This is a genomic window from Corynebacterium riegelii, assembly GCF_001263755.1.
In the GTDB taxonomy this organism is placed as follows: Bacteria; Actinomycetota; Actinomycetes; order Mycobacteriales; family Mycobacteriaceae; genus Corynebacterium; species Corynebacterium riegelii.
In genome coordinates, this window is sequence record NZ_CP012342.1 from 2,260,060 (window position 1) to 2,317,730 (window position 57,671).

The 57,671-nt window shown below is 61.1% G+C and carries 47 protein-coding genes, 1 tRNA gene, 1 pseudogene and 1 riboswitch (2 of these 50 only partly in view); of the genes and pseudogenes, 31 read left to right on the forward strand and 18 right to left on the reverse strand.

The window, feature by feature from the left end; genetic code table 11:
- Window positions 1-883: the 3' portion of a muconate/chloromuconate family cycloisomerase gene (locus AK829_RS10800; protein WP_052205829.1), read on the forward strand. It extends 239 nt beyond the left edge of the window; only the last 883 of its 1,122 coding nucleotides appear in the window; its start codon lies beyond the left edge, outside the window; it ends in the stop codon at window positions 881-883.
- A 9-nt stretch (window positions 884-892) separates the two neighbouring features.
- On the opposite strand, the gene AK829_RS10805 is transcribed toward AK829_RS10800, so the two are convergent.
- From AK829_RS10805 to AK829_RS10815, 3 genes are all read right to left on the reverse strand, one after another.
- Window positions 893-1,684 carry an alpha/beta fold hydrolase gene (locus AK829_RS10805; protein ID WP_052205830.1) on the reverse strand — a complete coding sequence of 264 codons (792 nt, stop codon included), beginning with the start codon at window positions 1,682-1,684 and terminating at the stop codon, window positions 893-895.
- A 9-nt stretch (window positions 1,685-1,693) separates the two neighbouring features.
- Window positions 1,694-2,260: a TetR/AcrR family transcriptional regulator gene (locus AK829_RS10810; protein WP_052206527.1), complete on the reverse strand. Its 567-nt coding sequence runs from the start codon at window positions 2,258-2,260 to the stop codon at window positions 1,694-1,696.
- A 680-nt stretch (window positions 2,261-2,940) separates the two neighbouring features.
- Entirely contained in the window at window positions 2,941-3,588 is a 648-nt protein-coding gene (locus AK829_RS10815) for a GAP family protein (RefSeq protein WP_232305740.1), read from the reverse strand.
- A 70-nt stretch (window positions 3,589-3,658) separates the two neighbouring features.
- Between AK829_RS10815 and AK829_RS10820 the strand changes: the two genes are divergently transcribed.
- The 12 genes from AK829_RS10820 to AK829_RS10875 all read left to right on the forward strand — a co-directional run bounded on the left by AK829_RS10820 (window position 3,659) and on the right by AK829_RS10875 (window position 22,932).
- Window positions 3,659-4,261 carry a TetR/AcrR family transcriptional regulator gene (locus tag AK829_RS10820; RefSeq protein ID WP_168156357.1) on the forward strand — a complete coding sequence of 201 codons (603 nt, stop codon included), beginning with the start codon at window positions 3,659-3,661 and terminating at the stop codon, window positions 4,259-4,261.
- 125 nt (window positions 4,262-4,386) lie between these two features.
- Window positions 4,387-6,315: a glycosyltransferase gene (locus AK829_RS10825; protein ID WP_052206528.1), complete on the forward strand. Its 1,929-nt coding sequence runs from the start codon at window positions 4,387-4,389 to the stop codon at window positions 6,313-6,315.
- Window positions 6,305-6,823 (forward strand): phosphatase PAP2 family protein, encoded by a 519-nt coding sequence (locus tag AK829_RS10830; protein ID WP_052205833.1) that lies wholly within the window; start codon window positions 6,305-6,307, stop codon window positions 6,821-6,823. Before AK829_RS10825 ends, AK829_RS10830 begins: the two co-directional genes overlap by 11 nt.
- Window positions 6,820-7,812 carry a decaprenyl-phosphate phosphoribosyltransferase gene (locus AK829_RS10835; RefSeq protein ID WP_052205834.1) on the forward strand — a complete coding sequence of 331 codons (993 nt, stop codon included), beginning with the start codon at window positions 6,820-6,822 and terminating at the stop codon, window positions 7,810-7,812. Before AK829_RS10830 ends, AK829_RS10835 begins: the two co-directional genes overlap by 4 nt.
- Before the next feature lie 17 nt (window positions 7,813-7,829).
- Entirely contained in the window at window positions 7,830-9,644 is a 1,815-nt protein-coding gene (gene zomB, locus AK829_RS10840; protein ID WP_052205835.1) for a flagellar motor control protein ZomB, read from the forward strand.
- A gap of 229 nt (window positions 9,645-9,873) precedes the next feature.
- Entirely contained in the window at window positions 9,874-10,692 is an 819-nt protein-coding gene (locus AK829_RS10845) for an alpha/beta hydrolase (RefSeq protein WP_408606259.1), read from the forward strand.
- 742 nt (window positions 10,693-11,434) lie between these two features.
- On the forward strand, window positions 11,435-13,363 hold the full coding sequence (locus tag AK829_RS10850; protein WP_052205837.1) for an alpha/beta hydrolase-fold protein: 1,929 nt from the start codon (window positions 11,435-11,437) through the stop codon (window positions 13,361-13,363).
- Window positions 13,360-13,863, forward strand: coding sequence for a DUF732 domain-containing protein (locus AK829_RS10855; RefSeq protein WP_052205838.1), 504 nt, complete (start codon window positions 13,360-13,362; stop codon window positions 13,861-13,863). The genes AK829_RS10850 and AK829_RS10855 overlap by 4 nt, the downstream gene beginning before the upstream one ends.
- 8 nt (window positions 13,864-13,871) lie before the next feature.
- Window positions 13,872-14,819 (forward strand): cutinase family protein, encoded by a 948-nt coding sequence (locus tag AK829_RS10860; RefSeq protein ID WP_052205839.1) that lies wholly within the window; start codon window positions 13,872-13,874, stop codon window positions 14,817-14,819.
- 30 nt (window positions 14,820-14,849) lie between these two features.
- The gene (locus tag AK829_RS10865) at window positions 14,850-16,634 is read left to right on the forward strand and encodes a FadD32-like long-chain-fatty-acid--AMP ligase (RefSeq protein WP_052205840.1); all 1,785 of its coding nucleotides are present in this window, start codon (window positions 14,850-14,852) and stop codon (window positions 16,632-16,634) included.
- Window positions 16,635-16,648: 14 nt separating this feature from the next.
- Window positions 16,649-21,394: a polyketide synthase Pks13 gene (gene pks13 / locus AK829_RS10870; RefSeq protein ID WP_052205841.1), complete on the forward strand. Its 4,746-nt coding sequence runs from the start codon at window positions 16,649-16,651 to the stop codon at window positions 21,392-21,394.
- Complete coding sequence (locus AK829_RS10875; RefSeq protein ID WP_052205842.1) at window positions 21,391-22,932, forward strand: acyl-CoA carboxylase subunit beta; 1,542 nt, start codon at window positions 21,391-21,393, stop codon at window positions 22,930-22,932. Before pks13 ends, AK829_RS10875 begins: the two co-directional genes overlap by 4 nt.
- A 155-nt stretch (window positions 22,933-23,087) precedes the next feature.
- Here AK829_RS10875 and AK829_RS10880 read toward each other — a convergent pair whose 3' ends face one another.
- Genes AK829_RS10880 through trmB form a run of 5 tightly spaced genes read right to left on the reverse strand, consistent with a single transcriptional unit; the run spans window position 23,088 to window position 28,060 of the window.
- Entirely contained in the window at window positions 23,088-23,435 is a 348-nt protein-coding gene (locus AK829_RS10880; protein WP_052205843.1) for a DUF3054 domain-containing protein, read from the reverse strand.
- Window positions 23,432-24,376 carry a TIGR00374 family protein gene (locus tag AK829_RS10885; protein ID WP_052205845.1) on the reverse strand — a complete coding sequence of 315 codons (945 nt, stop codon included), beginning with the start codon at window positions 24,374-24,376 and terminating at the stop codon, window positions 23,432-23,434. Before AK829_RS10885 ends, AK829_RS10880 begins: the two co-directional genes overlap by 4 nt.
- On the reverse strand, window positions 24,366-26,594 hold the full coding sequence (locus AK829_RS10890; RefSeq protein WP_052206529.1) for an MMPL family transporter: 2,229 nt from the start codon (window positions 26,592-26,594) through the stop codon (window positions 24,366-24,368). Before AK829_RS10890 ends, AK829_RS10885 begins: the two co-directional genes overlap by 11 nt.
- A gap of 8 nt (window positions 26,595-26,602) precedes the next feature.
- Window positions 26,603-27,271 (reverse strand): PIN domain-containing protein, encoded by a 669-nt coding sequence (locus AK829_RS10895; RefSeq protein ID WP_157045358.1) that lies wholly within the window; start codon window positions 27,269-27,271, stop codon window positions 26,603-26,605.
- A gap of 6 nt (window positions 27,272-27,277) precedes the next feature.
- Complete coding sequence (trmB, locus tag AK829_RS10900) at window positions 27,278-28,060, reverse strand: tRNA (guanosine(46)-N7)-methyltransferase TrmB (RefSeq protein ID WP_083278935.1); 783 nt, start codon at window positions 28,058-28,060, stop codon at window positions 27,278-27,280.
- A gap of 131 nt (window positions 28,061-28,191) precedes the next feature.
- On the opposite strand from trmB, the gene AK829_RS10905 reads away from it, so the two are divergent.
- Window positions 28,192-30,051: a phosphoenolpyruvate carboxykinase (GTP) gene (locus AK829_RS10905; RefSeq protein ID WP_052205847.1), complete on the forward strand. Its 1,860-nt coding sequence runs from the start codon at window positions 28,192-28,194 to the stop codon at window positions 30,049-30,051.
- A 148-nt stretch (window positions 30,052-30,199) separates the two neighbouring features.
- Here the strand turns inward: AK829_RS10905 and AK829_RS10910 are convergent, their stop codons facing one another.
- Window positions 30,200-30,943, reverse strand: a complete 744-nt coding sequence (locus tag AK829_RS10910) for a class I SAM-dependent methyltransferase (RefSeq protein WP_052205849.1) — start codon at window positions 30,941-30,943, stop codon at window positions 30,200-30,202.
- 4 nt (window positions 30,944-30,947) lie between these two features.
- Here AK829_RS10910 and AK829_RS10915 point away from each other — a divergent pair, with 4 nt between their 5' ends.
- Window positions 30,948-32,015: a glycosyltransferase family 4 protein gene (locus AK829_RS10915; protein WP_052205851.1), complete on the forward strand. Its 1,068-nt coding sequence runs from the start codon at window positions 30,948-30,950 to the stop codon at window positions 32,013-32,015.
- Here the strand turns inward: AK829_RS10915 and AK829_RS10920 are convergent.
- From AK829_RS10920 to AK829_RS10930, 3 genes are all read right to left on the reverse strand, one after another.
- Entirely contained in the window at window positions 32,008-32,460 is a 453-nt protein-coding gene (locus AK829_RS10920; protein WP_052205853.1) for a DIP1984 family protein, read from the reverse strand. The genes AK829_RS10915 and AK829_RS10920 overlap by 8 nt on opposite strands.
- A 416-nt stretch (window positions 32,461-32,876) precedes the next feature.
- Window positions 32,877-33,128 carry a three-helix bundle dimerization domain-containing protein gene (locus AK829_RS10925; protein WP_052205855.1) on the reverse strand — a complete coding sequence of 84 codons (252 nt, stop codon included), beginning with the start codon at window positions 33,126-33,128 and terminating at the stop codon, window positions 32,877-32,879.
- 241 nt (window positions 33,129-33,369) lie between these two features.
- Window positions 33,370-34,824, reverse strand: a complete 1,455-nt coding sequence (locus AK829_RS10930; protein WP_052205857.1) for a hypothetical protein — start codon at window positions 34,822-34,824, stop codon at window positions 33,370-33,372.
- Window positions 34,825-34,908: 84 nt separating this feature from the next.
- Between AK829_RS10930 and AK829_RS12840 the strand changes: the two are divergent.
- Window positions 34,909-35,718 (forward strand): annotated as a pseudogene (locus AK829_RS12840) (acyltransferase family protein); the annotation flags it as partial.
- Here the strand turns inward: AK829_RS12840 and AK829_RS10940 are convergent.
- A complete protein-coding gene (locus tag AK829_RS10940; RefSeq protein ID WP_198147767.1) occupies window positions 35,673-38,681 on the reverse strand; it encodes an alpha-(1->3)-arabinofuranosyltransferase domain-containing protein in 3,009 nt (1,002 codons plus the stop codon). The pseudogene AK829_RS12840 and the gene AK829_RS10940 sit on opposite strands and share 46 nt — an antisense overlap.
- Window positions 38,681-38,866 (reverse strand): DUF2613 domain-containing protein, encoded by a 186-nt coding sequence (locus AK829_RS10945; protein WP_052205860.1) that lies wholly within the window; start codon window positions 38,864-38,866, stop codon window positions 38,681-38,683. Before AK829_RS10945 ends, AK829_RS10940 begins: the two co-directional genes overlap by 1 nt.
- A 67-nt stretch (window positions 38,867-38,933) precedes the next feature.
- Here AK829_RS10945 and AK829_RS10950 point away from each other — a divergent pair, with 67 nt between their 5' ends.
- Window positions 38,934-40,037, forward strand: coding sequence for a glycoside hydrolase family 3 N-terminal domain-containing protein (locus tag AK829_RS10950; RefSeq protein WP_083439846.1), 1,104 nt, complete (start codon window positions 38,934-38,936; stop codon window positions 40,035-40,037).
- Between the two features lie 162 nt (window positions 40,038-40,199).
- Window positions 40,200-41,774, forward strand: coding sequence for a VanW family protein (locus AK829_RS10955; RefSeq protein WP_083439931.1), 1,575 nt, complete (start codon window positions 40,200-40,202; stop codon window positions 41,772-41,774).
- A 30-nt stretch (window positions 41,775-41,804) separates the two neighbouring features.
- On the opposite strand, the gene AK829_RS10960 is transcribed toward AK829_RS10955, so the two are convergent.
- A complete protein-coding gene (locus tag AK829_RS10960) occupies window positions 41,805-42,620 on the reverse strand; it encodes an esterase/lipase family protein (protein WP_232305741.1) in 816 nt (271 codons plus the stop codon).
- A 68-nt stretch (window positions 42,621-42,688) separates the two neighbouring features.
- Window positions 42,689-42,813: riboswitch (SAM riboswitch) on the forward strand.
- 17 nt (window positions 42,814-42,830) lie between these two features.
- Between AK829_RS10960 and AK829_RS10965 the strand changes: the two genes are divergently transcribed.
- Window positions 42,831-43,397 (forward strand): hypothetical protein, encoded by a 567-nt coding sequence (locus tag AK829_RS10965; protein WP_052205867.1) that lies wholly within the window; start codon window positions 42,831-42,833, stop codon window positions 43,395-43,397.
- A 194-nt stretch (window positions 43,398-43,591) separates the two neighbouring features.
- Here the strand turns inward: AK829_RS10965 and AK829_RS10970 are convergent, their stop codons facing one another.
- Window positions 43,592-44,287, reverse strand: coding sequence for a hypothetical protein (locus AK829_RS10970; protein ID WP_052205869.1), 696 nt, complete (start codon window positions 44,285-44,287; stop codon window positions 43,592-43,594).
- Window positions 44,288-44,547: 260 nt separating this feature from the next.
- On the opposite strand from AK829_RS10970, the gene AK829_RS10975 reads away from it, so the two are divergent.
- From AK829_RS10975 to AK829_RS11000, 6 genes are all read left to right on the forward strand, one after another.
- A complete protein-coding gene (locus AK829_RS10975; RefSeq protein WP_232305742.1) occupies window positions 44,548-45,690 on the forward strand; it encodes a recombinase family protein in 1,143 nt (380 codons plus the stop codon).
- 84 nt (window positions 45,691-45,774) lie between these two features.
- Window positions 45,775-47,562, forward strand: a complete 1,788-nt coding sequence (locus tag AK829_RS10980) for an ABC transporter ATP-binding protein (RefSeq protein WP_052205871.1) — start codon at window positions 45,775-45,777, stop codon at window positions 47,560-47,562.
- Window positions 47,559-49,307, forward strand: a complete 1,749-nt coding sequence (locus AK829_RS10985) for an ABC transporter ATP-binding protein (RefSeq protein ID WP_052205872.1) — start codon at window positions 47,559-47,561, stop codon at window positions 49,305-49,307. The genes AK829_RS10980 and AK829_RS10985 overlap by 4 nt, the downstream gene beginning before the upstream one ends.
- A gap of 34 nt (window positions 49,308-49,341) precedes the next feature.
- Window positions 49,342-49,938, forward strand: coding sequence for an MptD family putative ECF transporter S component (locus tag AK829_RS10990; RefSeq protein WP_035757768.1), 597 nt, complete (start codon window positions 49,342-49,344; stop codon window positions 49,936-49,938).
- Window positions 49,931-50,617 (forward strand): energy-coupling factor transporter transmembrane component T family protein, encoded by a 687-nt coding sequence (locus AK829_RS10995; protein ID WP_052205874.1) that lies wholly within the window; start codon window positions 49,931-49,933, stop codon window positions 50,615-50,617. Before AK829_RS10990 ends, AK829_RS10995 begins: the two co-directional genes overlap by 8 nt.
- On the forward strand, window positions 50,614-52,005 hold the full coding sequence (locus tag AK829_RS11000) for an ABC transporter ATP-binding protein (protein ID WP_052205876.1): 1,392 nt from the start codon (window positions 50,614-50,616) through the stop codon (window positions 52,003-52,005). The genes AK829_RS10995 and AK829_RS11000 overlap by 4 nt, the downstream gene beginning before the upstream one ends.
- A gap of 164 nt (window positions 52,006-52,169) precedes the next feature.
- Here AK829_RS11000 and AK829_RS11005 read toward each other — a convergent pair.
- Window positions 52,170-52,243: transfer RNA gene (locus AK829_RS11005), tRNA-Gly, on the reverse strand.
- Window positions 52,244-52,305: 62 nt separating this feature from the next.
- Between AK829_RS11005 and dcd the strand changes: the two genes are divergently transcribed.
- The 6 genes from dcd to AK829_RS11035 all read left to right on the forward strand — a co-directional run bounded on the left by dcd (window position 52,306) and on the right by AK829_RS11035 (window position 57,504).
- A complete protein-coding gene (gene dcd / locus AK829_RS11010; RefSeq protein ID WP_052205878.1) occupies window positions 52,306-52,869 on the forward strand; it encodes a dCTP deaminase in 564 nt (187 codons plus the stop codon).
- 44 nt (window positions 52,870-52,913) lie between these two features.
- Window positions 52,914-53,639, forward strand: a complete 726-nt coding sequence (locus AK829_RS11015; protein WP_052205880.1) for a hypothetical protein — start codon at window positions 52,914-52,916, stop codon at window positions 53,637-53,639.
- Window positions 53,640-53,682: 43 nt separating this feature from the next.
- On the forward strand, window positions 53,683-55,023 hold the full coding sequence (locus AK829_RS11020; RefSeq protein WP_052205882.1) for a UDP-glucose dehydrogenase family protein: 1,341 nt from the start codon (window positions 53,683-53,685) through the stop codon (window positions 55,021-55,023).
- 37 nt (window positions 55,024-55,060) lie between these two features.
- On the forward strand, window positions 55,061-55,258 hold the full coding sequence (locus AK829_RS11025; RefSeq protein ID WP_052205884.1) for an antitoxin VbhA family protein: 198 nt from the start codon (window positions 55,061-55,063) through the stop codon (window positions 55,256-55,258).
- Window positions 55,245-55,853, forward strand: coding sequence for a Fic/DOC family protein (locus AK829_RS11030; RefSeq protein ID WP_052205886.1), 609 nt, complete (start codon window positions 55,245-55,247; stop codon window positions 55,851-55,853). The genes AK829_RS11025 and AK829_RS11030 overlap by 14 nt, the downstream gene beginning before the upstream one ends.
- A 115-nt stretch (window positions 55,854-55,968) precedes the next feature.
- Window positions 55,969-57,504 (forward strand): FMN-binding glutamate synthase family protein, encoded by a 1,536-nt coding sequence (locus AK829_RS11035; RefSeq protein ID WP_232305743.1) that lies wholly within the window; start codon window positions 55,969-55,971, stop codon window positions 57,502-57,504.
- A gap of 22 nt (window positions 57,505-57,526) precedes the next feature.
- Here AK829_RS11035 and AK829_RS12335 read toward each other — a convergent pair whose 3' ends face one another.
- Window positions 57,527-57,671 carry the 3' end of a PIN domain-containing protein gene (locus AK829_RS12335; RefSeq protein WP_083439847.1) on the reverse strand. 530 nt of this gene lie beyond the right edge of the window, so only the last 145 of its 675 coding nucleotides appear in the window; its start codon lies beyond the right edge, outside the window — the gene reads right to left on this strand; the stop codon is at window positions 57,527-57,529.

Sequence of the window (57,671 nt, forward strand, 5' to 3'; positions counted from 1 at the left end):
CGGCCGTGAGGTGCATGACCTGGTTGGTATCCTGCGTGACTTCGAGGGGTCCGTGGCCAACATGCGTTTTGCCAAGGCGGCATGCGATGTTGCCATGCATGATGCGTGGGCACGGGCGCTGAACGTGCAGGTACGCGACCTGCTTGGCGGTCGTGCGCGGGATGCGGTGGATGTGACCTGGGCGCTTGGCGTGCTCCCGCTGGAGGATGCGCTGGCTGAGATCCAGGAGCGCCGCGAGACACTCGGCACCCGTTCCTTCAAGCTCAAGATGGGGGCGGGCGACCCGGATCGTGACACCAAGCGCATCGCCGAGCTTGCGGCCGCACTCAATGGTGGGGTGGGCTTGCGTATCGACGTCAACGCCCGCTGGGACCGCCTCACCTCCCTGCGCTTTTTGCCCAGGCTTGCCGACGCCGGCGTAGAACTCTTCGAACAACCCACCCCAGCCCACGACCTGGACACCCTGCGCGAACTCACCACCCGCATCGGCGTACCCGTCATGGCGGATGAGTCAGTGTGCTCACCGGCAGACGCTCTGGCCGTGGTGCAGCACAAGGCTGCTGACGTGGTGGCGATCAAAACGACGAAGCTTGGCGGCCTGATCGAATCGAAGAAGACCGCCGCGATTGCCGAGGCCGCAGGGCTTGCATGCCACGGCGCAACCTCGCTGGAAGGCCCGTTCGGTACCGCGGCGTCACTGCACTTCGCGTGCGCAACGCCTGCGATCAACTTCGGCTCCGAGCTCTTCGGCCCGCTGCTGCTGAAGGAGTCCTACACCACCGAAGACCTGGTGTACGAAAACGGCGAAGTCCGCCTGCCTACCGGCCCGGGCCTGGGCCTGGAACCGGATTGGGACAAGGTCAACTTCTTTACGCGCAAATAATCCCGCGCGTTAGGCGGCGATGAACTCGCGCAGGGCCTGGGTGACTTCCTCAGGCACCTCGACGGTAGGAACGTGAGCGCCAGCGCTCAGCGTCACCGCCGTCGCAGGCCCAGCCGTAGCCTGACCAATAGCGTGGACCACCTCGGGCGGTGTGGAAGCATCATCAGGTCCAGCGATGGTCAACACCGGGACCTGCACCTTTGCTAGATCCTCAGTGAAATTCCACTTTGCCAACGCATCCGAGCAGGAGGCGTAGCCGATACCGCGCGTGGTTAAAATCATGCGGCGCAACGCGTCGTTGGTGGCGGGGTGGGATGTCGCGAAAGCGCTACTAAGCCAAAGCCCAACTACCGCATCTGCCATCGGCGCAATGCCCTCGGCGCGAGTGAGCTCCGCACGCGGGTTCCACTTCTCCGGGCCACCGAAATAGGAAGCGGTGCACAAAAACGCGGCCTTTTTCACGCGATCCGAGTTTGCAGCGAGGTATTGCGCAACCGCCCCACCAAGCGAAAGCCCAACCACAATGAACTCAGTCACGCCCGCGCAATCCAGCGTGTCCAGCACATCCTGCGCCAAGTCCCCAACGGTGGTCTCGCCCGGCGCAACGGTTGGGTCAGGGGAGAGGCCGTGGCCGCGATGGTCAATCGCAATAACCCGGTTCTCTGCCGCCAGCGCGTTCAGCTGCGGCAGCCACATGTCCACCGTCGATGCAATGGAGCCAAGAAAAACAACCGTTTTTTCGGGGTTGGTCGGGTTAGTCGGGTTGGTCGGGCCAAAATCCACATAGTGCAAAACCGTCATGCACAAAGCCTACCCAGCAACAATGCCCTCGGCCATCGTATGCAGCGTCTGTCTGGCTTCGGCGAGTTTGCGTGGTTGCTTGGCAAAATCCGCCGCCCGCAGGATCGCGGCGTTGAGTAGCGAGATGTCCACCGCCGACACCCCAGGACAAAATTTGGCCACAATTGTTTGGAATCCGGCATGCGCGCGCTGCACCTCCGGGTCCGCAAAGGCCTCCGGAATATGCTGCACTGCCGTCATGAGCTGGCCGTGCGAGCTCTTCGTAAACAGCTCAAGCGTTGCATCGACGTAGGCGCAGATGCGCTCCTTGGGGGCTGGCGGTGCCTGTTGAATCTTCGCCTCAAGCTCCGCGTTCCACTCCTCAGTTGCTGTGATGAGAAGCTGCACCAGCAGGTCGTGCTGCGAGGACGCGTAGCGGTAGATGCTCGGGCGCGCCAGCCCAACCTTGGCGGCGACCTCCGCAAGTGACGGCACCTTGCCGCGGCCCTCAACGATCAACCTTTCCGCAGCCTCAAGCACCGCGCGGTGTTGCATAGCGCGGTGCTCAGCGACGGTCGGTTCCGTGATCTTGGGCATGCTCATAAGTTTACGACGGCTAGTCGCCGTCACATAACAACGCCGTGTTTCTAACACCATGTTTCTAACACCATGTTTCTAACTGGCGTTGTTGCGGGAAACCCGGGCGTATAGCTAGGTCTACGGCTAAACCCCGAGCAGAACACTACGGATAGACCCCAAAAACATGGCGTATCCGTACTCTTCCGTTCGGGGTGCTCCGCTCGGGGTTTGCGGGGTTTGCGAGAGCGTGGGGCGAGTGCCTAAATGTGCCTCGTGGGCTAGATCCCGTTTCCGGGACCCCGTTTAGACCCCGAAAAGACGGCGAAAACGGGATCCTCCAAACGGGTTCCTTCAATCGGAGTTACTTCCAGGGCGTAGTTCGGCGGGGCCAGGGCTGGAGCGGGGCTGGGTCTGCGGCTGCCTCCGAAATTTCAAAACGCAAAGTGAAACCGTTTCGAAATGCAAAGTAAAACCGTTTCAAAACGCAAAGTGTGCAGGTGGGAGGGGGTGGTTTTTCCGCCAAAGAGTGAGCGTTTTTGGCCTCGCCCGGGCGGGTTGGACGGATCTGTGGGAAACACGGGCTTGCAGCCAAACCCTGCAGCCAAACCCTACTGCCAAGACCTGCGGCCAAACCCTACGGCCAAACCCTACGGCCAAACCCAGCGGCTAAATCCCGGCGAGGGTGGAAGGGCGACCGGTTAACCCCGGATCGCCGGAACGCTCTGAGTCACCATGTAGATGCCGACGATGGCGGCGATCCATAAAAGCGTCACTTTTGCCTCGTACTCGAGGCGGGGGATGAGGCGTTCGAGTCGCGGGAAGAACTTCTGGCCGAAGAGCAGTGCCAAGGTGGCGAGGGCAACTGTTGGCACGATCATAATGAGGCAGTAGATGCCCACGGCTCCAGCCTTTGCCACGGATGGGATATCCCAGCTGCCGATGATGCCCATCGCTGCGATGTACGGCAGCATCGTCGCCGCCTCGGTGAGAGATGCGCCGAGGCCCAGGGCGACCATGCTCGGAACACTGCTTGTGGCTCCGGCTGCGCGTTTCGGCAACTGCCCGGGTTCGGGCTTCTTGGGGTTGGGGCCGAAGATGCCGAAAAGCGCGAGGACCGCGCCCAGTATCAACGTGATCCAGGGAAAGACCTCGGTCTGCGTGACCCGTTCGGCAATTGAGCCCAGACCGGCGAATCCGAGGAGGATCCCCAGCCCGAGGAGGAAGTACACCGCCGCAACGGTGAACAGGTAGGTGGTCAGTGCCGGAACTTTAACGGCGCGCCAGTGGACGATGAGCGCGAGGGGAATAACAAGGGTGCCCAGGCTCAGGCTGTCGAGCAGCGCCAAGCCAACAACGGGGATGACTGAACCCATGAGGATCTCCGGATCTCTCGTACGAACGTATTACGCCTTACGAATGTACGAGAATCTAGACTGGTGTGCAACCATGAATGACTTTTCCCTGGACCATCAGTTTTCAGAATCGGCCGCGACAATTGCCGACGCCACTATCCGCATCATCGCGACGCGCGGCCTCGATGCCGTGAGCGTGCGGGAGGTGGCGAAGGAATCCGGGTTCGCCGCCGGCTCTGTGCAGTACCACGCCCCGAACAGGGACACCCTGCTGGCTCACGCGTTCATCCGCTCCATCCAGCGCCAGAGCGAGCGGGTGGCGGCAGTTCCTGAAAGGGAAGGCGAGCTCGAAACCTGGGTGGCGAGGCTTGCCGAGCTCCTCCCGATCGGAGGGGTGCGTTCCGAAGACGCCGCGATCTGGGTCACGTACGGCTCCGCCTCTGCAACCCGGGGCTGGATTGCGAAGCTCTACACCGAGGTGCTTGAAGACTTTCAGGGCAGCGTTGTCGCTGCGCTGGGCGGTGAGGAGGACGCAAAGCCCAAGGCGCGCCTAGTTACCGCGCTGATCAACGGTCTCGCTCTGGACAACCTGCGGGTTCCCGAATCGGAGGCCGACCGCATCGTGGCCGACCTCCGCGAAGGCTTGTGCCTGCTCTTCTCCGGTTAACCCCCGCCGAACCGCGAGCCACACCTGGATTCGGCCCCCGAGCGGTTACGCTGTGTGCTGTGGTATCTCAAAATGCTCAGAACACCCAGAACGCGCAGAACACGCAGATCGAAGACGCGGATCTGATGGATCGCGTGCTCGCGCGTGTGCTCATGCCGAAGAAGGGCGAGCCGCACGATGTGCGCATGCTGTACCTGATTGAGCAGGAGCAGAACAAGCAGCGTCTGACGTGGTCGGACCGCACGAGCTTCAGCATCCCGGCTGGCAACGAGGTCAGCTTCCAGACGTATTTCAACGCATTCCCGGCGAGCTATTGGCGTCGCTGGTCGCAGCTGGACACCGTTGTCCTGGCGATGACGGTTGAGGGCCGCGCGACGATTTCGGTGTACCGCTCGAAGTACGACGGCACCCGCATCAGCGTGACCAACGTGGACGCGACCGGCTACACGGAGATCCCGCTGAAGCTCAGCAACTTCGAGGACGGCGGCTGGCTGTGGTTCGACATCACCGCCGAGGAGGACACGCGCATCAGCGATGCGGCGTGGTGCTCCCCGCAGGCTCCGCAGGAGCAGTTGCTTGCCGACGGCACCGTGGTCCCACCCCAACCCAAACAAGTAGCAGTGGGCATCCCCACGTTTAACCGCCCCCGCGACGCCGTCAACGCGTTGCATGCGTTGGGTGAGGACTCGTACGTGGAGGCGTCGATAAGCAATGTGCTCATGCCGGACCAGGGCAACCAGCACCCGGCGGACGAGCCTGATTTCAAGGAAGCCGAAGCCAAACTCCAGGGCAAGCTGAAAATTTTCCACCAGGGCAACTTGGGTGGCTCGGGTGGTTACTCGCGCATCATGTACGAGGCGCTGAACAGCACCGATGCTCCGTTCATCCTGTACATGGATGATGACATTGCGATTGAGCCGGACTCGATCGTGCGCGCGGTGCAGGCCGCACGCTATGCCAAGAGCCCGATTCTGGTGGGCGGGCAGATGCTGAACCTGCAGGATCGCTCGCAGCTGCGCACCACGGGTGAGACGGTGGACCCGAACATCTTCATGTTCTCCGCCGCGAAGCACGCCGTGTACGACCATGACTTTGCCAAGTACCCACTCGGCTATGTGGGCACGGACGAGGAGGACCTGGATCCACGCAAGACCACCTCGCGCCCGCTGCACCGCCGCATCGACGTGGACTACAACGGCTGGTGGATGAACCTGTTCCCGCGCGTCGTCGCAGAGAAGATGGGCCTGCCGCTGCCGCTGTTTATCAAGTGGGACGACAACGAATACGCCCTGCGAGCCAAGGAAGCAGGCTTTCCGACGGTTACCTGGCCGGGCGTTGCCATCTGGCACATGGCCTGGGCTGACAAGGACGATGCCATTGACTGGCAGGCGTATTTCCACATGCGCAACCGCCTCATCGTCGCCTCCATCTACGGGCCCGACAACCCAGAGGCGATGCTGAAGAACATGCAGAAATCCACCGCGAAGCACTACTTCTGCATGGAGTACTCCACCATCGCTATTCAAAACGAGGCGATGCGGGACTTCCTGGCCGGGCCGGACCAGCTCTTCGACATCCTTGAATCCTCGTTGCCGCGCATCCAGAAGATCCGCAGCGAGTACTCGGATGCGCAGGTCTTGCCGTCTGCAACCGAACTGCCCGCACCCACCGGCGCGCCGGGCGTGCCCACCAACAAGCTGGGCGGGCGCCTGGCCAAGGTGAAGAAGCTGCCGTGGGCGGCTAAGGCGCTGCTGCACTTGCGTAAGGACGAAGACCGTTCCCACTGGGACGCGCCACAGCTGAACCTGACCGCGGAGGAGGCGCGCTGGTACACCCTGGCACGCCTGGATTCCGCAACCGTGTCCACCGCTGGTGGTACCGGCGTGGCGTTCCGCAAGCGCAACAAGAAGCTGGCGGATCAGCTGGTGGAGGAGCAGAAGCAGCTGCGCGCTGAGATCAAGGAGCGTTGGGCTGAGCTGAAGCGCACGTATCGTGACGCTCGCCCGGAGCTGAGCAGTCATGAGAACTGGGGGAAGATTTTTGATGCTCAATAAGGAAACCGACCTGCTGGTAGCCATCCAGGACGCGTTGTACTGCCCATCCACCGTCAAGGGCGCGCGTGCGTTGAGCCACTTCGGCGAGCACGACTTGGGCTGGTTGGCGCTTGCGACCACGGGCGCTGTTGCCAGTGCCGCGGCTGGGGAAAAGGCGAAGAGTAGGAAGTGGGTTGCGTTGGGCGTCGGTACGTTTGCGGCGCATGCTGCAACCGTGGTGCTCAAGCGCATCGTGCGTCGCCCGCGACCGAATGATCCGCGGGTGAAGATTGGCGTGAAGACGCCTTCGCAGCTGTCGTTTCCTTCCTCCCACGCCGCAAACACGGGTGCCGCCGCAGTGCACCTGGCCAACATCACCGGAAAGAAGTGGCCGTGGCTTTTGGTTCCGGTGATGATGTTGTCGCGTAACGTGCTCGGCGTGCATTACCCAACTGATACGCTCGCGGGTGCCGCGTTGGGTGCGCTGTCAGCAAAGGTTGTGATTGAGGGAGAAAGGCGAACGCGATGACTTTGCCCCCAGAGCCGTTTCTAAGGCCTGAGCCGCACACGGCCGGGGTGGATGTGGTGGTGTCTAAGACGCCGCCGAAGAACCTTCCGGATGCGATGATCAAGGGGCTTCGTCCCAAGCAGTGGGTGAAGAATGTCCTGGTGTTGGCTGCTCCGCTTGCGGCTGGTTTGGACGCGTTGCATGCGCGCACCTTTGTGGATATCGCGTTGGCGTTTGTGGTGTTCTGCTTCGGCGCCTCCTCGATTTACCTGATCAATGACGCGCGTGATGTGGAGTCTGACCGTCAGCACCCAACGAAGCGTTTCCGCCCGATTGCCTCGGGCATGCTGCCAATCAATCTGGCGTATGCCATGGCGGTGATCCTGATTGTGCTGGCGGTGGGGCTGTCTTTCTTTGCGACGGACGGCGTTTCCCTCGCCACCGTCATCTCCGTCTACATTGCGCTCCAGCTGGGTTATTGCTTTGGGTGGAAGCACATTCCGGTGATTGATATCGCCCTGGTGTCTTCTGGCTTCATGCTGCGCACGATGGCCGGTGGTGTGGCCGCGGGCATTGTGCTTTCGCAGTGGTTCCTGCTGGTTGCGGCGTTTGGTTCGTTGTTTATGGCTTCGGGCAAGCGTTACGCGGAGCTGATTTTGGCGCAGGAGACTGGCGCGAAGATCCGCAAGGCGCTGGAGGGCTATACGCCGACGTATCTGCGTTTCGTGTGGACCTTGTCCGCGGCCGCCGTGGTGATCTTCTACGCCCTGTGGGGTTTTGAACTGTCCGCCGCCGTGGGTGGTGCGCCGGCGTTGTGGTACCAGATCTCCATGGTGCCGTTTGTGATTGCGATTCTGCGCTACGCCGCTGAGGTTGACGGCGGCCGTGGTGGCGCGCCTGATGAGATCGCTTTGGAGGACCGCGTGCTGCAGCTGTTGGCTGTGGCGTGGCTGGTGTGCATCGCTATGGCTGTGTACGTGGCGCCTGCGTTGGGTGGGACTGCACTGTAATAATGCGGTCTGAATCGATGCGGTCTCACGAAAGGATTTCGCTGTACGTTGCCACCGCCATTGCGGCGGTGTTGGCGTTTTGGGGTGGTTGGACTCGGCGCTGGATGTCTGATGATGGGCTGATTGTTCTGCGCACTGTCCGCAACCTGTTGGCGGGCAACGGCCCGGTATTCAACATTGGCGAGCGGGTGGAGGCCAACACTTCAACCCTTTGGCAGTACCTGATTACCGCATTTGCGTGGGTGACCGGCGGGCGTTTGGAAGACGTTGCAACCTCCCTCGCGCTGACCTTGACCATTCTGGCTGCGGGCATTGCTACGTATGCGTCGGGAAGGTTGTGGCAGCGCAGCGCGCTGCATCCGCTTCCCGTCGTGCCCTTTGGCATTGTCATCTATGTAGCGCTGCCGCCGGCGCGGGACTTTGCCACCTCGGGCCTGGAGTGGGGGCTCTCACTGTTCTGGCTGGCTGTGTGGTTTGCGTTGCTTGTGGATTGGGCAACGCCCGCCCGCCGCGCCAAACCAGAAGCGGGCTACCTGCTCGCGTTTTGGGCGGGACTTTCCTGGCTGGTGCGTCCGGAGCTTGCGCTCTACGGTGGTCTGACCGGCATCGTGCTGCTCGCGTTCTCTCCGCGCAAGGCGCCGGGTATTTTGGCTGCGGCGCTGCCCATTCCGGCGGCGTATCAGATTTTCCGCATGGGCTACTACGGTCTGCTCACGCCGCACACGGCGGTGGCGAAGTCGGCGTCGGATAGCCAGTGGGCCGAAGGCTGGGGTTATGTGCGTGACTTCGTTGACCCGTACGTGTTGTGGCTGCCTCTGCTCGTCGCGCTGATCACCGCTGTTTCCCTGGTGGCGGCCAGGGGAGTGGCGCGTGGCCGAAAGCTTGCGATCACCCTGCTCATTGTGGGTTGCGCCTTCGTGCATGTCCTGTATGTCATCCGCGTCGGTGGCGATTTCATGCATGGCCGCATGTTGCTGCTTCCCCTGTTCGCGTTGCTTTTGCCCCTGATGACCGTGCCGTATTCCCGCAAGGTCGCCGTCGGTGCCACCATCGTCGCCGTATGGGCAACCGTGATCGTGTTCCGCGGGCATGAGGCGGATCTGGAGACGTTCAACCGTCCCAACGCTGAGCTGGGGATTGTGGACGAGCGCAGTTTCTGGACCGCCGCCCTCGGCCGCGAGCAAGGCAACGCCCCTATGTACGCCGAGGACTTCCTCACCTCACCGCTGATGGTGAGCTATGAGCCGGTGCTGCGCCAGGCGGTGAAGGATGACGCGGCACAGATCGCGTTGGTGCGCACCTCGCAAGATCCGCTGACGTATGAGTGGTACCCGCGCGAGCGTGTCCACTTGGATACGGATCTGCAGAATTTGGGCACCACCGTCTACTGGATCAACCTGGGTATGACCAGTATGAACGCTTCGTTGGATGCGCGCATTTTAGATACGGTCGGTCTGGCAACACCGTTGGCTGCGCGTATGCCGCGCGACCCGGACGGCCGCGTGGGCCACGACAAGCAGCTGTCTGCCGAGTGGCAGGTTGCGGATACCGCCGTTGACCTGCACCAACTCCCGGAGTGGATCGACGAGGAAAAGGCCCGCCAGGCCCGCGCCGCGCTGCGCACCCCCGAAATCGCGGAACTGCTCGCCAGTTCGCGTGAACCGATGAGCCGCGAACGCTTCCTGGCCAACATTCGCTACAGCCTTGGCCCAGGTAGGAGCCTTATGCTTGACGACGACCCCACGCACTACCTCGACCCCACCACCCTGGGGCAACTACGCCGCGGCGCCGATATGGGGCTGAAGACCAACGGCAACCAGATCGCTTGGTGACCTTTTCTTTGGTAATCTCCCGAGAATGCTGCGATCTCAGACCCGCCGCGGACCGCTGGCGCTTCTCACTGCTCTGCTTACCGTCCTGCTGACGTTTGTCGTTGCCTTCGCTGCGCCACCGCAGGCGTCGGCCGCCAACCGTGATTGGTTGCGCCCGGACTCCACCGGCCACTGCGAGTGGGACGGCGTGGGCTTTTGGGTCCAGCGCTGCACCGTCTGGTCGCCGGCGATGAACCGCCACATCACGGTGCAGATCCAGCCGGCTGCGCGCGGCGGCAACGCGGGCCTGTACATGCTTGACGGTCTGCGCGCTCAGGAAACCTCGAACGCGTGGGTTGTGGACGTCAACGCGGCCCGCACCTTCGTGGACAGCAACATCACGCTGGTCATGCCGGTTGGTGGGCAGTCCTCCTTCTACACGGACTGGAACGCGCCTGCCACCTATGATTTCAACCACCCGGTGACGTACAAGTGGGACACGTTCCTGACCAAGGAACTTCCGCCGTACCTGCAGCAGCACTTCGGTGTGTCGCCGACGAACAACTCCATCCTGGGTCTGTCCATGGGCGGTACCGCCGCGGTCAACCTTGCGGCGCTGCACCCAGACATGTTCCGCCAGGTGTTGAGCTTCTCCGGCTACCTCACCACCACCATCCCGGGTGCGCAGACTGGTCTTCGCATTGCGCTTCTCGACGGCGGCCTCTACAACCTCAACGCCATGTGGGGCTCCGTGCTGAACCCACGCCGTTACGAGAATGACCCGTTCCTCAACATGGGCAACCTGCGCGGCAAGGACGTGTACGTCTCCGCTGGTTCTGCAACGCCTGGCCCGGCGGACGCGAAGTACAAGCCTGAGCACCAGGCTGCGGGTATTGCGCTTGAGACGGTGGCGAACTTCACCACCCGCATGTGGAGCGCGAAGGCAACCGCCACCGGTGTGCAGCACACCGCAGTGTTCACCCCGACCGGCCTGCACAACTGGGATCAGTTCGGTTCGCAGCTTGAGGCGAACAAGGCGCGCATCCTCAACGTGATGAACGCCTGGTAACCCCCGCCTGGTTGGCTTGCCCGCCTGGCCGACAGCCGGCTTTCTTCGTGGCCCTCCGCACGCCTGCCGGCTTCGTGGCCCTCCCCACCCCGCCCGGGTGCTGAGGGTCCTTTTTTGTATTGCGGCAGCATGTTGCCAAACCGGGGATATCTGCCGCAATTGCCAGCTGCCCCGCCGGAATCGTGAGCTGCGTTCTTCAGTGAGCTGTGTTTTCAGTGACCTGCGCTTTTTCGTTATCGTCTAGCGCTCCTCGTCCGCTGCTAGACGATAACGAGAATCTCGCCAAATGTCTCCATATTCGACATGGGCATTTGGGGCTTGAAATTTAAAGTCGTCTAGCAGGAAACTTTCCCTGCTAGACGACATTTGTTACGTCACCCAATCTGTTGGGCAGGGGGGCGAGGGGGCACCTTGCCAAGCCTCAAACCTGGTAATTGCCTGTCAAGCAATGCAACTATCCCCGGTTTGGCAACATGCTGCCGCAATTGAAAAAGGTCCCCCACTGGTCATGGCCGGTGGGGCCAGAGCACGGTGGGGCCAGAGCACGGTGGGGCCAGAGCATGGTGGGGTCAGAGCCTGGCGGGACCCAAGGCTAAAGCCAAAGTCGGGCCAAGGCACCAAAATTCACAAACGCAACACAAAATAACAAGAAACATCACCAGTCTCCGGCGTGTCACCGCCCTCAAGTCTCAAGTGAAACTTAACCTTTGGGGGACTGACCCCTGACGAGAGGCTGATTCCCATGCGCGACTTCCGCACCCGCCGTATCTTCGCAGCCCTTGCTGCAACGGCCGTAGTTACCCCGCTGATGATGGCGCCGAATGCGGCGGCGCAGTCTTCGGACCTGTCCAGCGCCATTGGTTCTTCCAACGGCATCAGTGACGGACTGCGTCCGTCGGACCCGTTGCCGCGCACCCCGATTGAGGTTGACAAGAACCCGCAGATCCCGAATCTGCCGGAGGGTGTGTCGGTGGATCGTATTGAGTGGTTGACGCAGCGTCGTGTAGCAGTGTTCATTAAGTCCGCTGCTATGCCGGAGCAGCTGATGCAGGTGCAGATCCTGCTGGCGCGTGACTGGCACTCCAACCCGGGCGCGAAGTTCCCTGAGGTGTGGGCGCTGGACGGCCTGCGCGCCCGTGATGATGAGAACGGTTGGACCATTGAGACCAACATTGAGCAGTTTTACGCTGACAAGAACGTCAACGTGATCCTGCCGGTGGGTGGTGAGTCTTCGTTCTACGCGGACTGGCTGGAGCCGAACAACGGCAAGAACTACAAGTGGGAGACCTTCCTGACCAAGGAGCTGGTCCCGATTCTGAACAATGAGTTCCGCTCCAACCACAAGCGCGCTGTGGTGGGCATTTCTATGGGCGGTACTGCTGCGGTGAACTTGGCGGAGCGTAACCCGCACTTGTTCGACTTCGTTGGATCTTTCTCTGGCTACTTGGATACCACGACCACTGGTATGCCGGCTGCGATCAAGGCTGCGCAGATGGACGCTGGTGGCTACAACACGGACGCGATGTGGGGCCCGGCGGGCTCGCAGGCGTGGGTGGACCACGATCCGAAGCTGGGCATTGAGGCTCTTGAGGGCAAGGTTGTCTACGTTTCGGCTGGCTCGGGCCGTGATGACTTCGGTTCCGCGGAGTCAGTGGCTAAGGGCGCGGCAAACCCGGCGGGTAAGGGTCTTGAGGTTATTTCCCGCCTGTCTACGCAGACGTTTGTGGACTACGCCAACCGCACCAACGTCAAGCCGGTCGTGAAGTTCCGTCCGTCGGGTGTGCACTCGTGGGAGTACTGGCAGTTCGAGATGGCGCAGGCGTGGCCGTACATTGCGAATGCGTTGAACTTGCCGGAGGGTGATCGCGGTGCGCAGTGTGCGCCGATTGGTGCGATTGCTGAGGCGACCCAGTCCGGTGTCATCGGTAATTGTGTGAATGATGAGTACGTGGTGGCGGAGCATGGTCGTGCGCAGGACTTCCGTGGTGGTACGGCGTTCTGGTCGCCGGAGACCGGCGCGCATGCGCTGTTCGGTGCGATTTTGGCCAAGTACAACGGCTTGGGCGGCGCCACGGGTTGGTTGGGCTTCCCAACCACGGGTGAGCTGAAGACGCCGGACGGCAAGGGACGTTTCGTGCACTTCCAGAACGGTTCGATCTACTGGACGGCCGAGACTGGCGCGTACGCAATCCCTGGTGACATGTTCAAGGCTTGGGGTGAGAAGGGCTACGAGACTTCCACGTTGGGCTACCCGGTGGCTGAGGCAACCAAGGTTGGCGAGGGCTACGTGCAGAAGTTCCAGGGCGGTTTCCTGACCCGCAACCCGGACGGCAAGAACTTCCTGGTCTTTGGCAAGATCGGCGAGAAGTACGGCGAGATGGGTGCTGCTACCAGCGCGCTTGGTTTCCCAACTGGCAATGAGATTGCCATCAAGGGTGGTTTCTTCCAGCAGTTTGAGAAGGGCAACATTTACTGGAGCCCGCAGTCTGGTGGACACGCCATTTTCTACGGTGACATTTTCAACGAGTGGGGCAAGCGCGGCTACGAGCAGGGTGAGCTGGGCTGGCCGACTTCGGATATGAAGGAGATCCCGGCTGGCGGCCTGACCATTGATTTCCAGCACGGTTCGCTGGATCAGGTCAATGGTGTAGTGATTGCGAGGAAGCGATGAGAGCTTTTCGCTTAACGACGCTCACGTGCACCCTCATCCTCGCCCTCCCGCTGGCCGCCTGCGGCGGCTCGGCGACGGTGTCGAAAACTGACGAGACCGTGACCCCAACCGCGCCAGTGACCAGCACCGAATCAAGTGCTGCTACTTCTGTGACGGGAACTGCGACGGAAACTGCACGTGCCACGAGCACGGTGAATCCGGCGCCGGCGCCGTCGGCGGGGCCCGTCGATAAGCCTGCAAGCGCTATTGAGACTTTGCCTGAGCAGGCAAGCCATTTCTCCGCGGAGGAACAGGCTTATCTGGATTACTTAAGCGAAAACGGGCTCAACTTTGCGGGGGTTGAGGATCAACTCACAGCTACGGGGCATAACGTTTGCGCAGATGATTTGATCACTCGCGACGCGGTGGCCGGCCAGCTGGTTGAGCAGCGACGTACGGATATGACTCCGGATGCGCTTGGCCAGCTGATTGAGGACGCCGCTCGCGCTAACCTCTGCTAGGAGCGCCCATGCGCAAATCGCGCAATGTGTTTACTGTTGCCGCCGTCCTTGTTGTGCTGGCGGTGATTGCCCTTGGAATTTTCCAGTGGCAGAAGCCGGGTGACGTGCCGTCGTCAGGCGAAGGCCCGGATACCGATACGAGCGAAACGACGCAGGCCGCACCGCCTGAGCCCGAGTGGTGCCCAGCGGTGGAGTTTGTTTCCGTGCCGGGGACCTGGGAGTCGGCGGCGGATGATGATCCGTTTAACCCGCAGGCGAACCCGGCGAGCTTCATGCTCTCTATTACGCAGCCGCTGCAGGAACGCTACGACATTGGGCATGTGCGCGTGTTCACCGTGCCGTACACGGCGCAGTTTAGGAACATTCAGACGGACCATGGGCGCCGAGAGATGTCTTATGACGAGTCCCGCGCAGAAGGCCTGGCCAAGCTAAACGGTGAGCTGAGCTTTGTGGCGGAGCAATGCCCGAGCACCAAGTTCATCATCGCGGGCTTCTCGCAGGGCGCGGTGATTGTGGGCGATGCCGCGGATGCCATTGGTACGCGTACCGGCGCGATTGAACCGGAGCGTCTGCTGGGTGCTGTGATGATTGCAGATGGGCGCCGTGAGAATGGCGTGGGTGTGAACCCTGGCGTGGATCTTGCTGGTCAGGGTGCGGAAATTACGATGCAGCCGCTGCAGGCTGTGGTGAACCTGGCTACGCCGGGTGCAACCATGACGGGTCCACGTGAGGGCAAGTTTGGTGAGGTTGCGGACAGGGCGTTTGAGATCTGCGCGCCGAACGACACGGTGTGTGACGCACCGTTCGCTGTGGGTAACGCGATTGACCGTGCGGCCGATTTATTGCTTGCAAACGGTAACCATGCGCTTTATGCGTCCAATCCGGATGTAATTCCGGGTACAACCGTGCCGCAGTGGACGCTCGCGTGGGCGACGTCTACGATAGATACTTTGTAGTACAAAACTATCTCGCGTTTAAGGAGTCCTATGGATATCAGCAGCATCATCCAACGCTTCCTCGATGACAAGGGCCAGGTGAGCATCCCGCCGGGATTCACGCTGCCAGCCATGACCGAAATGCTGTACCAAGCAGGCGAAAAAGATAACGTCAACGTTCGCTTCTGGGACTACTCGCAAAACCCTGATGGTGAAGATGTTGCCTACACTCGCCGCGAGGCAAACACGCGCATCAAGGCAGTTGCTGCCCGTCTGATGCAGGTGGGCCAGCCGGGAGACCGCGTGGCCATCCTGGCAAGCAACTCGCCGGAGTATATTTTCGCGTTCATGGGCGTGCTCTACGCCGGCCAGGTGCCGATCCCGCTGTATGACCCGAATGAGCCGGGCCATGAGCAGCACCTGAAGGCTGTGCTGCATGACTCGCACGCGCAGACGGTGCTGACCAACAAGCAGGGAGCGCCTGCGGTGCGTGAGTACTTCTCCGTGCTGCCGGCCGCGGAGCGCCCACGCGTGATCACTGTGGATGCGTTGCCGGATACGCTCGCTGAGTCCTTCCAACCACCGGCAGTAGACCCGGCAACCGCACTGGACACCGCACACAACACGGCGTTTCTGCAGTACACCTCTGGCTCCACCAGGAACCCGGCGGGTGTGATGCTGACCAATGAGTCCATTGTTACCAACGTCATCCAGATCTACACCTCAGTGCAGGTCAAGGAGCCGATGCGCATCGTGTCTTGGCTGCCAATGCACCATGACATGGGCATCATCCTGGCAACGCTGGCCATGGTGCTGGGCAATGAGTTTGAGATCTTCAGCCCGCGCGACTTCATCCAGCGCCCGCAGCGTTGGATGGACCGCCTGGACCGCCGCGCCGAGGATCCGGAAGACATGCACATCTACACGGTGGCGCCGAACTTCGCGCTTGAGCTCGCGGCACGTTACGCAGGCGAGAAGGACTATGACTTCTCCCAGGTTGAGGCTGTGATCTGTGGCTCTGAGCCGGTGACCAAGACCAGCGTTGATGCCTTCTTGGACACCTTCACCCCGAAGGGCCTGGACCGCAAGGCGCTGCGTCCTTCCTACGGTCTGGCGGAGGCTACCTTGATTGTGTCTACCCCGCAGACGGATGAGCGTCCGAAGTTCACCTACTTTGACCGTGAGGCGCTGGCGCAGGGCCGTGCGGAGGAGTCCGCAGACGGCGTGCCGTTCGCGTCCAACGGGCAGCCGGTGCCGCTGATGAAGTTTGCCATTGTGGACACGGAGAGCCGCAATGAGCTGACGGAAGGCAACGTGGGCGAGATCTGGATCCACGGCGCGAACGTGGCCAAGGGCTACCAGGACCGTGATGAGGAAACCGCGGAGACCTTCGGCAACACCATCGGTGAGACGCTGCAGGAGAACCTGCCGAAGGACGGCTGGCTCAACACCGGTGACCTGGGCGTGCTCCTGAACGGACACCTCTACATCACTGGCCGCGTGAAGGACCTGGTGGTTGTGGCTGGCCGTAACCACTACCCGCAGGACATTGAGGCCACCGTGCAGGAGGCCAGCGAGCACGTGCGTCCGGATTCCGTCGCGGCGTTCGCCGTGCCGGGTGAGGACGTGGAGCGTCTGATCCTTTTGGTAGAGCGCGCTGACACGGCTTCCGAGGATGGCGACGCTGCCGCAGAGGATGCGATCCGTCTCGCGGTGACCACTAAGCACGGTATTGCGCCGTCTGTTATTGAGTTCTATCCCCCGAATGGCATTGCGCGTTCCTCTTCTGGCAAGATCGCTCGCCGCGTAAACGCTAAGAAATTCATGGAGCGGTAATAAGGTCTGTGTGTATGACTGAACACGAATTGATCCAATGGCTCGAGCAGTGGGTAAAGAAAACAACGGGGGAGGATACCGTTGACCCCGTCAAGCCGCTTGAGTCCTACGGACTTTCGTCTCGGGACGCTGTCATCTTGTCCGGTGAGCTGGAGACCCTCCTAGGCCGCCGCCTGGACCCGACGATTGCGTACCAATACCCCACGATCGCGGAGCTTGCGCGTGCGTTGACGGTGGTGCCGGAAAGGGCGTCACGTGGCCGCAAGCAAGCAAACATAAGCTCCCCCGCGGAGCGCGACATTGCGATTGTGGGTGCGGCCGGCCGATTCCCGGGCGCTGCCAACACGAGCGAGTTTTGGCAGTTGCTTATCGACGGTCGCGTGAGCACCTCCCCACTGCCCCCCGGGCGCTGGAGCGAGTACTCAGGCGATGCGTACCTGAAAACCAAGATGGCGGAGGAATCCACCGACGGCGGGTACTTGGACGACATCGCCAGCTTTGACAACGAGTTCTTCGGGCTGTCGCCGCTGGAGGCGCAGCACATGGACCCGCAGCAGCGCATCATGCTGGAAACCGCATGGGAGGCGCTGGAGGATGCGCACATTCCGGCCGACAGCCTGCGCGGCACGCCGGTTGGTGTGTTCGTGGGTTCCAGCGCGAATGATTACGGGATGTTGATGGGTGCGGACCCGGCGCAGGCACACCCCTATGCGCTGACCGGTGCGTCCAGTGCGATTATCCCGAACCGCATTTCTTATGCTTTCGACTTCCGTGGGCCCAGCATGAACGTGGACACCGCGTGCTCGTCTTCGCTGGTGTCTACCCACCACGCGGTGCGCGCGCTGCGTGAGCACGAGTGCGATGTGGCGCTGGCTGGTGGCGTGAACGTGCTGGCCAACCCGTTTGCGTCGTTGATGTTCTCTGAGCTCGGCGTGATTTCGCCGACCGGTTCGATCAAGGCGTTTTCTGATGACGCAGACGGTATCGTGCGCTCCGAAGCCGCAGGTTTTGTGGTGCTCAAGCGCGTGGCGGACGCGATTGCGGACGGTGACAATATCATCGCCGTGATCAAGGGCTCCGCCACCAACTCGGACGGCCACTCCAACGGCCTGACCGCGCCGAACCCGGATGCGCAGGTGGACGTGCTGGAGCGCGCCTACCTGGACGCGGACATTGACCCGGCTGACGTGGACCTGGTTGAGGCCCACGGCACCGGCACCATCCTGGGTGACCCGATTGAGGCGACGGCTTTGGGCCGCGTTTTGGGACGCGACCGCACGGCTGCTAACCCGGTGCTGTTGGGGTCTGCGAAGTCCAACATCGGCCACTCCGAATCCGCCGCGGGTGTGGTGGCGCTGATCAAGGTGCTGGAGGCGTTCAAGCACGACACGATTCCGGCAACCGCCAACTTCAACGGCCCGAACCGCTACGTGGACTTTGACGCTGAGCACATTGAGGTGGTGGCTGATCCGCGCGAGTGGCCTTGCTACTCCGGCCGCAGGATTGCTGGCGTGTCCGGCTTCGGCTTCGGCGGCACCAACGCACACGTGGTGGTCACGGACTTTGATCCGGCGGACTACGAAGACGACCCGGCTGTTTCTGGTGCTTCCGGTACTTCCGGTACTGCAAGCACCGGCTTTGCTGGCCTAGACGTGGCCGCGTTGCCGGTGTCCGGCATGCTGCCGAGCCGCAGGAAGGCTGCAGCAGCAACGCTGGCTGATTTCTTGGAAGGCCGCCCGGATAGTGATCTGATTCCGGTCGCGCGCTCGTTGGCCAAGCGAAACCACGGCCGTTCCTCCGCAGTGGTTACCGCTAGCACGGTGGATGAGGCGGTGAGCCGCCTGCGCCTGATTGCTGAGGGCAAGGGCGCAGGTATCGCCGTTGCGGATTCCCCGGAGCCTGTGGGGCCGGTGTTTGTGTACTCCGGTTTTGGCTCGCAGCACCGCAAAATGGCAAAGCGTTTGATGGAGGCCAGCGAGCTGTTTGCCACCCGCATGCGTGAGCTGGATGAGGTGGTGAAGTTCGAATCCGGCTGGTCCATGGTCGAGCTGATTGATAACGACGCGCAGACGTACGACACCCAAACCGGCCAAGTCACCATCACCGCCATCCAGATCGCCCAGACGGATCTGCTGGCAAGCATGGGGATCCGCCCGGCTGGTGTGATGGGCATGTCCATGGGTGAGATTGCCGCTGCGTATGCCGCAGGTGGCATCACTGATACGGATGCGATGATGATTGCCTGCCAGCGTGCCCGCCTGATGGGTGAGGGCGAAGCGCTGATCGCCGGCACTGATCAGGAAGGAGCGATGGCTGTGGTGGAGCTGGCCGCGGACCAGCTCGCCGACATCGAGGGCGTAGAGCCCGCCGTGTACGCGGGCCCGGGCATGACCACGGTTGGTGGCCCGAGCAAGGCCGTCGACGCCCTGGTGGAGAAGCTCACTGCTGAGGAGAAGTTCGCCCGCAAGCTCAACGTGCGCGGCGCGGGACACACCTCCATGTTGGATTCCATCATGGGTGATCTCGCCGGCCAGATTGCTGGCATTCACGCCCGCCCGATCACGGTGCCGCTGTTTTCCTCTGTGGACCAGGGGGTGACCTACGCGGTTGGCTCTGTGGTGCACACGGATGAGTACTTCCTGCGCATGACGCGCCAGCCGGTGTACTTCCAGGACGCCACCCAGGCGGCGTTTGATGCAGGGCATTCCACGCTGGTGGAGATCACCCCGAACCCGGTTGCGTTGATGGGCATGATGAACACCGCGTTTGCCGCGGGCAAGCCGGATGCGCAGCTGCTGTTTACCACCAAGCGCAAGCTGGATGAGGCCGAGACCCTCCTGGATCTCGCCGCCAAGCTGTACGTGCAGGGCCAGAAGGTCGACTTCACTGGTTTCTACGGTGAGGGCAAGCGTATCGACGCCCCGCGGACCACCTTCCAGCGCAACCACCTGTGGACTACGTCGCGTCCGCAGTCGGGCGCGGCTTCCGTGAAGCTGCCGAATGGTGTGACGGCGTTCTCTGCGCCTGCGGATTCGGTGTTCAGCCCGTACCAGCTCATTGAGTCCGCTGCGGCGGAGGTGCTTCCGGGCTCGCGCGTGGTTGCCACCGAGGAGCATGGGTACCTGCCCGCGGACGGTGACGTGACCACCATGGTCACCACCACCCTTGGCGGTGCGAGCATCCGCGTGTACGACGGTGACACGCTGATTGCGGAAGGTTTTGCCACCACCCTGGGCACGGGCGCGGCACCACTGGCCGGTGTCACCGAGGTCGCGGCTTCCGACGCAGACGCCGTTTCCACCTCTGTGTCTGGCTCCGATGACGCCGACGGCATCGAGGCGTTCCGCTGGAACCCGGCAGAGGAGACGGTGGAGGAGCGCCTGCGCGCCATAGTGTCTGATTCCATGGGCTTTGAGGCAGAGGATCTGCCGGATGAGTTGCCGCTGATTGACCTTGGCCTGGATTCGCTCATGGGCATGCGCATTAAGAACCGCATTGAGAATGACTTCCAGATTCCTCCGCTGCAGGTGCAGGCGCTTCGCGACGCTTCTGTGGCCGACGTCATTGCCATGGTCGAGGACGCCGTTGCTGGTAGGGCGGAGGCACCTGAGGCTGATGCTGAGCCTGCGCCAGCTGAGCCTGCCGCAGAGAAACCGGACGCAGAGAAACCAGCTGCTGGCGGTGCTGGCGGTGCTGGTGTTGGTGTGGCGCCGCGTGATGCGTCGGAACGCATGGTGTTTGGCACCTGGGCGAAGTACGCGGGCGCGGCCGCAGCTGGTGTGACCAGCCCGCTACCGCAGATCACCAACGATCAGGCGCAAGAGATTGCCGCGCATCTGACGGAGCGTTCCGGCATTGAGGTCAGCGCCCAGGACGTGCTGGACGCGGAGACCCTGGAGCCGTTGGCCAACAAGGTGCGTGAGGGGCTTGAGACCCCAGTGGATGGCAACATTCGCGTGTTCCGCGACGGTTCGCCGGATAAGAATCCGGTGTTTGTGTTCCACCCGGCCGGTGGTTCGAGCTCCGTGTATGCGCCGCTTGCGCGACGCTTGGGCGATGACGTGCCGGTGTATGGCGTTGAGCGCAGAGAAGGATCGATCGAAGAGCGCGCGGCAGAGTACGTGCGTGACATCGAGCGCATCGCGGGTGAGCGGAAGGTGATCCTGGCCGGCTGGTCCTTCGGCGGCGCGTTGGCGTACGAGGTTGCACACCAGCTGGGCAACGAGCGTATTGATTTCATTGCGCTGCTGGACACCACGCAACCGTCGGTGCCGATCCCGCGCACGATGGAGGAAACCAAGGCACGTTGGGGCCGCTACGCCGAGTTTGCCAAGGAGACCTACGGCCTGGACTTCGAGGTGCCGTATGAGCTGCTGGAAACCGCAGGCGAAGAGGCGCTGATGGAGATGCTGCGGGAGTTCCTGGCCAACACGGACGCTTCCGAGCACGGTCTGGCCTCCGGTGTGCTGGAACACCAGCGGGCGTCGTTTGTGGATAACCAGATCCTGAACCACCTCGACTTCACCCGCTGGGCGGATGTGACAGTGCCGGTGCTGTTGTTCCGTGCGGAACGGATGCATGACGGTGCGATCCGGTTGGAGCCCAATTACGCCCACATTGATGAGGACGGCGGCTGGGGCAAAATCGTCCAGGATTTGACCATCGTGCACTTGCCGGGTGACCATCTAGCGGTAGTGGATGAGCCAGCGGTAGGCATCGTTGGCAAGCACATGAACGATTGGATCGAAGGCAAGCGATGACAACCGCTGAAAAACTCGCCGATTTGCGCGAGCGCCTAGACAAGGCGCAGGACCCGGGCTCTGAGCGCTCCCGCAAGAAGCGCGATGATGCTGGGATTACTACGCCGCGCCAACGCATTGCGGCGCTTTTGGACGAAGGCTCCTTCGTCGAGATCGGCGCCCTGGCCCGCACCCCAGGCGATGAAAACGCGGTGTATTCCGACGGTGTTGTGACGGGCTACGGGCGTATCGACGGCCGCCCGGTAGCCATCTACGCCCACGACAAGACCGTCTACGGCGGTTCCGTCGGCGTGACCTTTGGCCGCAAGGTGGTCGAAGTGATGGAGTTTGCCATCAAGATCGGCTGCCCAGTGATTGGCATCCAGGATTCTGGTGGCGCGCGTATTCAGGACGCTGTGACGTCTCTGGCCATGTATTCGGAGATTGCGCGCCGTCAGTTGCCGCTGTCTGGCCGGTGCCCGCAGATCTCCATCATGCTGGGCAAGTCCGCCGGTGGCGCGGTGTATGCGCCGGTGACCACGGACTTTGTCATCGCTGTGGATGGGCAGACGGAGATGTACGTCACCGGCCCGAACGTGATCCGTGAGGTCACGGGCGAGGACATCACGTCCGCTGAGCTGGGTGGCGCGCGCCAGCAGGAGCAGGCCGGCAACATTTCTGCCGTTGTGGATTCGGAGGAAGAGGCCTTCGATTTCGTGCGTGACCTGCTAGATCACCTGCCTACTTCCGCGTTTGATGCGGTGCCAACCTTCCCGGCGCCCGCGGACGATGAGCTGGATGATGCGCACCTCAACGAGTTTCTGCCGGATGACACCAACGCTGGCTACGACATGATGGACCTTCTGGTCCAGCTTGGTGATGATGAAGAGCTCGTTGAAATCCAATCGAACTACGCAGAGAACCTCATTTGTGCCTTCGGGCGTATTGACGGCAAACCCGTCGGCTTCGTAGCCAACAACCCGATGTACCTCGCGGGGTGTATCGACGCGGATGCCGCCGATAAGGGCGCGCGTTTTATCCGTACGTGCGACGCCTACAACATCCCCATCGTTTACGTCGTTGATACGCCTGGCTACATGCCGGGCGTGGAGCAGGAGCGTCAAGGCCTGATTCACCGCGGCGCGAAGTTCGCGTTCGCTGGTGTGGAGGCAACCGTGCCGAAGGTGACGCTGATTGTGCGCAAGGCCTACGGCGGCGCGTATGCGGTGATGGGCTCGAAGAACCTGTCGGGCGATTTGAACCTGGCGTGGCCGACGGCGCAGATCGCTGTAATGGGCGCGGCCGCTGCAGCGATTACATTGCAGGGCAAGCAACTCAATGCGATTGAGGACCCGGAGCAGCGCGAGGCAATGAAGAAGATGTTCATGGACTTCTACGACGAGAACATGACCTCTCCGTATGTTGCCGCTGAGCGTGGTTTCATCGATTCAATGATCGAGCCGTCTGAGACTCGCCTTGCTTTGCGGCGTGCCCTGCGCCAACTGGCAACCAAGCAGGAGTTCGACCTGCCTAAGAAGCACACAATTGCACCCCTGTAACAACTGGAGAAACCCAGTAAGAAAGGTTTTCATATGCTTTCCAGCGCTGTAGATATCCTCGGTGACCTGATCAACGGCCTCGTTTGGTTCTTCAACGGCTTGGCATCCGGCAACCCGCTGTACAACTGGGGTTCTTCGTTCTAAGCCCGGGAGCCCTACTTTACTTTCGACGCCACAAAGCGCCACCCCAGCATCAACAGCGCTGACATGATGGTGGCAACAATGACGAAGGACCAGTGCGGAATCGCCTGGTTTCGAATCCCCCAGATGACCAGGCCGGTGATCACGGTGATGCCCCAGATGGCGCCACCCTTGTTGTCGCGCACGATCAGCCAGCCAAGCGTGACACCCAAGGCGAACGGCCAGAGGGTGGACAGCCAGCCGGTGAAGGTAAACGGCATGGTTTCGGACTGGTGTGCGGCACGCGCGGCGAGTGCGAAAACGGCAATCGCAACGTAGTCAGCGGCAATAGCGGTGGGGGTCTGTACGGAGGCGTTTTTCATGACCGCAAGCCTAGCCCCATCCGCGCATACGTCGTGGCATACACCACCCAGCCAATGGCTGTGATCAACGCGAATGAGATGAGGCGGTAGATGAGGGTGGTGGCGGTGGCGTCGCTAAGCGAAAAGCCCCCGGCAACCAACATGGCAACCGCAACCGGCTCAACCGTGCCCACGCCACCTGGAGTGATCTGGGCGGCGCCGGCGAGTTTGATCATGATGAACGCCAGGCAGATCGCGGAAACGCTGAGGCGTGAATCGGTGACGGCGGCGGCGCACAGGAGGAGCGTCAGTACGTCCAAAAGCCGATTGAGCAGAGAAAACAGTGCAGCGAGTGCGAAAGAGCCGGGGGAGATGCGAATCGCCGCCACCTGGTCAATCAGCGAATGCGCGCGCGCTGGCGTCCAGCGTTTCAACGCCGCAGGATGCATGATCGCCCAGAACACCGCCGCCATGATCGCCACCGCACCGCCGAGGCTCAAGCCGAGCGTGGCAGGCGAGAGCTCAGCGCCCAGAAACACCACCGCGGCTACGCCAATCAGCGCCATCCACACGGTGCTCAGCGCACCCGAGACCACGAAAAACCAGCCGCACACGCCCGTGGATGCACCCCAGGAGCGATGCACCCGATACGTCAGCCACGCTGAGATTGCCGGGCCTCCCGGCACCGAGGTGGACCAGGCATTCGAGGCGTACACAATCGCGTTGGTGTTCACCGGGTTGGCCACGCGCCGGTCTACGTTGACCAGGATCTGCATGACCGCTGACATGGCAAACATGGCCAGGTTCGCGCTCAGCGCCGCGCCAAACAACAACCCGGTGTCCGCGTGTCTGGCCAGCTCCCACGCTTCGCCCAAAAACGGCATCCGGTCCCGAAACATCACCAGGACCAGCACCAACACCGCAAGTGGTGCGAGCCAGCGCAGCCAGGTTTTAACGTTCACGCTCTTGCAGATCGCGCATCAGCTGCGAAAACGGCACGAGCTGGGAATTCTCTCCCACGCTCACCCCGCTGCGGTACGGCTGCGCGTCCACCACCGTGTCCTCAATCGGGATTTCGCCCTCCGGGCGGGAGCTATTGCTTGCCGACGCTTTGCCGAACATCCACCAATTGTCCTCTCCAAGCAAATGCATCACCGCGGGTACAAGCAGCAGGCGGATGATCGTGGCGTCAAGCGCAAGCGAGAAGATCATGCCGTAGGCGATGTACTTCATCATCACGATGTCGCTGGCAGCAAACGCCGCGGCAACCACGATCATGATGGCGGCTGCTGCGGTGATGATGCCGCCGGTGTGCGCCGTGCCGTCCTTAATCGCCGTGTCTGTATCCGCACCCTTGTGGCGAGCCTCCACCATGCGGGAGACCAGGAACACCTCATAGTCCGTGGATAGGCCGTACAGGATGGAGATGATCAGCACCAGCACCGGGCTCATCAGCGGGCCGGGTGTGAAGTTGAGCAGGCCGGAGCCCACGCCTTGGACAAAGACCAGGGTGAGGAAGCCAAGCGTTGCGCCGATGCCGAGCACGTTCATGATCACGGCCTTCGCCGGCAGGATCATTGAACGGAACACGATAGCCATCAACAGGAACGTGGCCAGGATCATGTAGAGCGCCATCCACGGCAGGCGTTCCAGCAGCGCCTCGATGGATTCGACCTCCATGGCCGGGGTACCCGCAATGTAGACGTCTACGCCCTCCGGGGTGTCAATGGCGCGCAGCTGGTCGATGACCTCTTGGCCGCCGTTGCGGTCTGCCAGGGGAGCGGAAAGTACGTTCACGCCGTCCGTCGTCGGGCGCGAAGGTGCCAGCGGGGTGGCAAAGCCCTCAACCTGGCGAGCCTGCTGCATGATCGCGCCCAGCTGCTGGTTGTCCGCACCGGAGATCACCAGCTTGACCGGGTCGGTGCGGTACGCCGGGAAGGCCTCGTTGAACGCGTCTTGGGCTTGGCGGGTCTCCTGCTGCGGCGGCAGGTAGGACTCATTGATGCCGCCGAACGTGATGGTGACAATCGGCACCGTGATCAACAGCAACAGCGCCGTGACACCGGTCGTGGTGGATTTGGCGTGGCGCATGGCCCAAGACGGCATAGACGTCCACAAGCGATGCGGTTTGGTGTTGTTGCGACGCACCGCCCACTTATCAATCTTCGGCCCCAGCATGCCGAACATGGCAGGCAGCACCGTCACGGAAATGATCGCGGCGAGCAGCACCGCGCTAATCGCGCCGTATGCCACCGATTTCAAAAACGCTTGCGGGAACATGAACAGACCCGACAACGCCACACCCACCATCAGCGCGGAGAAAAACACCGTCTTGCCAGCCGTGGCGGTGGTTTCAATCACGGCTTCTTCGGTGGTGCGTCCCTTATCCAGCTCCTCGCGGAAACGGGAGACCATAAACAGGCCGTAATCAATGGCCAGGCCCAGGCCCAGCAGCGTGATAATGGACTGGGAGAAGATGTTGACCTGCTGGAACTGTGCAAGCACGGCCAACAGGGACAGGGATCCGATGATGGACAAAATGCCCACAATCAAAGGCATCGCCGCCGCGATCACGCCGCCGAAGACGAACAGCAAAATGATCGCCACAAAAATCAGGCCGACTTTTTCTGCACGCGCGATGTCGTTGGCCATGCCCTTATCCAAGGCGTCTGCAACGGCGGTTGCACCGGCAATCTGTACCTCGGCGCCGGGGATCTCGATGGCCTCAAGCTCGGGCAACAGGGAGCGGAAATCCTTCAGCGTCTGCTCACCGTCACCACTCAAGCCAATTGAGGCAAACGCTTTCGTCCCATCCGGCGTCATCAACGCCGCATTCGGGGTGGCAAAGTAGCTGCGGATACCAGCAACCTCAGGACGATCCTTCAGTGCGCTGATCTGCTCATTCGCCGAATTGAACACCGCTGGGTCATTCACATCGGCAGCACTGACAAGCACAATCACGTCGCCGGAATTGTCGCGGCCAAACGTCTCCTGCTCAATCACCGCAGCAGTAGTGGAATCCGCCCGCGGATCTTCCCAACCCTCCTGGGAGAGGCGGTCGCCCAAATGAGCACCAAACAGGAGGTGCCCTAACGCAATCAGCGCGATCAGAATCACCGGGATGATGCGCCGACCGCGATACGCAACGCGCCCCCACTGGGCGAATGCACCGTTACTCATGCCGTCATTCACTGCCCGGCCCCCGAAGCACCATGGCCGGTAAGCAGCGCCGCCAGCGGCCTGAACGGCTGCAGCCACGCGCCACCAACCGGCAGGTTATCCAGGTTCACGCGCGGCAGCGGCTCACGGAACACACCCGGGATGTCTTCCAAATCCACAAACTTCAGGTGCTCGGAGCTGACCGCCCACGCAGCGTGTTCGTGGAACCCGATCACGGTCACCGGGATGGTCTGCGCGAGCCGCTCGATCTCTTCCTGGAAGTTCTGGCCGTCTGCCGACGCCACCACTAGGCCACGCAGCACGCCCTCATCTACACGACGTTGAATGTGATCCAGCATGTCCTGGTCCACATCAGAATCCTCGCCGTCCTTCGGCTTGGCAAACACGGCAAAACCCACGTTGCGCAGCGCCTCAACCCAGGGGCGGACCGAATCCGCACTTGCGGGAGAGACGTTGGTAAACAAGGTCGCCTCAGGCTCTGCGCCAAGGCGCGTGGCCTCACCAACCAGCCAACGACCAACCGCGTCAAAGCGGGGGCGATGCGAGGCTGTCGGGCGACCACCCAGGATCGCACCCAAGCCCATGTCTAGGTTCGGCGCGTCCCAAACCAGCAGGTAGCTTGCAGGCCCCGGTGCTGCGCCTGGGGTGTACGGGTGGATTTTGTCGTGCAGGTCCATGTAGGGTTACTTCTCCCCAGTCTTCTCTTCGCGCTCATCGCGCTTTTGCCAGAGGTACTCGCGGATCACATGATCCTTGTCCAGGCCCTTGCCCTCAAATTTGGTGATCACCTGGCGATCCGTGAGCAGCGGGGCATCCGCCCACGGCCAGCCCTTGTACTCCAGGCTCGGCTCCACGTTCACCAGCTCATCGATCCACTCCGCGTAATCCGCGTGGTCAGTAGCTACGTGCAGCACGCCTCCTGCTTTAAGACGGCTAGCTATCAAATTCAACGTCCCCGACTGAATAATCCGACGCTTGTGGTGACGCGCTTTCGGCCACGGATCCGGGAAGAAAATGCGCACGCCGTCCAACGATTCCGGGGCGATCATGCGGGCAAGGACCTCAACGCCGTCGCCACGCACCATGCGAATGTTGTCAATCTCACCACGCACAACGGAGCCCAACAGCTTGGCCAAACCCGGCTTGTACAGCTCAACGGCAATGACGTTGGTGTCCGCCTCAAGCGGCGCCATCGCCGCGGTAGACGTGCCGGTGCCGGAGCCGATCTCCACAACCGTGGGGTGGCCGGAGCGGCCAAACCAGGCGTCTACATCAATCAGCTCATCAGCCAAAATGCGGCCCAGCCGCGGCCAGTGCTGTTCAAACAACGCCTCTTGGTTATCCGTCAGCGTGCCGCGGCGAAACGTCACGGAACCCAAACGGGGGTAATCCAACCCGGTATCAAACTGGGTTTGCATCGGCCTGCCGGAGGGCAGCTCGGAAATGTTTTGTGCCTCTTTATTCATTGCCTCAATTGTCCACATGACGTGCATCGGTGCAAGTAAGCGCGCCGGGAGAGAAAAAGTCTGCGTCTATAAGCAAAAGCTCTGTAGTGTTGGGAGGTAGGGACTGTACTTACTAAGGCCAAGGAGTAACCATGACTGCAGTGCAGCGATTGGAAGGCACGCAACCTACGGACAACCAGGCACTGATCGCCTGGATCAACGACGCAGTGGAACTGTTCAACCCGGACCGCGTGGTGTTCGCGGATGGCTCCCAGGAAGAATGGGACCGCCTCGCCGCCGAGCTGGTTGAAAAAGGCACGCTGATCAAGCTGAACGAGGAAAAGCGACCGAATTCCTTCCTCGCTCGCTCCAACCCGTCGGATGTGGCACGTGTGGAATCCCGCACCTTCATCTCCACCGAGAAGCAGGAAGGCGCGGGCCCAACCAACAACTGGATGAAGCCGGAAGCGCTCAAGGAAGAGATGCTTGAGCACTTCAAGGGCTCCATGAAGGGCCGCACGATGTACGTCGTGCCGTTCTGCATGGGTCCGATCACGGACCCGGACCCGAAGCTGGGCGTGCAGCTGACTGACTCTGCCTACGTGGTAATGTCTATGCGCATCATGACCCGCATGGGCACCGAGGCACTGGACAAGATCCAGGGCGACAACTTCGTGCCCTGCCTGCACTCCGTGGGCGCACCTCTTGAGCCGGGCGAGGAAGACGTTGCTTGGCCGTGCAATGAGACCAAGTACATCTCCCAGTTCCCGGAAACCAAGGAGATCTGGTCCTACGGCTCCGGCTACGGCGGCAACGCCATTTTGGCTAAGAAGTGCTACGCGCTGCGTATCGCATCCGTCATGGGCAAGGAAGAAGGCTGGATGGCGGAGCACATGCTCATCCTGAAGCTGACCTCCCCAGAGGGCAAGGTTTACCACGTCACCGGCGCATTCCCGTCCGCATGTGGCAAGACCAACCTGGCCATGATCACCCCAACCCTGGAAGGCTGGAAGTCCGAGGTTGTGGGCGACGATATTGCGTGGCTGCACCTGCGCGAGGACGGCCTGTACGCCGTCAACCCGGAGAACGGCTTCTTCGGCGTTGCGCCGGGCACCAACTACGCTTCCAACCCGATCGCCATGCGCACCATGGAGCCGGGCAACACCCTGTTCACCAACGTCGCCCTGACTGATGACGGTGACGTGTGGTGGGAAGGCATGGACGGCGACGCACCGGAGCACCTCATTGACTGGCGCGGCAACGACTGGACGCCGGACGATGAGCGCAAGGCCGCGCACCCGAACTCCCGCTACTGCGTGGCAATTGAGCAGTGCCCGACCGCTGCACCGGAGTACAACGACCCGGCTGGTGTGAAGATTGACGCGATCCTCTTCGGCGGCCGCCGCCCAGACACCGTCCCGCTGGTTACCCAGGCACACAACTGGAACCACGGCACCCTGATCGGTGCGATGCTCTCCTCCGGCCAGACCGCAGCATCTGCTGAGGCCAAGGTTGGCTCCCTGCGCCACGACCCGATGGCAATGCTGCCGTTCATTGGCTACAACGTGGGCGACTACCTGCAGCACTGGATTGACATGGGTGCCAAGGGCGGCGACCGCATGCCGGCCGTCTTCCTGGTCAACTGGTTCCGCCGTGGTGATGACGGCCGCTTCCTCTGGCCGGGCTTCGGCGACAACTCCCGCGTGCTCAAGTGGATCGTGGACCGCATCGAGGGCCGCGTTGGTGGCAACGAGACCGTCGCTGGCCTGACCGCTCGTGCAGAGGACATCGACCTCACCGGCCTGGACATCCCGTTCGAGGATGTGCAGGAGGCCCTCTACGCAGGTCCTGACCTGTGGAAGAACGACGTCGAGGAGGCTCACGAGTACTTCGAGGAGCTCGGCGCCCGCGTGCCGAAGGAGATCTTCGACGAGCTCGGCCGCCTGGGCGACCGCGTGAAGGCCGCCAACAAGGCGACCCGCGAGTGGCTGGAGTCCACCGGCCAGGCGTAGTGGTTTCGTGTCAGGAGCTGCTGAAAATGCTTGACTAGAGCAGATTTAGTCATGTAGCTTTAGTAGCGGAAAACTTCAGACAAGATCTGTTGTTAATTTTGCAGGATGCCCGCCGTGAGGCGGGCATTTTGTTGTTCAACCCCTTGGGCTAACCCTTCCTCAACACAAGCACAAGGTTGGAAACGGCGAACTCCCGAAGCAGCGGCACGCGAGTGAGCCACCACGCCCACCACGGGTGGTAGCGGGGAAACGCGAAGGCAAGCTGGCCGGTGGACTCGGCCCAGCGCAGGCCCTCGGCGGCGGAGACGGCGAAGAGGGTTTCGCCGAAGCGGTTCTTCGGCTCGTGCCCGTGGACCCTCGTGTACCTGCGCCGCGCAAACTCCCCGCCGACGTAATGCGGCCACGCGCCGGTCTCGTGGCCGCCGAACGGTCCGAGCCACACCGTGTAGCTCACAACGACAAGGCCGCCGGGGCGGGTCACGCGCTGCATCTCGCGCGCCATGGCCTGCCAGTCGGGGATGTGTTCGGCCACGTTGGAGGAAAACGTGATGTCGAAGGTGTTGTCCGCAAAGGGCAGTGCAAGCGCGTCGCCACGCACGGCGCCGTAGCCGCTGATGCCGGCAGCGCTCATCTCTGACACGTCCGGCTCAAGGCTTACGTACTGGGTATCCGAAAATACGTCGGCGAAATACCCCGGCCCGCCACCCACATCCAGCACGCGTTGGCCCGCCAAACTGCGGTTGGTCAGGTCCTGCGTGAGGGCGCTAAGAAGCACATGCGTATCGCGCGCCAACCCTTCGTAGAAGATCCGTGGGCGGAACTGTTCGTAAGTGAAGGAGCGCAGCAGGCGCAGCGAACGTCGAAGCGTGGCTAGTCTGCGGGTACGGTACATACCGATGAAGATACTGCTGATGTGCTGGCGCGATTCCACCCACCCGCAAGGCGGTGGCTCGGAGCGCTACCTTGAGCGTGTCGGCGAGTACCTGGCGGCGCAAGGCCACGAGGTGATTTACCGCACCGCAAAGCATACGGATGCGCCGCGGCGCAGCACTAAAAATGGGGTGCGTTATGAGCGCGCCGGCGGCAAGTACGGCGTCTACGTGCTGGCGCCACTGTCGATTCTGCACAACCGGCCGGACGTGGTGGTGGATACCCAAAACGGCATCCCGTTTTTCGCCCGCCTGTTTTTCCGCCCAACGGTGCTGCTCACGCACCATTGCCACCGCGAACAATGGCCGGTGGCGGGCCCGATCATTGGCCGGTTCGGCTGGTTTTTGGAATCCACAATCGCACCAAGGGTGTATCGCGGGGCGAGGTATGTGACGGTCTCGGAGGCGTCGAAAAGCGAACTGCTCTCCCTCGGTGTGACTGAGCCGATTGACATTGTGGAAAACGGGGTTGATCCGGTGGCGAGGGGCATTTCCCTGCTTGACGACGCCAACGTGCACCTCATCACCGTCTCCCGCCTCGTCCCGCACAAGCGCATTGAGCTGGCGATTGATGCCGTCGCCGCGATCGAGGGGGCGGTGCTGGATGTGGTGGGCTCCGGCTGGTGGGACGACAAGCTGCGCGAATACGCGCGAAGCCGAGGCCTGGGCCCGGACAAGGTGGTGTTCCACGGGCACGTGTCCGAGGAACACAAACATGCGCTGCTGGAGCGTGCCGCGGTGCACCTGCTGCCCTCGCGCAAGGAAGGGTGGGGGATTGCGGTGATTGAGGCCGCGCAGCACGGCGTGCCGACGGTGGCGTTTTCCTCCGCCGGCGGCGTACGCGACTCCATCGTGGACGGCGTGACCGGCCGCCTTGTTGCTGACGGCGAGTCTTTTACCGACGCCGTCATTGAGACCATGCGCGGTGATTATGGCGAGGCCGCTCGTTTGTGGGCTGGCCGGTTCTCCTGGGAGGAGACGGGGCGCCGGTTCGAGCAGGTGCTTGAAGAGGTTGTCGCGGACTCAGCTAAATGAGCTGGGTGGACCAGTTCAGCTGCTGAATCTTGGTGTCTAGCTGGCGGTATTCGGCAGACGCCGTGTCCGCCATGGCGCGCAGTTGCGCAACGTCCACGGTGGGGACGTAGCGCACCTCCGAACGGGAGTAGCGGTTCTGGCGAGCAGAGCCAGCATCCGCAACGTGCGAGTACAGGCGGCGGGCGCGCAGCAATGCGTCTCTGCGCGCAATCGCATCCGTCAGCGTCGCCCCCTCAAACGGGGTTTGCGAGTTGGTGTGGTTAATGCGACGCACCAGCGTCTCAATCTCCTGCAGGAGTTCCGAGGCCTCATTGAGCATGGCAGTCGGATCCTCAGCAGGCGTGTCGCCTTCCTGGATCAGCGCGCCCTCCGTCAGGCGCTGCGTCAGCGCGTTGAGACGATCCTGCGCCTCAGCGCGGCGGGCGAGTGCTTCTGCAAGCAACATGCTGGTTCTCCTTCTGTGTTTATGTCCCCGTTCCCAACCCTCACCTGCACGAAACTGCTGCTTCAAACCCCCAACGCCGCGGTAGTAACTGGTAATCAATGCTGACCCCTTGTGAGGATCTATGCCCATGTGCGTTGTGCAGGCTACAAAACTGTGCTGTGGGCAGAGTTGAACTGCCCGGCCCTACTGTGTAGCCACAGGGCGCCATAGAGCTGCCATAACCCAGGCAGTGGCGGGGTTCTTGGCGTTCGCTGAGTTTTCGCAGGCAGCTCGTGCAAGCTACCGACATGGTTTAAAAGCCTAGCAGTTTTCGGTTTAGCCGGGCCATAAAAAATGTCTGCTAGTGAGACGTCACGTCCCACTAGCAGACATTTTTCGCTATGAAATTTTGCGCGTGAAGTTTTGCGCGTGAAGTCCTACGCGGAGGCCGGGAAGAGCTCGCCTGCGTACAGGCGGTTCTTCATTTCCTTCTCCACCAGGACCGGCAGGAAGTCTTCAACCTTGGCGCCGGCGCGGCGGGAGCGGAGGACGGCGTCGAAAGCGTCGTTGATCTCCATGGCGTCGAAACGATCCGACCACTCAGCGATCAGGTCTTCGCGGATATTGCGCAGGGCGCGCTCGCGAACGATGGAGAAGTCGATGTTGTTGATGTCCTTGAAGCTACGCATTGTTCTAGTTCCTTTCAGATGAGTTGTGCGGTTACGCGTCTCGTGTATGTACGGCGGTATGTGAGGCCGAAAAGTTGTCAGTTGTGATTGCAGATGTTGCGTGGTGCCTATGTGGCATCCTGGGGGCCTCCTCTCGTAACCATTTGTTAACCTGCAGTTCACTTTAAGCATGTGGCACGAATCATGCAAGGGTGTCCACGATTGGCGGCCGCCATTAATGGGTGAAGCTCAACTAATATCGCTAAATGTGCAGGTCAGGGGAGAAGTGGTTTGAAATGTGATTTTGGTCACGTTTCGTGATTCCGAGCAGCGGAACCGCGCACCACAACGCAAAAAGTGCTACCCCAAGCGGCGGCAAACCACGCGCGGGAGCCCCCGTATCCAGCACGGATCCGTCCTCGTACACCACGAGCCCAACACCGAGGTCCCGAAGCAAATCCAGAGATCCAGCGGCCCCACCAGAGCCAACAGCATCAGAAGCCGCCACCCAACGCGCCGATGGCGGGTCTACTTCCACACCGTCGACTGAAAGTGCGCCGGATTCCACCACGTTCATGGCTTTGGGGGCGGGGTTGAGGGTGGGCGTGTGGGCGTCGGTAAGCAAAAGCGTCGGCGCGTTTTCGAAGAAGACGTCGCGGCCCCGGTGATCAACTGCAGGTACGGCAACCGTGGTGGGGGCCAAAACAGATAAGGCGAGTGAGGCGTCCGGGACCTGCAGGAACGCAACACCAAGAGCGGTAGCGGCACACCTGCCGCTGAGGTGGCCCGCGGCGGCGGTGCAGGCGGGGAGGGTGAGGAGGAGGAACTTGGTGGAGTCGCGAAGCAACCCGCCCCCGGGCATGTGCTGCACAACCGGAGCAGTCAGCCCGGCCCAGGCGGCGAGCGGGATGGCCGCACCCAGGGCAGCAAGCCACAGCCAGCGACGCGGAACACCGCGCCAGCCGAGCGCCAACAGCGGCAAAAGCAACAGGCCAAACAGCGCAAAGCCAACCTCGCGCGACCACGGCACCGCCGCACCGTTCCAGATCCCGCCAAGGCCCATTAGAGAACCCAGCGTGCCTACGAACGCCTCCGCGCGCGGGGCGAAGGCCTGCACCGCCGCCGCCGAAGATGTACCACCGCTACCTGCGGCAACGCTGGCCACAACCCACGGCGCGCACGTCACCACAGAGACTAAAAGCCCCCGCCGTCCGCGCGCGAACGCCGCCGCCGCAAGCGCACCCGTGGGAGTCAACGACGCCAGCCAATGCGCCAGCACGCGCAGCGGCACCGGCGCGCAAAACACCGCAGGCAACAGCCAGGCTGCGACAACCAAGGACCACTGGCCCTGCAAGAGGCGTTCGACCACAAACGGGTTCCACAGCAGCACCGTCATCGCCGCGGCCTTGCCAAAAGGGCTGCGACCCAGCCGGTAGGCGCTCACCGCGGCGCACGTGGCCGCGGCAACCATAATCACGCGCAGCGCCAGTACCGGGTCTGGAACGATGGCTAGTAGCGCATCCTGCGGCACGTTGCGCGCCGGCAGATCGCCGTAGCCGAGGGAGGCGCGAGTGAGATACATGCCGTCGAACACCAGCATGTCGCGCAGCGCAAACGCCTGGCCGGGCATGAGAAACGGCCATGTCACCGCAACAACAAGGGCGGCACCGTAGGCCACTACGGGGTTGAAGTGGCGGGCGTTTCCTACAATGGCCACATCGCAAACCCTAACGTATCTCCAGTGCTGCCCCAGCTTGATGGCCTGCGCGGCCTCGCTGCCCTTGGCATTTTGACCACGCATGTGGCCTTCCAGACCGGGCTGACGTCCACGTTTGTGGAGCGCTTTGATTACTTCGTCGCGGTGTTTTTCGCACTTTCGGCTTTCCTGCTCTCTCGCGGTCAGTGGGTGGCAAAGGGCTATTACTATCGACGCCTCGTCCGTCTCGCCCCGGCCTACCTCACCTGCGTGACCGTAGTCTTGGTTGTGCTGCCGCCGCTGACCCACGTGAGCCTCCAACAGGTGCTGGCCAACATTTTCTTGCTGCAGGTCTACGTGCCCGACGGGCTTATCGAGGGGCTGACGCAACTGTGGTCTCTGTGCGTGGAGGTGGCGTTCTACCTGGTGTTGCCCGCATACATGGCGCTGGGGGAGCGCGGCCGGCAGCTCGCGCTGCTGATCGCCGTGCCGTTCGGGTTGGCGTGGCCGTGGCTGGTGGACCAGCAGACGTGGCCACCCTCGTACGCCCCGTGGTTTGCCGTGGGCCTTATCTTGGCGGAGCTGGAGCGCCTCGGCGTTCGCTGGCGTGGCCCGCGCTGGCCGTGGTTGCTGGCCGCCGCAGCCATCGCGTACCTGGCGGGTATTGCAGGTCCCGCGGGGCTGACACACCCAACACCTGCGGAGTTCAACGTCCGCGTGATTTTGGGGACCTTCTTCGCGGCGTTCATCGTTGGCCCGTACGCGCTGGCCGGGCCGGAAGCCGGGGCGCAAAGTGTGCTTGCCAGCCACCCCATGCGCACGTTGGGCCGCTGGTCATACTCGCTGTTTTTGTGGCACGTGGCGGTGCTTTACTTCGCCTTTCCGACGCTCGGCGTGCCCTGGTTCAGCGGCCACTTCGTACCGGTGTGGGTGTTTACTACCGTGGCGTCGCTGGTGGTGTCGTACGCCTCGTACGAGCTGGTGGAGCGTCCCGCGGCCGCCGCGATGGCCAAGCATCCGGCGAAGGTGAGCAAGAGGCTGTCGCCCGCGTAGTTTTCCGCAGGCCACGGCGCGCGTGCCAGCCACAGCCCGGCAACCAACATTGCAGCAAACGCCAGCCAGCTGCCGCGGATCAAGGTGAAGCGCTCAACCACCCAGGCGGTTGCCAACGCCGCCGCACCGACTAGCGGGTTCGCCGCCAACACCACCACGCCGGCAATTGGGCGCGCCAGCGCACGCGGCGCCGGCCCCGAGCGGCGCCACGGCACCCACAGGCACGCCGCCACCGTCAGCAGTGACAACGCCCCGCCGAAGGCCAAACTTGCACGGTACGCCACATCGCCCGCGTGCCACATGCGGAAATCGCCGGATACGCCGGGTGGGACGATAAAGGCTTGCGTGGAGGCGTCGATAAGCAAAGGCTCGAGCTCATGGTTGCCTGCGGTTGCGCGCAACCCCGAGTTGAACCCGCGGGTTGTGATGATGATGCGTTCGGTATCTGCCGCTTCGACCGTGCCGTTGAAGGGCGACCAGGTGGGCAGCGCCAAGGGTTGGGTGAGCATGACCACCTGTGCGCGGCTGGTCAGCTCGTGTGTGCCGGCGGGCAGGTGGACCGGGCCGGGTTCGTATTCGGTGCCGTCGATGGTGGCGCGCGCGGTGAGCTGCCACGTGGCGTCCGTGGTGGTGGTGAAGCGGCGCTGGATCACGTCCGTGGCGGGGAAGTGGCGCTGGAAGACAAGCGTGCGGGCGTCGGTTTCGGGCAGCTCCACAATGCGCGTGATACCGGCGTCTACCTGCGTAATGCCAACCGGTTCGGTCAGTTCAATCTCCATGACCGTGTCGTGTTTGGCTACCTCGCGCGGTTCGCCGCCGACAAGGGACACGGTGCGGCCGTCTACAACCACCTGCGTGTTTGCGGTGGCGGTGATGGTGGCGGTGGTGGCGTCACTGCGAATTGTCAGGCGTGGGGTGGGGTCGCCCGGGGCAGGCCACCAGGCGGTATCGTCCAGCCCGTCAAACGCCGAGGTCACGGAGCGCGCCGCGCTGGCGCTTGAAGACGCCTCCACGCTGCCGCCCTGCATAGTCACACCGACCGGGGTGCCCGCACTGGGGTAATCCTTCACGCGGTTGTACACAGAGCGCTCTTCCTCCAGATCCGCCAAGTGCGCCGACTGGCCGTCCAAGCGGCCGTAATTACGCACGGCGAGTGCGGGGGTGTCCGTGGCGATTTCGGGGCGATGATCAACATCGCCCTGGGTCAGCACGGTGGGGAAGTAGCCGAGCTCTCGCCAGATGAGGGGGAGGGCTTCCCCGCCGGCGCTAATAAGCAAAGGCGCATCGGCGGTGATCATCATGTCGCGCGCAGGGTCAAGCAGGAACACGTCCACATCACCAAAGTTCGCAGTGGGCACGCCCAAAGACGGGGTGGGGGTTTGGTGCTCAAGGTCGCGACGCACCACGACTGCGCCCACGCCGATCGCGCGCAGCGCTTCTTCATCCACCACCGCAGTCTGGCCGTCCAGGCCGCGGATGGCTTCCGGTTCTACCAGCGGGATTGCGTCGCGGAACACGAACGGGGAGTTGCACAGCGCCTGGATCGGCTCATCGCGCGTCCACCCCCACTCCTGGCGAGCGAACGACGCCGCCGGCACCACCAACGTCCGCGTCCCCGCGGCGTGCTTATCGATGTACTCGCAGGCCTCCACCCAATCCTGCGACACGCCAGCCTTCAGACCAGAAGCCCACGTACCAACTGGCAGCAGCCGCAAGGACCACGCCGGTGAGGTGGCCACCACCGCCGCCAACGCCACGCACGCCACCTGCGCGCGGTTGACTCTTGTGCGCCTGTTTGTGAGTGCAGCACCCACCGCAAGCGCCATCGGCAAACGGATCAGGGGGTCGAATTTGTGGAGGTTGCGGAAGGGGGCGAGTTGGGCGTCGAGAAGCGAAATGCCCCAATGCGCACCCGCGAGCAACGCGAACCCGAGGGCGAACATGGCGACAAACTCACGCGGAAGGCGGCGCAGGCCAACCAGGCCGACGGCCGCAATGGCGCAGGTGGCCAGCACAAACGTGGGCTCGGTGGCCAGCAGGTGGCCGGCGGTGCGCTCCGCGTCCACAAACGGCGCCCAGGAGGTGGTGCCGCGCAGGATTTCCACCGGGTTCAGCCACGCGGTGGTGACTGTTGCGGATTCAATGAAGTCTGTAAACGGCGGCGCGTAGCGGCCCAGGATGAGCAGCGGGCCGAGCCACCAGGCGGACACCGCCACCGCCCCGAGCGTGAACCCGGCGGCCCGCCGGAATTGGCCGCGCCACAGAAGATAAATAAACGCAGGCAGGCACGCGGCGATGGTGGCGGTGGCGTTGACCGCGCCCATGCACGCCACCACGACTACAGACGCCGCCACGTTCGGCCGCCGCTGCACCAACGGCACCAGCGTCCACGGCACGAGTGCCACCGGCCAAGCCTCCGAAGAGATCGCTGTCAGCGTGGTCAGGATGCGCGGCGATAGCGCGTACAACACCGCCGCCAACACCGAAGGCAGACCAGCGGGCAAGCCATTTCGGCGCGCCAGCACCAACGTCCCCGAAAACGCCAACCCCATAATCAGCGCCCACCACAAACGCTGCGTCACCCACGCCGGCACATGCGCCAAATCCGCCAGCAGGAAAAACGCACCCTGCGGAAACAGGTACCCGTACGCCTGGTTCTGCAGCTGGCCAAGCGGGAACTCATCCGTATATATATGCGTAGCGCGCGCCAAGAAACGTGCCGGGTTAACCACCAAATCCAGCTTGGTGTCCGCGGCAACCTGCCCGGGCGGCTGTAAAAATGCGAGGCAGAACGCCCCGATCCAGCCGAGGATATGGGCGCGCACTACTGTCGGGAGCCGTACTCCGGGCCGCCGAGCACCGCGTCATCCGCCGGCACGGCCTGGCCGGTTGGCACCGTCTGCCCAGAAAACCCCGCCAGCCCCAGCACCCCCACAAGGCCGAGGACAACGCCGATGACAGCACTGGCCAAGATGGATGACATGGTGCGGTTTTCAGCAGGTTGCGGCATGCGTTGAACCCTACCAGTGAGCGGGCTGCGTAGAGTGAATGACGTTTCATTCCCAGGGAGGTGTTTCATGCGCGCACGGCTTACGTCTGTGCTCACTGCGTGCTGCCTTGCTGCATGTTCGGGGCCTTCGCTTGACGACGCCCAAACGCCCACCCCAGTACCCGCCCCAGTTCAAGCACCCGTCGAAAAGCAAGAGCCCGAGCAAGACCTGCGGGCGAAGGTGGCTTCCTTGATGGTGGTGGGGGTGACTAATTACGACCAGGCGCGCTGGGCGCTGGATCAGGGCGTTGGCGGGTTGATCATCCCGAGCTGGGCGGATCCGGCGCTACTGACGGAGCCGGGCCGTAACATTAACGCGCTGCGGGAGCAGTACCCGCGGGCCTTTTCCGTAGCGATTGATTTTGAGGGCGGCCGCGTCCAGCGCCACACGCAGGTGCTGGGCAGCTTCATGCCGCCGCGCGCGCTGGCCGGCAACCCGCCGGAGGTGATCCAGGGAACCGGCTATGACATTGGCGTTTCCCTGCGCAACCACGGCATCAATGTGGATTACGCCCCGCTTTTGGACCTTGATGTGATTGACCTGGACATTGTGGGGGACCGCTCCTTCAACTCCGTGCCGGAGGAGGTAGTGCGCGTTGGCGGGTTGTTCTCCCAGGGGTTGGTGGACGCGGGCGTGACGCCGACGTTTAAGCACTTCCCGGGCCACGGCCGGGCCTCTGGGGATACCCACCACCAGCTGGCCGTGACCCCACCCGTGGAGGAGTTGAAGGCCCTCGACATGCTTCCGTATGGGCCGCTGCTTGCACGTTTTCCTGATGCCAGCGTGATGATGGGCCACATGATCGTCCCAGGTATGGGGCCGGTAGGTGTGCCAAGTTCGCTGAACCCGGAGGCGTATCGCATCCTGCGCGAAGGCGACTACCCGGGTGGTGTGCCCTTTGACGGCGTGATTGTCACCGATGACCTCTCCGGCATGCGCGGACTTTTAGATTTCGCGCCGACCCCGCAAGCCGTGAAGATGGCCATTGCCGCGGGCGCTGACCAGGCGTTATGGTCTACGGGCGCTGACCTGCCGGCCACGATCGACCTGGTTGTCGCCGCCGTGGAAAGCGGCGAAGTGCCCCTGGCGCGTGTGGACGAGGCAGCCGCGCGCGTTGAGCGTTTGCATTAGGGGGCTTTTCCAGCCGGCGAGTATCTGGCTACGCTTAACGGGGTGAGTACTGTGCAAGCACAATCCGAGTCGCGTGGCAAAGGCCGCGGCGGCAAGATTGCCGTTGGCATTTTCGTCGGCGTGCTGGCTGTCTTGCTGGCGATCTACCTGGCGGACCTGGCGATGAACCGCGGCAACGTCCCGCGCGGCACCACCGTTGGTGGAGTGGCAATTGGGGGTATGAAGCCTGAGAGTGCCAAAGGGAAGCTCCAAGACGAGCTTGGCAACATTGAAACGAACCCCGTTTCCGTACGCGCTGACCAGGCCACCGCGCAGTTCGTTCCGGCCCAGGCCGGTCTGGTGATGGATTGGGACGCAACCATTGACGCCGTTGGCGTTGAGTCCGCCAACCCGATCAGCAGGCTGCGCGGCTTGTTTACGCAGCGTGAGGTTGATGCAGTGGCGAAGGTGGATGACGCGAAGTTCAACCCCGCCATGGAAACCTTAAGCGCTGAGCTGCACCGGGATCCCGTTGATGGTGCGATCCATATTGAAGGTGGGCGCGCCAAGGTGGATGGGCCGGTGTTGGGGCAGGACGTCGCCGCAAACAAGCTGAGCGAAGCGGTCAAGGCCCAGTGGCTACAACCGGAAGGGGTGGAGGTTGAGCCGGTGACCGTGGAGCCTGCCGTGAACGAGGCGGCGGTGCGTGCTGCGGAGCAGGGGCCGGTGCGCGCGGCGTTGAACGGGCCGCTGACGGTGCGCAGTAATGATCCGGCGGTGGCGGCGATGGTGCCGCAGGAGCGACTGGGTGAGATCATCCAGTTCCCGGTGGTGGACGGCAAGATCCAGCCGCAGGTCAATGTGGAGGCCGCGCAGGGGATTTTGGGTGAGCAGCTCGCGCCGACGGAGGTTGAGGCGCAAAACGCGCGCGTACTCACCGGCGGCGGCGTGCAGGAATCCATCGACGGACTGGTGGTGGATTGGGAGCAAACCTTAGACGGTTTTGAGGGCAGGTTGCTTGATAGCGCCCCACGTGAATGGGACGCAACCTACAAACCAGAACCGGCGACATTTACTACTGAGGACGCCGCCAACGCTACGTTCGACCAAGTGGTTGGCAGCTTCACCACCAGCGGATACTCCGCCGCATCCGGCCAAAACATCGCCCTGGTGGCGCAGACCGTTTCGGGTGCTGTGGTCAACCCGGGTGAGACGTTCTCCTTGAACGGCTACACCGGCCCGCGCGGCACGGCGCAGGGGTACGTGGAATCCGGCATCATTTTGAACGGCCGCGCGGATACCGCGGTGGGTGGCGGTATTTCCCAGTTCGCCACCACCTTGTACAACGCCGCATACTTCGCGGCGATGACGGATGTGGCGCACACCCCGCACTCCTACTACATCTCCCGCTACCCGGCCGGCCGTGAGGCGACCGTGTATGAAGGTGCCATTGACCTGCAGTTCCGCAACGACTCCCCGCACCCGGTCAAGATTGTCACCAACGTTGGCGGTGGCAGCGTCACCGTCAGTCTCATGGGCGTGAAAACCACCACCGTGGAATCCTTCAACGGTGGACGTTGGGCGACAACGCAGCCGCAGGAGCAGCGCGTTACCGGCGGCAGCTGTATCCCGTCCTCGGGCGCGCCGGGCTTCACCACTTCTGACACGCGAGTGATCTATGACCTTGCGGGCAACGAGCTTTCCCGCGAAACCCAGACCACGGTGTACACCCCGGTGCCGATTGTGAAGTGTGGCTAGTTCTTCTCAGTTGCTCAGTGGATCAGTTGCTCAGTGGATCTCCAGCGCCGGCGGCGTGTGCTCGCCCACGTCGCGGGTGAGCCCCCACGCGGTTAGTGCAGCGTAGAGTGGGTTTCGTGGCATGAGTGAGTGGAGGGGCGCGTAGCCGTCGTAAATCGCACCGGAGTCAATGTTGACCACGTCGGCGCCACCGACCGCGTTCAGTTGCGACGCCGAATTCGGCGTCACCACATGATCCCTGGGGGAGTAGATCGAGGTGTACACGATCGACGGGTCCGTATCCGGCACGTCCGCGAAGCGCTTCAGCCACGCCGAGCCCACGAGTTGCTGCGACGCGCCGGAAGCAAGCAGTGCCGTCAGGCGCGGATAGCGAGCGGCCACCTTGCCTAGGCGGCCAGCCCAGCCCCGCATGTCCGTGCCGTGGAAGTTGCCGCCCATGGCCACCACGCGTCGCACTTTTGCCGCCCCGCCGCGGGCGATGAACATTTTGGTCATCAGCGCGCCTTGGGAATGCGCCACAATATCTACCTGTGTAGCGCCGGTTTCACGCAGCACGCGCTCCACGTTTTGCGCGACGTCCTCCACAATCGCATCCAGGTCGCCCACGCCGAAAAACCCGGGCGCGATCATGTCACCGTAGTCGTATCCCCACACCCAAAAACCTTGGGCAGCCAGGTAATTCGCGTTCTCCTTGAATGACGCCGTCCGCGAGTTAATCCCATGGATATACAGCACCGGCGTCGGGTGCGTTGGCACAAAATCCGGGTTGTTAAACGGCAGCCTGGGTCGCTCCTGCAGTCCCAGCGCCGCGCCGTACCCAAGTGCCAGTGTTATAAACCATTTCACCCCCAAGAGCTTATTGCTTTTCGACGCCAACTTGCACCAGACAGCTCTGTCTAGTAGGGTTTCACGTGGATCACGAAGTCCGACGTATTTCAAAGCCTCCCGGCTCGTCGGCTGGCAACCGCGCACATCGCGCACGGTGCCCCCGGGAGAAGATCCGCCGGCACGAGCAATCGCCGCGCCGGAAGTGCGATGTTTCAGGAGTGTTTTCTTATGTCCACTGATTTTCCTACGGACTGGACCCCGGCAACCCTATCCAGCCTGACCGGGACTGTGTTCACCTTCACGCTGGATGGGACTGACGAGGCTGTCGTCGCAGAGTTCAACGATCCGGCCGAGGCGATGATGTTTATTGCCAATACCGGTGCGAAGTTTGAGTACTCACGCATCGCTGGTGCTGTACGAGTTGGCGACGTCGTGGTGCCCCTGCCAAAACAACCAAAGGCACGTCGCGCCTGCACGTATAAGGAGTGTGACCTTGTGGCTGTCGGCCACAATCAGTACTACATTCCGGTGTTACGCGCCATGAACCAGAAGTACATGTGGTTCCCCATCGAGGTGCTTGAGCACGACGGCACCAAGATCACCTTCGCGTTTACTAGCCCGAACGGGACCGAAACGGTCTGCGCCTACAACCACAACCCTGAAGAGCTTGCGCGTGCAACGGAGTACAACCCGGATTGGAAAGTCCTGCGCTACACTACCGGTGGCGGCAGCTCCTACAAGGCGATCTTAGTGTCGGTGGAACCGCCGACCCCCTGCACAGTCGCGTGGGTGTGAGGGTTGCCTGTTCGGTGGCGCTTAAGATTTGGTCGAGTCCGACTTTGTGATTACGCGATTCGACACGTAGCAAGCGATGGTCACTACAGTGAGGAAACCAACTCCAAGAATCAAAGAGTCGTATCTCTCGGTTAGCATGAGTGAGAAGAACGCCCCCATAAAGAAGGGGATGATCGCTTTGATGCTGATGGTCATTAGGTGCACCTCTCGCCTTTCACGGATCCAGTCCAACGAAAATCTACGTGCAGACGATTATTACACTTTCCGTAGCTGGAGATAGCCCAGCTTGCCCCTGTGATAATGGCTCCAATTACCAAGCACGCACTTTGTCCAACTGCAGGAACTGCGCAGATGAGTGCTCCAAGAGCATAGCCTCCACCAGCGATCAGTAGATCCTGTTCGCGGGGGTGAATTCTAGCCAAAAACCAGACAAACCGTTGTGAATTCAGGTGTTGTTGGTGAGTGTGGTGAATCCACAAGCCAAGAAGGTGAGCCAGGGCGATAATGGTGATGAAGATAATCACAGCGCCGATATCGAATTCGATGCGGGCGTTGGTGGGTGAGTAGAAGCCGCCAAGCGTGATGGTAGTGGCGCTTAGGATTGCCAGAATAGGGTGGCCGGTGGCGGTGAGAGCGGTGATAAGAAAGACACCGAGGAATAGCTCGAAGCCTGTCGAGTAGCCGACTAGTAATGCGGTAATAAATGCTGCGATGTAGGTGGCGGTGCTGATGCGTGGATGGTTGGGCGCGACGATGAGGCTGAGTGCTTGGATAATGATCAGCGCGGTGAATAGTGGGGTAGTGGGGTAGTGCTGAAGGACGCCTGCGCCGCTGAAGATAAGCGCGAGAGCAGACAATGCCAAGGTTGTGGGCAAACGCTGGTCAAGCACGTCTTTTAGGCTACATGTTTATGGATGTGCCGCCAGGTGATGAAAACGCGATTGAGGCGTTCAGTCGACGTAGACGCTAAAGATCGGATAGCAAACATCGGATAGGGGTCCGAAGCGCCAAAACGGACGTTATCCGATGTTTGCTATCCGATGTTTGCCGCCGAGCCCGAGCCCGAACCCACGAAAATGACCAGGGCACAAAACCCTGGTCATATTGGAGCCGGCGAAATATTTACACCTTTGACGCCAAAGGCGAGCTATTGATCACGATCATGAGCTCACTGGCGCAAGAAGAATCCCGCTCGATCTCCGAGAACGTCACCTGGGGGCACAGGAAGCGTTTTCAAGATGGGAAAGTCATGGTGCCCTACAAATCCCTACTCGGATACAAGAAAGGAGCAGACGGCAGCCTCGTCATCGACGAAACCCAAGCTCCGACCGTCAGGCTGATCTACCAGCTGTTCCTTGACGGGATGGCCATCAGCGAAATCAAAACCGAACTCGCTGCCCGCAAGATCCTCACCCCACGCGGGAAAGAAGTGTGGTCGACATCGACAGTGCGCTCCATCCTGTCGAACGAGAAATACAAAGGCGACGCCCTGCTGCAAAAGACGTTCACCACCGATTTCCTTACTAAAAAGATGAAGGTCAACGAAGGTGAAGTACCCCAATACTACGTAACAGGCAACCACGAGCCGATTATTGCTCCACGCATCTGGGATCAAGTGCAATACGAGCTCGCCACCAGGCATGGCAACATATCGTCAGCGAAAGTCGGCTTGTTCTCCACCCGGCTCAAATGTGCTCGGTGTGGGGTGTGGTATGGGCGTAAGACGTGGGCGTCGAACACGAAATACAAGTACACAGTCTGGCAATGCAACCACAAATACACAGACGAACATCCCTGCAGCAGCGCGACGGTGAAAGACGAGCAGATCAAGGATTCTTTCGTGCAAGCGCTCAATCAACTGATCGCCCGCCGTCCGCAGCAAAGCCAGCTACCGCAGGTGCTTGGCGACATGTTCGGTACGAGCCGTTTGGAAGAACAAGCTGCCGCGTGCCAGGCGAAACTTGTGGAACTCACCGAGCAGATCGAAGCGCTGATTGCGGAAAACCAGCAACGCGCGCTCGACCAGGACGCCTACCAAGCCCGCTACACCGAATTCGATACTATCTACCGTAAGACGCTCGCATACAAAGCGAGCCTAGAGGCAGATATTGCAGCGAACACTGCCAAGCATGCCGCCGTCACCACAGCCCTAGGCGATCTGGCGGGCGAACCTGTGAGCGATTTTCGCCCCGCGCAGTGGAGCGCACTCATCGATCACGCCATCGTAGACGAGGACGGGATCCGGTTCGTATTCCGTAACGGTGAACAGGTGAGCATGGCCCTGCAAGGATGATGTTGTAGCGGTTGACGTGCACGGTTAGGTACACCTCCCAGAATTTAGATAAGGTTAGCCTTGCCTAAGAAGGATGGTGTTTGCATGGACGATAGTGCAATGGATCAGGTTGTTGACGGTGAGTATGGGTCCGCGAAGGAAAAATCTGTCGCTGGCCAGAACGCAATCCGTCAGCTATCGCAGCCGGTGAAAGGCAAGCTGTTCGTCGCGCAGGTTTTGGCTTTTCTCTCTGGTGTGTTGGCTATTGCCCCGTATGTGGCTCTGGTGGAGCTTGGCAGAGAACTTATGCAAGACCAGATGGACCCGGCGCGGGTGAACTGGATTGTCATGCTTCTCGTCAGCGCATACATGACCCGGTTGACCTTATATTTTGTTGCATTGGGCGTGACGCATTTTATTGACCTGTCGTTGCGTAATCAGATGCGTCGGCAAATTGCCGCCCGAATGTCGACTGCTCCGCTGTCGTGGTTTACCCGCGAGGGTGAGGGGAAGATCCGCAAGACCATTCAGGATGATACGGCCACGGTGCATACAGTGATCGCGCACGGGCCGATCGAGAAACTGAACGCGATCGTATCCCCGCTCGCCTTGTTGATATATGCGTTTGTGGTGGATTGGCGGCTCGCTCTGCTGTCGATTGCGACGATTCCGATTTATGTGGGCATGTATGGCATGTCGATGCGTGGGATGAATGAGAAGACCGCACAAATGGACACCAAGCTCGCTCAGGTTTCGGCAACGATGGCCGAGTTCGTTGCCGGTATCTCAGTGGTGAAAGCATTCGGCAAGGTCGGCCAAGCACATAAAGCCTATTTAGATGCAGCTAACGAGTTTTCTAAGTTCTACCGGGCGTGGTGTATGCCGCTGGTGTCGATGTCGGTCGCCTCATTTTCGTGGGTGTCGATCCCGGTGTTGTTGATCGTGAACCTTGGCGGTGGCGCGTTGATGATGAACGCCGGTTGGGTGAGCATCTACGAGGTGATAACGACGACGTTGATCGCCTTGGTGCTGCCGGGAGCGTTGATGGCAGTCGCAACCATCGCCTGGTCGTACCAGCTCGCAGGGTCTGCGGCAGTGAGGCTGGTGAACGTCATGGAGCTACCAGCGTTGAGTCAGCCCGATGCGCCACAGACACCACACGGTCATGATATCGAGATTCGGGGTGTGTCGTATGCCTATGACGACACCCAGGCATTAGACGAGGTGAGCCTGAGCATTCCGGCAGGCACGGTGACCGCGCTGGTTGGCCCGTCGGGTGCGGGGAAGTCGACGTTGGCGAGTTTAATTGCCCGCTTCGATGACCCGGACGCTGGCACGATCACTATCGGCGGGGTTGATCTAAAGAGCATTTCCCAGGATGTGTTGTATTCGACGGTCGCGTTCGTCTTGCAAGATGCACAGCTTATTCGCGACACCATCCACAACAACATTGCCCTGGGCGCGCCAGACGCAACCTTGGATCAGGTGCGACAGGCGGCGAGAGCCGCGCAGATCGACGAGTTCATCATGAGCCTGCCAGATGGTTACGACACCGTGTTGGGGGAGGACACCCACGTTTCGGGCGGGCAGGCAGCCCGTATCGCGATCGCCCGGGCGCTCATGGTTGATGCCCCAGTGTTGGTGCTGGACGAGGCGACGGCGATGGCGGACCCGGAATCGGAATCGAAAATTCAACAAGCTCTCTCGACTCTTGCCAAAGGCAGAACCGTGATTGTGATCGCCCACCGGTTGGCCTCGATCAGGGGCGCGGATCAGATTGTCGTCATGGAACGCGGGCGCATTGCTGTGGTCGGTAAACACGACGAGCTGTTGGGTAATGCGCACTATCAGGCACTTCTTGCCCAAGGTGCATGTGAGGAGATGACACGATGAATCAACTATTGCTGCCACGCTTTAAGCGTTTGATGGAACCCGCCTCGTGGCGTGACCTCTCGGTCGGTCAAGCGTGGGGTGCGGTCTCAGGACTGTGTCACGGCTTTGCCCTGCTGATTCTGCTTCCCGCAGCAAGTGCCCTAGCGACCGGAATGCCGGTGTGGGGGTTATCGTTTTGGGGCTGGCTCATCGCCTTGGCGGTGATCTCGGTAGCGGGTGTAGGCACCGAGTTTTATGGCATGCGCACCGGCTATATTGGCGCGCTCGGGTTCATTCACGACGTCCACCACGCAATAGGTAACAAAGTAGCCCGCCTACCGTTGGGAGTGTTCGATTCGGGTAGCTCTGGCCGACTGTCGCGCATGGTCACCCAGGAAATGATGAACTTGGGCGAGTCGGCGGCGCACTTCATTTTCTCCCTCGTCCAAAAACTCTCAGCCGTGCTGGTGATCACTGTGGGAACCTGGTTCTGGGATTGGCGGCTGGGACTGACCTTGACGATCGCGTTCCCGATCATGCTCGCCTTCCTCCATATCTCCCGCGTGCTTCTTGATAAAGGTAAGCAGGTTTCCGAACCAGCTGAGTCAGAATTGGCGGCTCGCATGGTCGAATTCGCCACCTGCCAAGGCGCGCTGCGCTCCTGCCATGTCGCCGACGACTACCCGGCCCTTGATCGGGCATTCAAACAGGCTGACCGCAAAAGCCGCAAAGCATTGTGGATCGAAACATTAGCGAACCTGATTAATGGAATGTTCGTCCAAGCCCTTGTCGTGATAATGATCTGGCTGACCGCCCAACTCGCCCTCGGCGGGCAAATGAATGCGCTGAACGCCGTGGTCACAATCGGCATGTGCCTGCGGTTCACCACCATGCTCCAAGACATCGGTGGCTGCATGACCGGGCTGGAAGAACGCCGCCAGCAGATGAACCACGTCGACAAGGTCATGGATGCCCCCGAACTGTCCGAACCCGATGCCTCTACACCAGTGAGGGCACCTGGTGATGTTCGTTTCGAGGACGTCACCTTCGGCTACGATCCGGACACCCCGGTTCTCCGTGATATGTCCTTCCATGTCCCGCAAGGCGGCATGTGTGCCCTGGTTGGCCCTTCCGGCTGCGGAAAAACCACAATCGCGAGGTTGGTTGCACGTTTCTGGGATGTGCAGTCCGGCAGCGTACGCGTTGGCGGGGTTGATGTGCGCGAGCAGACCACCGAAGATTTGATGCGCCAGGTGTCTCTCGTTTTCCAAGACGTCTATTTATTCAATGACACTCTCGAAGCCAACATTCGCCTTGGCAATCCCGAAGCTACTGATGAAGAAATCAGGTGGGCCGCTGAGCTGTCGGGCGTGACGGAAATTGTCAACCGCCTCCCAGACGGCTGGAATTCATTGGCGGGTGCTGGCGGGCGTGCACTGTCAGGTGGGGAACGCCAACGAGTGTCCATCGCTCGCGCCTTGGTGAAGAAAGCCCCGATCGTGCTGTTCGATGAGGCCACCAGCGCGTTGGACGCGGAAAATGAAGCCAACATTGTTGCGGCGATGAACGAGCTACGCAAGCACTCCACGCTAATCGTGATCGCCCACAAACTTGAAACCATTCGCCAAGCTGACCAAATCATTGTGCTCTCCCACGATGGGCGTATCGCCCAGCGCGGGTGCCACGACGAGCTGGTCAACCAGCCAGGTCAATACCGCGATTTCTGGCAAGAACGCATCAATGCTGCCGGATGGCAACTCGTCTAAACACAGCACGTATACGCACATGAAAGGAAAAACTATGTCCACACCCACGTCCTCGCGCCTAAACACGCGCGACTTCATCAATATCGGCGTCTTCACCGCCTTGATGTTCGTCATCGTGTTTGCATTCGGAATGCTCGGGTTCATTCCGGCTGCCATGTATGCCGGCTTCTTACTCTCCATTCTCGTCAACGGCACCGTGTTCGCGCTGTTTACTGCCCGCACTCCGAAGATGGGGGCATTGACAATCATGCTGATCCTCATCGAAGTCCTCTTCTTCGTAACGGGTCACTGGGTGGGAGGAATTGCGATCGCCGCTGTGTTCGGCCTGCTCGCTGACTTGGTGATCACCAAGGGGCCGAAGAGCGTGAAAGTTCGTGTCCCGCTGGCATATGCACTGTTTATCCTGCCGATCTATGTTTCCCCGTGGATTCCGCTATTTATGAACCAAGACGCATATATGTCGCAGATCGCCGAACAAATGGGCGCCGAGTATGCCGCGAAGATGGCGCAGGTTGTCACGATTCCGATTCTGTTGGGCTTCTTCGTTGTGATGCTCATCGTGGGCTGGCTTGCTGGTCTGTTGGGAACCAGGGTGGCGCGTAAGCACTTTGAACGGGCCGGTCTTGTCTAAACTTCCCGACCCGCGCACGATTATCGTAGCGCTCGTCATCGTCTCCACCACGATCTACAGTGCCTACTCGCCGTGGTTCGTGTGTGCTCTGGGCGGATTCGCCGCCGTGATGCTGGCGAGCGCTGCGATCAATCCCAACACGCTCGTGCGCCCGAGCTGGGTTGCCGTCTACCTGGCCACGTTTGCGGCTCTCGGCACACTCGTCTTCGTGATACCACTGGTGTGGAAGTCAACGGCCAGCGCGTTCCTCGTGCTGTTTTTGCAGTGGATGTGGCGATTCAGTGTCAGCGCAGGAATGGGAGCCTACGCGATCGGTGTGATCCGACCTGCCACCTTGCAAAAAGCACTCGCCAGCTCACGAATCCCGACCTGTTTCACGATCCCGATCTCAGTCGCGTTACGTGTGCTGCCCGTGATCGGCCACGAGGTTAAAGCGATCTCAGATGCCATGAAACTACGCGGCATGTCCGCGCTTTCCCTGCGTGCGGCCCAGTACTTCACAATCCCGCTGCTATCGACCGTGGTACGCAGCGGAGACGAACTGGCATCTGCTGCCCTTGTACGCGGACTGGGCGGAACCGCAAAGCCCACCTCAGTCACGGTCGTGAAATTCCGTGTGATCGACGCGGTCATTCTGCTCATCGTTATCAGCTTCGCGATATGGAGAATCGTCCTATGACAACAGCCCAAGCAACTGGGGTCACCTTCACCTATCGGGGAGCAGACCACCCCTCAATCAATGACGTAACCATCACCATCACACCTGGAACCGTCACCTTGCTGTGTGGTGCGTCAGGGTCGGGGAAAACCACCGCGTTGCGGCTGTTTAACGGGCTCATCCCGCACTTCCACGACGGCGACCTTACCGGAAGCGTCACAGTCGACGACATTGACGTGGCACGAGTAGATTTATCAGAGCTTGCCCACCACTGTTCGACAGTGTTTCAAAACCCGCGCACCCAGTTCTACACCACTCACGTGCGTCAAGAACTCGCCTTCGGCCCAGAAAATCTCGGCCGCGACCCGCAGGAGATCTGTGCCCGCATTGACGAGGTTGCAGCCGAGTTAGGTATCGCCGACCTGTTGGAATCCCGCGTCACACAACTATCAGGCGGACAGATGCAACGCGTGGCCTGCGCCGTCGCCATGTGCAACAACACGTCGCTGATTGTCTTTGACGAGCCGACCGCGAACCTCTCAGCTGACGTTATCGACCAACTCGCCACACTCATCGCCAGGCTCAAAGCTGATGGACACACCATCATCATTGCTGAACACCGGCTAAGTTTCCTTTCCGGGATCGCTGACCGTGTCTACTGCTTCGATAAAGGTAACATCGCCCTCACCGCAACCGGCGAAGAGTTCTACGCTACCTCGGATGAGGAGCGCAAACAGCTTGGGCTGCGATCCCTAGTGACTGTGCCTATGCCACAACTTCCGCAACCGGCAGGAGATGGGCTTGAGATTGACAACCTCACCTTCGCCTACCGCCACGGAAACACGGTTCTCAACATCGGCCATCTGCTCTTTCCGGCAGGGAAAATCACAGCGCTCCTCGGCCCGTGCGGGTCAGGCAAATCAACACTGGCACGCATCATCTGCGGACTCGAAAAAGCCAAAGGTGCATCCATCACACTCAATAGGCAAAAATTCACCAACCGGGACGCATACCTCGTAATGCAAGACCCCACCCGGCAGCTATTCTCAGACACCGCTATTGACGAAGTCACGCTCGGGATAACGAGAGCGGAAAAACAACACATCGACGCCCAGGCGATCCTTAAAGAACTCGACCTCACCGACCATGAGGCTGATCATCCCCAAGCACTCTCTGGTGGGCAACGTCAACGTCTGGTTATTGCTACAGCGCTTGCCGCGAACAAGAAGGTCTACATCTTCGACGAGCCGACATCAGGTGTTGGCTACAAGCACCTTGTCGCGATTTCCCGAGTAATGCGTAAACTCGCTGACACTGGTGCCGTCGTCATCGTCATCACCCACGACGCTGAACTCGTTACCGAGGTCGCCGACCACGCTATCCACCTCGACCAAATCAACGCCTGCTAACGCAAACGCTCGCTCGGTCGAAAGAGAGGAAAGCATTTCCGCAGGTCAGGGCAAACGCGCTATACACTCGCTAACGCAAGCGATTTTCTTGACCCCCTTGGGGCGTACTCGCTAACGCAAAAGGGTACTTATCATTTTCGACGTCATAGTGGAGCCGGCGACATTGGAGCCGGCGACGGGAATCGAACCCGCACTCTCAGCTTGGGAAGCTGATGTTCTACCACTAAACTACGCCGGCAGCGTCCTCGACTTTAGCACCGTGCAATCCAAGCCCAAAAATAGGGAAGTACACTCGCATACGTGCTGCTTTCTGATCATGACATTCGCGACGCTATTGAGTCCGGCCGCCTCGGCATCGACCCGTTTGATCCGGAGATGATTCAACCGAGTTCGATCGATGTGCGCATTGACAGCCTGTTTCGGGTGTTCAACAACTCGAAGTACACGCACATTGATCCGAAAGAGGAGATGCCGGACCTGACCACACTGGTTGAGGTCCCGGAGGGGGATGCGTTTGTGCTGCACCCGGGCGAGTTCGTGTTGGCGGCAACGCTTGAGAGTTTTGCGTTGCCGGCGGATTTGGCGGGGCGTCTTGAAGGAAAAAGCTCCCTGGGCCGCCTAGGACTGCTGACGCACTCCACCGCAGGCTTCATTGACCCGGGTTTTTCAGGCCACATCACGCTTGAGCTGTCCAACGTGGCGAATTTGCCGATCACGCTGTGGCCGGGCATGAAGGTGGGCCAGCTTGCGTTGTTCGCTATGACGTCGGCTGCGGAGACCCCGTATGGCTCGTCCAAGCTGGGCTCGAAGTATCAGGGGCAGCGTGGGCCGACGGCCTCGAAGGCGTACCTGAACTTCCGTTAACGCACCACAAACTATCCGAGCAACACTTTCAAAGGATGAAACCCATGGAAGAATACACACTGTATTTCACCCCGCTGCCTGTGCAGGGCGAGGATCCTGCGATTACGCAGCAGGAGATCATTGAGCTTGCCGAGCGTATCGACGCTGACCATGTCATCTACGACCAGTTTGAAAAGCGCCAGGCGCGGATTCTGCAGTACGCGGCTGAGGTCGCTGCCGTAGCGAGGGACCCGCAGCTCACCAATGAGCAGCGTGCGGTAGATCTGTCTATGGCGCTGCGCAACCTCGCGTTGGCTACGTCGCTCTATGAGGAGGATGTGGATAACGCGCTGGCGAAGAACGGCAACCAGCCGGCGTTTTCTCCTGCGGTGTGTGAGCTGTTTGCGCTGCTTGCGTCCCTATACATCACGCAGGCGTTGGACGCGTTTTTGCAGCACCCGTCCCAGGTGTTCCCGGAGGCCAGCTACATGTCGGGCCCGGATGTGGTGGTCTACGATCTCGGCCGCGGCTTCTACTTCATCATCGATGATGAGGGCATGTTCACCGTACGGGCTTCCTCGGAGGAGGGGGCGTTTGATGAGCGCGCAAGGCTGTTGAGTGAGCGGGGGCCGCAGCCGTCGCACCCGATCAAGATCACGGACGCGGACGACGCACGCTTGAGCATTAAGTACGCCATGGAAGATTGGGAAGACGAAACTGGCAATACGTGGGCGGATGACCACCCGGATTTCCAGGCGGAGTTCACCGGCTACTTGGATAGCGAGGATTAACTCGCGCTGCCGATCTGGCCACCGCACGGCATAATTGCCAGTTATGCGGATGACGGTGATCGGTACTGGCTATCTCGGGGCGACGCACGCGGCGTGCATGGCGGAACTTGGCCATGAGGTGCTGGGTGTGGACGTTGATCAGCACAAGATTGAGGCACTGCAAAATTCCACGGTGCCGTTTTATGAGCCCGGCTTGCCGGAGGTGCTTGAGCGAAACATTGACGCAGGTCGCCTTAGCTTTTCGACGGACTACGCCACCGCCGCCTCCTTCGCCAACATCCACTTCATCGGTGTGGGTACTCCGCAGCAGCGGGGTTCGTACGCGGCGGATACTCGCTACGTGGAGGCGGTTATTGATGATCTGGTGCCGAAACTGCAGGGCCACCACATCATCTTTGGTAAGTCCACCGTGCCGGTTGGTACCGCGGCGGTACTGCAGGAGCGCGCGGACAAGCTCGTCGCCGACGCTGGCGGTCACGCCAGCGTGGAGATCGCCTGGAACCCAGAGTTTTTGCGCGAAGGCTACGCGGTGAAAGACACCATTGAGCCGGACCGCATTGTGCTTGGCGTCAACGCTACTAATTCTCAGACGGAATCTTCAGCGGTGCAGGTTGCCCGCGAGGTGTATGCCACCCCGCTTGCACACAACACGCCGTTTATTGTCACTGACCTGCAGACGGCGGAGCTGGTGAAGGTCTCGGCCAATGCGTTTTTGGCCACCAAGATCTCCTTCATCAACGCGGTAAGTGAGGTCTGCGAGATCGTCGGCGCGGACGTGACACAGCTGGCTGATGCCATTGGGCATGACGACCGCATCGGCCGCAAATTCCTCGGCGCCGGCCTCGGCTTCGGTGGTGGCTGCCTGCCCAAGGACATTCGTGCGTTCATGGCTCGCGCGGGCGAGCTGGGTGCGGACCAGGCGCTGACGTTTTTGCGCGAGGTGGACGCGATCAACATGCGCCGCCGCCAGCGCGTGGTGGACCTCGCCCGCGAGATGCTCGGTTCCCTGATCGGTACCCGCATCACGGTGCTGGGTGCGGCGTTTAAGCCGAACTCGGATGACGTACGTGATTCGCCGGCGCTTGCCGTTGCGGGCCAGCTCTCGCTCGCGGGTGCAAGTGTGCGCGTCTATGACCCGCAGGCCATGGATAACGCACGCAAAGTCTTCCCAACGCTTGATTACGCTTCTTCGCTTGACGACGCCCTACGCAACGCCGAACTTGTCATCCTTGCAACAGAATGGCAGGAGTTTAAGGAGATGGAGCCGGGGTGGGTTGCGGGGGTCGTCGATAAGCAAAAGCTCATCGACGGCCGCAATGTGCTGCCAGCGGAAGCCTGGCATGCAGCCGGATGGGAAATCCAAGCCCTGGGGCGCAGCCTATAGTGGGAGTAACTCGTGCGAACCCCAGGAAGGTGGCAAGATGGCAACGCCGTTCTTCTTTCAAGATAAGGACACTGTGAGTCGGCAAAAGCTGTTTGAAGAAGCCGTAGTGAATAATCGGTTGGAGGGCCTGACTGTGAGCGCTCCTACTCGTGCAGATGGGCAACGCTGGGTCGATGGTTTGATCTCTGCAGATGAGCTTGTGAAACTGACCCGAGCTAGATATGGGCTCCACTGAGTTCCGCGGCAATCTGGATCCGTACATTGACCCCTCAACTGGGATACTGAAGAACTTAGTGGGGGCTGACAAACAGGCTGAATTAGATAAAGCGGAAGCAGACCTTGTCTTTGCTCGCGCACTTCAACTATCCGACAAGGATATTCCAGAAAGCCGAGATCTGCGCGAAGTTCAGTTGATTCATCAGCATCTTTTTCGGGACGTTTACGAATGGGCGGGAAAACTTCGTACTGTTGATCTTCGCAGGCCAACTGGCATGGCATTACCTTTCGCGCCGCACCGAATGCTCCCTATAGTTGCTCAGAATTGCTTCGAAGCTTTACAAGACGACTCCTGTCTCTACGGGATGTCAAGAACACAGTTCGTACACCGTCTTGCGTATCACTATGACGCCCTGAATTATCTGCATCCCTTCCGGGAGGGAAACGGTAGAACACAGCGGGTGTTTTGGGGGCGAATTGCTCGGGCTGCGGGGAGAGAAATTGAATGGTTTCGCATTTCCAAGGCTGAAAACGATGACGCATGTCGTATTGCAAACGAACAGCAAGACCTAGAGCCCTTGATTGCATTATTTGACCGCGCAGTGCCTATGTGAATCTGACATCTGGGTTGAATCTCAGATGGGAGATCCAGGCACTGGGGCGCGGTGGCCAAAAATAGGTCTGCGATTTGTCCCACTATGTGGGCACCGTTAGGGCATGATGGGGCGCATGGCTAAAGAGAAGTCCGGAAACTTTGGCAAGGTCGCCCTCGGCACAGTTGCGGCGGCGTTGGGTGGCGTGGCCATCCACGACATGACGCAGACGAAAAACCCGATCCTGCGCAACTATCCCGTCCTTGGGCACATGCGCAACATGCTCACCGATATTGGTCCGGAGCTGCGCCAATACTTCATCGAGCGTGACTGGGACGGCCGCCCGTTCAACCGTGACCAGCGCAACGCTATCTATGAGCGTGCGAAGGGCAAGCAAAGCGAAACCTCGTTTGGCACGGTGCAGGACGTCTACGCCACCAATCATGAGCACCTGGTGCACACGTTGGCTCCTGTTGAGATGCCGGATGAGCCGCCGCGCATCCTTGTGGGCGGCAAGGACTGCTCCAAGCCGTACTCCATTTCCATGCTGAATGTGTCCTCGATGAGCTTCGGCTCCCTGTCCAAAAACGCCGTGCGTTCCTTGAACAAGGGCGCGGCCATGGGCGGTTTTGCACACAACACGGGTGAGGGCGGTGTGTCGCCGTACCATAAGGAATTCGGTGGTGACCTGGTGTGGCAGATGGGTACCGGCTACTTCGGTGCGCGCACGCCAGACGGTGACTTTGATCCGGTGAAGTTCCGCGACCGCGCTGCCGATGACCAGATCAAGATGGTTGAACTCAAAGTCAGCCAGGGCGCGAAGCCGGGTATCGGTGGCGTGCTGCCGGCGGACAAGATCACCAAAGAGGTCTCTGAAATCCGTGGCGTGCCCATGGGCCAGGACTGCATCAGCCCCGCAGGTCACCGTGTGTTTAGTACGCCGGTGGAGTTGATCGAGTTCATCGCTAAGATGCGTGAGCTCTCCGGCGGCAAGCCAGCAGGTTTCAAGCTGTGTGTGTCCAGCCGCAGGGAAGTGCTGGCCATCTGTAAGGCCATCCGTGAGGTTGGCACGGCACCTGACTTCATTGTTGTGGACGGCTCCGAGGGAGGCACCGGTGCAGCACCCATCGACTTTGAAGACCACATGGGCATGCCGCTGACCCACGGATTGATGACGGTGCATAACGCCCTCGTTGGCACCGGTCTTCGTGACCAAGTCAAGATCGGCGCCTCCGGCAAGGTCGCAGGTGGTTCAGACATTGTCATGCGCATGATCCAGGGCGCTGACTACACCAACTCCGCCCGCGCCATGATGATGGCGGTTGGCTGCATCCAGGCGCAGCGCTGCCACACCGGCGAATGCCCGGCAGGCGTTGCCACCCAGGACCCGCGCCGCAACCGCGCCGTTGTGGTCAAGGACAAAGCCCAGGCGGTGTACAACTACCACCACACCACCGTGAATACTGCGGTGCGTCTCATGGCGTCCATGGGTGTGACGGATCCGGCGGATCTGACGCCTGACATGCTGCGCCGTAACGTGTCGCCAACGGATTCGCGCTCCTACGCCAACATCTACGAGTGGCTACGCCCCGGCCAGCTGCTAGAAGATCCCCCGTCATCCTGGGCACCCGACTGGAAGGCCGCCTCACCGGACACGTTCCGTCCGGTGTAGGGGAGCCTGTTGTAATTCTGAGTCAGCTGACAGAGCGAAGTAGGTCTCGGACTTGTTTAACAACATTGGCGTTGGTCGCGCGTTCCAGCTGTTGGAGGACTTTCGCTTCGCTCTGAGAGCCGCTTAGTTCCACGCAGAGTTCGTGAGCCTGTTTGAATTGAGTTGGA

Coding starts and splice junctions, on each gene's coding strand:
- trmB (WP_083278935.1), bottom strand. CDS start 28,060: ATGAATAAAGAGGCACAAAACATTTCCGAGCTGCCCTCCGGCAGGCCG.
- AK829_RS11015 (WP_052205880.1), top strand. CDS start 52,914: ATGGAAGAATACACACTGTATTTCACCCCGCTGCCTGTGCAGGGCGAG.
- AK829_RS10805 (WP_052205830.1), bottom strand. CDS start 1,684: ATGACGGTTTTGCACTATGTGGATTTTGGCCCGACCAACCCGACTAAC.
- AK829_RS10980 (WP_052205871.1), top strand. CDS start 45,775: ATGGACGATAGTGCAATGGATCAGGTTGTTGACGGTGAGTATGGGTCC.
- AK829_RS10915 (WP_052205851.1), top strand. CDS start 30,948: ATGAAGATACTGCTGATGTGCTGGCGCGATTCCACCCACCCGCAAGGC.
- AK829_RS10830 (WP_052205833.1), top strand. CDS start 6,305: ATGCTCAATAAGGAAACCGACCTGCTGGTAGCCATCCAGGACGCGTTG.
- AK829_RS10865 (WP_052205840.1), top strand. CDS start 14,850: ATGGATATCAGCAGCATCATCCAACGCTTCCTCGATGACAAGGGCCAG.
- AK829_RS10855 (WP_052205838.1), top strand. CDS start 13,360: ATGAGAGCTTTTCGCTTAACGACGCTCACGTGCACCCTCATCCTCGCC.
- AK829_RS10955 (WP_083439931.1), top strand. CDS start 40,200: ATGAACCGCGGCAACGTCCCGCGCGGCACCACCGTTGGTGGAGTGGCA.
- AK829_RS10810 (WP_052206527.1), bottom strand. CDS start 2,260: ATGCCCAAGATCACGGAACCGACCGTCGCTGAGCACCGCGCTATGCAA.
- AK829_RS11035 (WP_232305743.1), top strand. CDS start 55,969: ATGGCTAAAGAGAAGTCCGGAAACTTTGGCAAGGTCGCCCTCGGCACA.
- AK829_RS11020 (WP_052205882.1), top strand. CDS start 53,683: ATGCGGATGACGGTGATCGGTACTGGCTATCTCGGGGCGACGCACGCG.
- AK829_RS10950 (WP_083439846.1), top strand. CDS start 38,934: ATGCGCGCACGGCTTACGTCTGTGCTCACTGCGTGCTGCCTTGCTGCA.
- AK829_RS11030 (WP_052205886.1), top strand. CDS start 55,245: ATGGGCTCCACTGAGTTCCGCGGCAATCTGGATCCGTACATTGACCCC.
- AK829_RS10945 (WP_052205860.1), bottom strand. CDS start 38,866: ATGCCGCAACCTGCTGAAAACCGCACCATGTCATCCATCTTGGCCAGT.
- AK829_RS10825 (WP_052206528.1), top strand. CDS start 4,387: ATGGATCGCGTGCTCGCGCGTGTGCTCATGCCGAAGAAGGGCGAGCCG.
- AK829_RS10965 (WP_052205867.1), top strand. CDS start 42,831: ATGTCCACTGATTTTCCTACGGACTGGACCCCGGCAACCCTATCCAGC.
- AK829_RS11025 (WP_052205884.1), top strand. CDS start 55,061: ATGGCAACGCCGTTCTTCTTTCAAGATAAGGACACTGTGAGTCGGCAA.
- AK829_RS10910 (WP_052205849.1), bottom strand. CDS start 30,943: ATGTACCGTACCCGCAGACTAGCCACGCTTCGACGTTCGCTGCGCCTG.
- AK829_RS10860 (WP_052205839.1), top strand. CDS start 13,872: ATGCGCAAATCGCGCAATGTGTTTACTGTTGCCGCCGTCCTTGTTGTG.
- AK829_RS10990 (WP_035757768.1), top strand. CDS start 49,342: ATGTCCACACCCACGTCCTCGCGCCTAAACACGCGCGACTTCATCAAT.
- zomB (WP_052205835.1), top strand. CDS start 7,830: ATGCGGTCTCACGAAAGGATTTCGCTGTACGTTGCCACCGCCATTGCG.
- AK829_RS10925 (WP_052205855.1), bottom strand. CDS start 33,128: ATGCGTAGCTTCAAGGACATCAACAACATCGACTTCTCCATCGTTCGC.
- AK829_RS10920 (WP_052205853.1), bottom strand. CDS start 32,460: ATGTTGCTTGCAGAAGCACTCGCCCGCCGCGCTGAGGCGCAGGATCGT.
- AK829_RS10875 (WP_052205842.1), top strand. CDS start 21,391: ATGACAACCGCTGAAAAACTCGCCGATTTGCGCGAGCGCCTAGACAAG.
- AK829_RS10835 (WP_052205834.1), top strand. CDS start 6,820: ATGACTTTGCCCCCAGAGCCGTTTCTAAGGCCTGAGCCGCACACGGCC.
- AK829_RS10895 (WP_157045358.1), bottom strand. CDS start 27,271: ATGGACCTGCACGACAAAATCCACCCGTACACCCCAGGCGCAGCACCG.
- AK829_RS10985 (WP_052205872.1), top strand. CDS start 47,559: ATGAATCAACTATTGCTGCCACGCTTTAAGCGTTTGATGGAACCCGCC.
- pks13 (WP_052205841.1), top strand. CDS start 16,649: ATGACTGAACACGAATTGATCCAATGGCTCGAGCAGTGGGTAAAGAAA.
- AK829_RS11000 (WP_052205876.1), top strand. CDS start 50,614: ATGACAACAGCCCAAGCAACTGGGGTCACCTTCACCTATCGGGGAGCA.
- AK829_RS10820 (WP_168156357.1), top strand. CDS start 3,659: ATGTACGAGAATCTAGACTGGTGTGCAACCATGAATGACTTTTCCCTG.
- AK829_RS10890 (WP_052206529.1), bottom strand. CDS start 26,594: ATGAGTAACGGTGCATTCGCCCAGTGGGGGCGCGTTGCGTATCGCGGT.
- AK829_RS10880 (WP_052205843.1), bottom strand. CDS start 23,435: ATGAAAAACGCCTCCGTACAGACCCCCACCGCTATTGCCGCTGACTAC.
- AK829_RS10850 (WP_052205837.1), top strand. CDS start 11,435: ATGCGCGACTTCCGCACCCGCCGTATCTTCGCAGCCCTTGCTGCAACG.
- AK829_RS10905 (WP_052205847.1), top strand. CDS start 28,192: ATGACTGCAGTGCAGCGATTGGAAGGCACGCAACCTACGGACAACCAG.
- AK829_RS10845 (WP_408606259.1), top strand. CDS start 9,874: ATGAACCGCCACATCACGGTGCAGATCCAGCCGGCTGCGCGCGGCGGC.